The 55,250-nt window shown below is 67.0% G+C and carries 60 protein-coding genes and 1 pseudogene (1 of these 61 running past the window's edge); 33 read left to right on the top strand and 28 right to left on the bottom strand.

The features are described from left to right. Positions 1-6 precede the first annotated feature (6 nt). Positions 7-885: a TIGR03854 family LLM class F420-dependent oxidoreductase gene (locus HNP02_RS04655; protein ID WP_184436504.1), complete on the bottom strand. Its 879-nt coding sequence runs from the start codon at positions 883-885 to the stop codon at positions 7-9. Positions 886-1,059: 174 nt separating this feature from the next. Between HNP02_RS04655 and HNP02_RS04650 the strand changes: the two genes are divergently transcribed. Genes HNP02_RS04650 through HNP02_RS04640 form a run of 3 tightly spaced genes read left to right on the top strand, consistent with a single transcriptional unit; the run spans position 1,060 to position 3,186 of the window. Further along, positions 1,060-2,271, top strand: coding sequence for a serine hydrolase (locus tag HNP02_RS04650; RefSeq protein ID WP_184435595.1), 1,212 nt, complete (start codon positions 1,060-1,062; stop codon positions 2,269-2,271). A 40-nt stretch (positions 2,272-2,311) separates the two neighbouring features. Next, complete coding sequence (locus HNP02_RS04645) at positions 2,312-2,731, top strand: hypothetical protein (RefSeq protein WP_184435593.1); 420 nt, start codon at positions 2,312-2,314, stop codon at positions 2,729-2,731. A gap of 2 nt (positions 2,732-2,733) precedes the next feature. After that, positions 2,734-3,186, top strand: coding sequence for an SRPBCC family protein (locus tag HNP02_RS04640; protein WP_184435591.1), 453 nt, complete (start codon positions 2,734-2,736; stop codon positions 3,184-3,186). A 15-nt stretch (positions 3,187-3,201) separates the two neighbouring features. On the opposite strand, the gene HNP02_RS04635 is transcribed toward HNP02_RS04640, so the two are convergent. Then, positions 3,202-3,723 carry a hypothetical protein gene (locus HNP02_RS04635; protein WP_184435588.1) on the bottom strand — a complete coding sequence of 174 codons (522 nt, stop codon included), beginning with the start codon at positions 3,721-3,723 and terminating at the stop codon, positions 3,202-3,204. 170 nt (positions 3,724-3,893) lie between these two features. On the opposite strand from HNP02_RS04635, the gene HNP02_RS04630 reads away from it, so the two are divergent. From HNP02_RS04630 to HNP02_RS04615, 4 genes are all read left to right on the top strand, one after another. After that, positions 3,894-5,333, top strand: a complete 1,440-nt coding sequence (locus HNP02_RS04630) for a glycosyltransferase family 39 protein (RefSeq protein WP_184435586.1) — start codon at positions 3,894-3,896, stop codon at positions 5,331-5,333. A gap of 74 nt (positions 5,334-5,407) precedes the next feature. Next, on the top strand, positions 5,408-5,911 hold the full coding sequence (locus tag HNP02_RS04625) for a nuclear transport factor 2 family protein (RefSeq protein ID WP_184435585.1): 504 nt from the start codon (positions 5,408-5,410) through the stop codon (positions 5,909-5,911). 62 nt (positions 5,912-5,973) lie between these two features. Next, positions 5,974-6,405 (top strand): hypothetical protein, encoded by a 432-nt coding sequence (locus HNP02_RS04620; protein ID WP_184435584.1) that lies wholly within the window; start codon positions 5,974-5,976, stop codon positions 6,403-6,405. An 85-nt stretch (positions 6,406-6,490) separates the two neighbouring features. After that, positions 6,491-7,780 carry a cytochrome P450 gene (locus HNP02_RS04615; RefSeq protein WP_184435583.1) on the top strand — a complete coding sequence of 430 codons (1,290 nt, stop codon included), beginning with the start codon at positions 6,491-6,493 and terminating at the stop codon, positions 7,778-7,780. A 4-nt stretch (positions 7,781-7,784) separates the two neighbouring features. Here the strand turns inward: HNP02_RS04615 and HNP02_RS04610 are convergent, their stop codons facing one another. After that, the gene (locus HNP02_RS04610; RefSeq protein WP_184435582.1) at positions 7,785-8,408 is read right to left on the bottom strand and encodes a TetR/AcrR family transcriptional regulator; all 624 of its coding nucleotides are present in this window, start codon (positions 8,406-8,408) and stop codon (positions 7,785-7,787) included. A gap of 126 nt (positions 8,409-8,534) precedes the next feature. On the opposite strand from HNP02_RS04610, the gene HNP02_RS04605 reads away from it, so the two are divergent. Together HNP02_RS04605 and HNP02_RS04600 are read left to right on the top strand one after the other, a co-directional pair. Then, entirely contained in the window at positions 8,535-9,365 is an 831-nt protein-coding gene (locus HNP02_RS04605) for an NADPH-dependent F420 reductase (protein WP_184435581.1), read from the top strand. Positions 9,366-9,376: 11 nt separating this feature from the next. Next, positions 9,377-9,691 carry a hypothetical protein gene (locus tag HNP02_RS04600; protein ID WP_184435580.1) on the top strand — a complete coding sequence of 105 codons (315 nt, stop codon included), beginning with the start codon at positions 9,377-9,379 and terminating at the stop codon, positions 9,689-9,691. 139 nt (positions 9,692-9,830) lie between these two features. On the opposite strand, the gene HNP02_RS04595 is transcribed toward HNP02_RS04600, so the two are convergent. From HNP02_RS04595 to HNP02_RS04575, 5 genes are all read right to left on the bottom strand, one after another. Next, positions 9,831-10,247 (bottom strand): hypothetical protein, encoded by a 417-nt coding sequence (locus HNP02_RS04595; protein WP_184435579.1) that lies wholly within the window; start codon positions 10,245-10,247, stop codon positions 9,831-9,833. Positions 10,248-10,343: 96 nt separating this feature from the next. After that, positions 10,344-10,727, bottom strand: a complete 384-nt coding sequence (locus HNP02_RS04590; protein ID WP_184435578.1) for a cupredoxin domain-containing protein — start codon at positions 10,725-10,727, stop codon at positions 10,344-10,346. A 78-nt stretch (positions 10,728-10,805) separates the two neighbouring features. Further along, entirely contained in the window at positions 10,806-12,041 is a 1,236-nt protein-coding gene (locus HNP02_RS04585; protein ID WP_184435576.1) for an acyl-CoA dehydrogenase family protein, read from the bottom strand. Then, entirely contained in the window at positions 12,038-13,381 is a 1,344-nt protein-coding gene (locus tag HNP02_RS04580; protein ID WP_184435574.1) for a glutamine synthetase family protein, read from the bottom strand. Before HNP02_RS04580 ends, HNP02_RS04585 begins: the two co-directional genes overlap by 4 nt. After that, positions 13,378-14,817 carry an APC family permease gene (locus HNP02_RS04575; RefSeq protein ID WP_184435572.1) on the bottom strand — a complete coding sequence of 480 codons (1,440 nt, stop codon included), beginning with the start codon at positions 14,815-14,817 and terminating at the stop codon, positions 13,378-13,380. The genes HNP02_RS04580 and HNP02_RS04575 overlap by 4 nt, the downstream gene beginning before the upstream one ends. Before the next feature lie 215 nt (positions 14,818-15,032). On the opposite strand from HNP02_RS04575, the gene HNP02_RS04570 reads away from it, so the two are divergent. After that, entirely contained in the window at positions 15,033-15,791 is a 759-nt protein-coding gene (locus HNP02_RS04570) for a MetQ/NlpA family ABC transporter substrate-binding protein (RefSeq protein ID WP_184435570.1), read from the top strand. Between the two features lie 66 nt (positions 15,792-15,857). Further along, positions 15,858-16,397, top strand: coding sequence for a winged helix-turn-helix domain-containing protein (locus HNP02_RS04565; RefSeq protein ID WP_184435568.1), 540 nt, complete (start codon positions 15,858-15,860; stop codon positions 16,395-16,397). 4 nt (positions 16,398-16,401) lie between these two features. Here the strand turns inward: HNP02_RS04565 and HNP02_RS04560 are convergent, their stop codons facing one another. The 4 genes from HNP02_RS04560 to HNP02_RS04545 form a co-directional block, all read right to left on the bottom strand. Continuing rightward, complete coding sequence (locus HNP02_RS04560) at positions 16,402-16,809, bottom strand: hypothetical protein (RefSeq protein ID WP_184435566.1); 408 nt, start codon at positions 16,807-16,809, stop codon at positions 16,402-16,404. Between the two features lie 14 nt (positions 16,810-16,823). Further along, entirely contained in the window at positions 16,824-17,513 is a 690-nt protein-coding gene (locus tag HNP02_RS04555) for a YoaK family protein (protein ID WP_184435564.1), read from the bottom strand. 26 nt (positions 17,514-17,539) lie between these two features. Then, positions 17,540-18,646: a glycosyltransferase gene (locus tag HNP02_RS04550; protein ID WP_184435562.1), complete on the bottom strand. Its 1,107-nt coding sequence runs from the start codon at positions 18,644-18,646 to the stop codon at positions 17,540-17,542. Positions 18,647-18,748: 102 nt separating this feature from the next. After that, a complete protein-coding gene (locus HNP02_RS04545; RefSeq protein ID WP_184435561.1) occupies positions 18,749-19,663 on the bottom strand; it encodes a dienelactone hydrolase family protein in 915 nt (304 codons plus the stop codon). Positions 19,664-19,730: 67 nt separating this feature from the next. Between HNP02_RS04545 and HNP02_RS04540 the strand changes: the two genes are divergently transcribed. From HNP02_RS04540 to HNP02_RS04530, 3 genes are all read left to right on the top strand, one after another. Further along, positions 19,731-20,651, top strand: a complete 921-nt coding sequence (locus HNP02_RS04540; protein ID WP_184435559.1) for an SDR family oxidoreductase — start codon at positions 19,731-19,733, stop codon at positions 20,649-20,651. A gap of 68 nt (positions 20,652-20,719) precedes the next feature. Further along, the gene (locus HNP02_RS04535; RefSeq protein WP_184435557.1) at positions 20,720-22,510 is read left to right on the top strand and encodes an amidohydrolase family protein; all 1,791 of its coding nucleotides are present in this window, start codon (positions 20,720-20,722) and stop codon (positions 22,508-22,510) included. Then, the gene (locus HNP02_RS04530) at positions 22,500-22,943 is read left to right on the top strand and encodes a nuclear transport factor 2 family protein (protein ID WP_184435555.1); all 444 of its coding nucleotides are present in this window, start codon (positions 22,500-22,502) and stop codon (positions 22,941-22,943) included. The genes HNP02_RS04535 and HNP02_RS04530 overlap by 11 nt, the downstream gene beginning before the upstream one ends. Positions 22,944-22,980: 37 nt before the next feature. Here the strand turns inward: HNP02_RS04530 and HNP02_RS04525 are convergent, their stop codons facing one another. The 3 genes from HNP02_RS04525 to bfr all read right to left on the bottom strand — a co-directional run bounded on the left by HNP02_RS04525 (position 22,981) and on the right by bfr (position 26,196). Beyond that, on the bottom strand, positions 22,981-23,463 hold the full coding sequence (locus HNP02_RS04525; protein WP_184435553.1) for a carboxymuconolactone decarboxylase family protein: 483 nt from the start codon (positions 23,461-23,463) through the stop codon (positions 22,981-22,983). A 52-nt stretch (positions 23,464-23,515) separates the two neighbouring features. Further along, on the bottom strand, positions 23,516-25,597 hold the full coding sequence (locus HNP02_RS04520) for an MDR family MFS transporter (RefSeq protein ID WP_184435551.1): 2,082 nt from the start codon (positions 25,595-25,597) through the stop codon (positions 23,516-23,518). A 119-nt stretch (positions 25,598-25,716) separates the two neighbouring features. Then, a complete protein-coding gene (gene bfr, locus HNP02_RS04515; RefSeq protein ID WP_184435549.1) occupies positions 25,717-26,196 on the bottom strand; it encodes a bacterioferritin in 480 nt (159 codons plus the stop codon). Positions 26,197-26,463: 267 nt separating this feature from the next. Here bfr and HNP02_RS04510 point away from each other — a divergent pair, with 267 nt between their 5' ends. Together HNP02_RS04510 and HNP02_RS04505 are read left to right on the top strand one after the other, a co-directional pair. Continuing rightward, positions 26,464-27,120: a fatty-acid--CoA ligase gene (locus HNP02_RS04510; RefSeq protein WP_184435539.1), complete on the top strand. Its 657-nt coding sequence runs from the start codon at positions 26,464-26,466 to the stop codon at positions 27,118-27,120. Beyond that, entirely contained in the window at positions 27,120-27,311 is a 192-nt protein-coding gene (locus HNP02_RS04505; protein WP_184435537.1) for a bacterioferritin-associated ferredoxin, read from the top strand. Before HNP02_RS04510 ends, HNP02_RS04505 begins: the two co-directional genes overlap by 1 nt. A 6-nt stretch (positions 27,312-27,317) precedes the next feature. Here HNP02_RS04505 and HNP02_RS04500 read toward each other — a convergent pair whose 3' ends face one another. Genes HNP02_RS04500 through HNP02_RS04490 form a run of 3 tightly spaced genes read right to left on the bottom strand, consistent with a single transcriptional unit; the run spans position 27,318 to position 29,247 of the window. Beyond that, the gene (locus HNP02_RS04500) at positions 27,318-28,076 is read right to left on the bottom strand and encodes an enoyl-CoA hydratase/isomerase family protein (protein WP_184435526.1); all 759 of its coding nucleotides are present in this window, start codon (positions 28,074-28,076) and stop codon (positions 27,318-27,320) included. Positions 28,077-28,093: 17 nt separating this feature from the next. Next, positions 28,094-28,537: a TIGR03618 family F420-dependent PPOX class oxidoreductase gene (locus tag HNP02_RS04495; RefSeq protein ID WP_184435523.1), complete on the bottom strand. Its 444-nt coding sequence runs from the start codon at positions 28,535-28,537 to the stop codon at positions 28,094-28,096. Further along, positions 28,534-29,247: an EthD domain-containing protein gene (locus tag HNP02_RS04490; RefSeq protein ID WP_184435521.1), complete on the bottom strand. Its 714-nt coding sequence runs from the start codon at positions 29,245-29,247 to the stop codon at positions 28,534-28,536. The genes HNP02_RS04495 and HNP02_RS04490 overlap by 4 nt, the downstream gene beginning before the upstream one ends. A 62-nt stretch (positions 29,248-29,309) precedes the next feature. Between HNP02_RS04490 and HNP02_RS04485 the strand changes: the two genes are divergently transcribed. Further along, positions 29,310-31,316: an FUSC family protein gene (locus HNP02_RS04485; protein ID WP_309241414.1), complete on the top strand. Its 2,007-nt coding sequence runs from the start codon at positions 29,310-29,312 to the stop codon at positions 31,314-31,316. 5 nt (positions 31,317-31,321) lie between these two features. Here HNP02_RS04485 and HNP02_RS04480 read toward each other — a convergent pair whose 3' ends face one another. After that, complete coding sequence (locus HNP02_RS04480) at positions 31,322-31,945, bottom strand: PaaI family thioesterase (RefSeq protein ID WP_184435519.1); 624 nt, start codon at positions 31,943-31,945, stop codon at positions 31,322-31,324. A gap of 43 nt (positions 31,946-31,988) precedes the next feature. Next, positions 31,989-32,558: a TetR/AcrR family transcriptional regulator gene (locus tag HNP02_RS04475; protein ID WP_184435517.1), complete on the bottom strand. Its 570-nt coding sequence runs from the start codon at positions 32,556-32,558 to the stop codon at positions 31,989-31,991. Positions 32,559-32,644: 86 nt separating this feature from the next. On the opposite strand from HNP02_RS04475, the gene HNP02_RS04470 reads away from it, so the two are divergent. Then, entirely contained in the window at positions 32,645-33,487 is an 843-nt protein-coding gene (locus tag HNP02_RS04470) for an alpha/beta fold hydrolase (RefSeq protein ID WP_184435515.1), read from the top strand. A 171-nt stretch (positions 33,488-33,658) separates the two neighbouring features. Then, complete coding sequence (locus tag HNP02_RS04465; protein ID WP_309241413.1) at positions 33,659-34,936, top strand: cytochrome P450; 1,278 nt, start codon at positions 33,659-33,661, stop codon at positions 34,934-34,936. Here HNP02_RS04465 and HNP02_RS04460 read toward each other — a convergent pair. Next, positions 34,920-35,549 carry a DUF5701 family protein gene (locus tag HNP02_RS04460; protein WP_255506201.1) on the bottom strand — a complete coding sequence of 210 codons (630 nt, stop codon included), beginning with the start codon at positions 35,547-35,549 and terminating at the stop codon, positions 34,920-34,922. The two genes, HNP02_RS04465 and HNP02_RS04460, sit on opposite strands and share 17 nt — an antisense overlap. Before the next feature lie 196 nt (positions 35,550-35,745). Between HNP02_RS04460 and HNP02_RS04455 the strand changes: the two genes are divergently transcribed. The 4 genes from HNP02_RS04455 to HNP02_RS04440 are packed head-to-tail and all read left to right on the top strand — an operon-like array spanning position 35,746 to position 40,142. Further along, on the top strand, positions 35,746-36,357 hold the full coding sequence (locus tag HNP02_RS04455) for a GntR family transcriptional regulator (protein ID WP_184436500.1): 612 nt from the start codon (positions 35,746-35,748) through the stop codon (positions 36,355-36,357). Between the two features lie 57 nt (positions 36,358-36,414). Beyond that, entirely contained in the window at positions 36,415-37,836 is a 1,422-nt protein-coding gene (locus HNP02_RS04450; protein ID WP_184435509.1) for an allophanate hydrolase, read from the top strand. After that, positions 37,833-38,534 (top strand): cysteine hydrolase family protein, encoded by a 702-nt coding sequence (locus HNP02_RS04445; protein WP_184435507.1) that lies wholly within the window; start codon positions 37,833-37,835, stop codon positions 38,532-38,534. The genes HNP02_RS04450 and HNP02_RS04445 overlap by 4 nt, the downstream gene beginning before the upstream one ends. 12 nt (positions 38,535-38,546) lie before the next feature. Further along, positions 38,547-40,142, top strand: a complete 1,596-nt coding sequence (locus HNP02_RS04440) for a regulator (RefSeq protein ID WP_184435505.1) — start codon at positions 38,547-38,549, stop codon at positions 40,140-40,142. Between the two features lie 30 nt (positions 40,143-40,172). Here the strand turns inward: HNP02_RS04440 and HNP02_RS04435 are convergent, their stop codons facing one another. Next, positions 40,173-40,796 (bottom strand): TRIC cation channel family protein, encoded by a 624-nt coding sequence (locus tag HNP02_RS04435; protein WP_184435504.1) that lies wholly within the window; start codon positions 40,794-40,796, stop codon positions 40,173-40,175. A 50-nt stretch (positions 40,797-40,846) separates the two neighbouring features. Further along, positions 40,847-41,230: a cupin domain-containing protein gene (locus HNP02_RS04430; RefSeq protein WP_184435502.1), complete on the bottom strand. Its 384-nt coding sequence runs from the start codon at positions 41,228-41,230 to the stop codon at positions 40,847-40,849. Between the two features lie 122 nt (positions 41,231-41,352). Between HNP02_RS04430 and HNP02_RS04425 the strand changes: the two genes are divergently transcribed. The 4 genes from HNP02_RS04425 to HNP02_RS04410 all read left to right on the top strand — a co-directional run bounded on the left by HNP02_RS04425 (position 41,353) and on the right by HNP02_RS04410 (position 45,160). Further along, on the top strand, positions 41,353-41,700 hold the full coding sequence (locus HNP02_RS04425) for a DoxX family protein (protein ID WP_184435500.1): 348 nt from the start codon (positions 41,353-41,355) through the stop codon (positions 41,698-41,700). 99 nt (positions 41,701-41,799) lie between these two features. Then, positions 41,800-42,393, top strand: a complete 594-nt coding sequence (locus HNP02_RS04420) for a TetR/AcrR family transcriptional regulator (protein ID WP_184435498.1) — start codon at positions 41,800-41,802, stop codon at positions 42,391-42,393. A 54-nt stretch (positions 42,394-42,447) separates the two neighbouring features. Continuing rightward, entirely contained in the window at positions 42,448-43,536 is a 1,089-nt protein-coding gene (locus HNP02_RS04415; protein WP_184435496.1) for a hypothetical protein, read from the top strand. After that, positions 43,460-45,160 (top strand): tetratricopeptide repeat protein, encoded by a 1,701-nt coding sequence (locus tag HNP02_RS04410; RefSeq protein ID WP_184435494.1) that lies wholly within the window; start codon positions 43,460-43,462, stop codon positions 45,158-45,160. The genes HNP02_RS04415 and HNP02_RS04410 overlap by 77 nt, the downstream gene beginning before the upstream one ends. 9 nt (positions 45,161-45,169) lie before the next feature. On the opposite strand, the gene HNP02_RS04405 is transcribed toward HNP02_RS04410, so the two are convergent. From HNP02_RS04405 to HNP02_RS42480, 3 genes are read right to left on the bottom strand one after another with little or no spacing between them, the layout of a single operon-like run. Next, positions 45,170-45,571 carry a VOC family protein gene (locus tag HNP02_RS04405; protein WP_184435492.1) on the bottom strand — a complete coding sequence of 134 codons (402 nt, stop codon included), beginning with the start codon at positions 45,569-45,571 and terminating at the stop codon, positions 45,170-45,172. Between the two features lie 58 nt (positions 45,572-45,629). After that, entirely contained in the window at positions 45,630-46,403 is a 774-nt protein-coding gene (locus tag HNP02_RS04400) for a maleylpyruvate isomerase family mycothiol-dependent enzyme (protein WP_184435491.1), read from the bottom strand. After that, positions 46,400-46,522, bottom strand: coding sequence for a hypothetical protein (locus HNP02_RS42480; protein WP_255506200.1), 123 nt, complete (start codon positions 46,520-46,522; stop codon positions 46,400-46,402). Before HNP02_RS42480 ends, HNP02_RS04400 begins: the two co-directional genes overlap by 4 nt. Before the next feature lie 187 nt (positions 46,523-46,709). On the opposite strand from HNP02_RS42480, the gene HNP02_RS04395 reads away from it, so the two are divergent. Genes HNP02_RS04395 through HNP02_RS04385 form a run of 3 tightly spaced genes read left to right on the top strand, consistent with a single transcriptional unit; the run spans position 46,710 to position 49,115 of the window. Beyond that, positions 46,710-47,330 carry a rhomboid-like protein gene (locus HNP02_RS04395; RefSeq protein WP_309241410.1) on the top strand — a complete coding sequence of 207 codons (621 nt, stop codon included), beginning with the start codon at positions 46,710-46,712 and terminating at the stop codon, positions 47,328-47,330. Between the two features lie 10 nt (positions 47,331-47,340). Beyond that, a complete protein-coding gene (locus HNP02_RS04390; protein WP_184435487.1) occupies positions 47,341-47,820 on the top strand; it encodes a nucleoside deaminase in 480 nt (159 codons plus the stop codon). Next, a complete protein-coding gene (locus HNP02_RS04385; protein WP_184435485.1) occupies positions 47,817-49,115 on the top strand; it encodes an alpha-amylase family protein in 1,299 nt (432 codons plus the stop codon). The genes HNP02_RS04390 and HNP02_RS04385 overlap by 4 nt, the downstream gene beginning before the upstream one ends. On the opposite strand, the gene HNP02_RS04380 is transcribed toward HNP02_RS04385, so the two are convergent. Next, positions 49,112-50,374, bottom strand: coding sequence for an HNH endonuclease signature motif containing protein (locus tag HNP02_RS04380; protein ID WP_184435483.1), 1,263 nt, complete (start codon positions 50,372-50,374; stop codon positions 49,112-49,114). The genes HNP02_RS04385 and HNP02_RS04380 overlap by 4 nt on opposite strands. Before the next feature lie 110 nt (positions 50,375-50,484). Beyond that, on the bottom strand, positions 50,485-50,940 hold the full coding sequence (locus HNP02_RS04375; RefSeq protein WP_184435481.1) for a DUF1810 domain-containing protein: 456 nt from the start codon (positions 50,938-50,940) through the stop codon (positions 50,485-50,487). A gap of 38 nt (positions 50,941-50,978) precedes the next feature. On the opposite strand from HNP02_RS04375, the gene HNP02_RS04370 reads away from it, so the two are divergent. The 3 genes and pseudogenes from HNP02_RS04370 to HNP02_RS04360 all read left to right on the top strand — a co-directional run. After that, entirely contained in the window at positions 50,979-53,147 is a 2,169-nt protein-coding gene (locus HNP02_RS04370) for an adenylate/guanylate cyclase domain-containing protein (protein WP_184435479.1), read from the top strand. Next, positions 53,144-54,544 carry a mechanosensitive ion channel domain-containing protein gene (locus HNP02_RS04365; RefSeq protein WP_184435477.1) on the top strand — a complete coding sequence of 467 codons (1,401 nt, stop codon included), beginning with the start codon at positions 53,144-53,146 and terminating at the stop codon, positions 54,542-54,544. Before HNP02_RS04370 ends, HNP02_RS04365 begins: the two co-directional genes overlap by 4 nt. A gap of 7 nt (positions 54,545-54,551) precedes the next feature. Next, positions 54,552-55,250: pseudogene (locus HNP02_RS04360) on the top strand (alpha-hydroxy-acid oxidizing protein); it runs 378 nt beyond the window's last position.

Genomic DNA, 55,250 nt, shown 5'->3' with positions numbered 1-55,250 from the left:
GGGCGGTCAGTTCTCCCGCGGCAGGAGTTCCGCGGCGAACCGATCGATGAAACCGTCGATGCCGTCCTGACCCACCGGGCGGATGACGAACTTGGTCAAACCGGCGGCCAGATAGTCGTCGATTCTGCGGTGCAACTGCGACCAACCGTCGGCGACCAGTTCCTCCGGATCGACGTCCGGCCTGCGCCTGCGTACGGCGCTGATCAACTCGGCGGGCAGGCCACCCTCGCTCACGGCGAGGTTGATCCCGAAGTGATCGGGTTCGACCACGCGACCGGCCTCGGCGGCGGCCTCCTCGATCTGTACGCGGCCGCGTCGCGCCTCGGCAGGAGTGAGGAAGCTGCCCAGCCACCCGTCGGCAAGCCGACCGATGCGCCGGAATGCCGCGGGCGCTGACCCACCCAGCCAGATGTCCAGCGGCTTGGCAGGCCGCGGCGCGACGGCCACCGACGTCACGTTGAAGAAGTCCCCCGAGAACGAGGCATCCGATTCGAGGCTGGAACGCAGCAGCCGCAACGACTCGTCGAACACCGCGGCGCGCTGGCCGTCGGGTACGGCGAACAGCTCCCGCTCGGCCGGTATGGCGGAGCGCAGGCCGAACACGGGAAGCACGCGCCGCGGTGCCAGGGCGGCCAGCGAGGCCAATTGCTTGGCCACCAGCACCGGGTGGCGTCCCGGCAACACCACCACCGACGTGCCGACCTTGAGCTCGCGCGTGCGGGAAAGGGCGTACGCCATTCCGATGAATGGATCGACCGCCTCCGAGTACACCAGCTCGGAGAACCACAGCGAATCGATGCCGAGCGCCTCGAGGCGGTCGACGACGTCGGCGAGCTCGGCGGGTCCGGTGTCTCCACCAAGACCGACGCCGAAACGGATCTTCATCGGCGGGGTTCGGCTGGCATCCGGGTTCGCTCTTTGCAGGCCACTGACTTCCGCGCGTTCGCGCTCGCTGCAGTCGGTCACCCCTGCCAGTTAACGCCATATCCCCTCTGGTGGCACTGCCGCACCGTTAATGTGACCGACGAGTCCACATCACCGCACCCACGACGGGATCAGATGACGGCGAATCTCCAATGGTGTGCGGTCGTGGCCGTGTCGGCGCTACTCATCGCGGGTTGCACTAGCGAGCCGACGTCGTCCTCGTCCAGCACCACCGCAACCACGACGACCGCCGCCGAGAAGGCCATCGACCCGGCACTCGCCGGGCAACTCGACGCCGCGATCAACAGCGTGATGAAGACCGTCAACGTGCCGGGCGTGATCGTCGGACTGTGGGGACCCGACGGCCAGTACGTCCGCGCATTCGGGGTCGCCGACAAGGCCACCGGCGCGCCGATGAAGCCCGACTTCTATCACCGGATCGGCAGTGTCACAAAGACCTTCACGATCACCGGGGTGCTGCAGCTCGTCGACGCGGGGAAGGTGAAGCTCGACGACCCGATCGCCAAGTACGTCGACGGCGTGCCGAAGGGTGACCGGATCACCCTGCGCGAGCTGGCCAGGATGCAGAGCGGTCTGCACAACTACAGTGCCACCGAGGGTTTCGCGAAGGCGCTGTTCGGTGATCCGAAACGCGCGTTCACGCCGCGGGAATTGCTCGACTACGCCTTCGCCGAGCCCAACGACTTCGAGCCCGGCCAGAGCTTCGAGTACTGCAACACCAACACGATTCTGCTGGGCTTGACGGTGGAGAAGGTCAGCGGGCAGACGCTGCCCGACTATGTCCGCGACCACATTCTGACGCCGTTGAGGTTGAGCCACACCAGCTTTCCGACCGACAACGCGTTTCCGGAACCGCACGCGCAGGGATACGCCCTCGGCACCGATGACAAGGAGGTCACCGCCACCGACTGGAATCCGAGTTGGGGGTGGGCCGCCGGGGCGATGATCTCGACGTTGGACGACATGCGCATCTGGGCGGACGCCCTCGCTTCGGGGACGCTGCTGACGCCGGAGACGCAGCGGCTACGGCTGGAGACGGTCAACGCGCCGCCGCTGCCGCCCCAGGTCGGTTACGGGTTGGGCATCTTCGACCTGGCCGGCTGGGTTGGGCACAACGGCAGCCTGCCCGGCTACCAGACGGTGGTGGTGCGCCTCGCGGAGGAGCGGATGACGCTGGTGATCGCGAGCAACACCGACATCCCAGCGGGCGGCGGCGAACCCAGCACGGCACTCGCGAATGCGATCACCAAGATCGTCAGCCCCGACCACGTGTACACGCTCAGTCCCGAGGTCCAGGCGCCACCGACGACCACCAAGCCGCGCTGAACACCCCGAAGGTCCACCCGCGACGATGAAAGAAGGCCGAGTGACCCATCGAACGAACCTCGTCAGGGCGGGAGTCATTGCCGCCGCTGCAGCATCGTTCTGCGCGCTGGCGCCGCTGCCCATGGCCAATGCCGACAACCCCGACCTGGTTGGCACGTGGACCGGGCACCGCGAGCGCATCGCGAGCACCGAGGGCTACCGCAACGGTGAGGCGACGCTGACCGTCACCGAGCAGACGGGCTGGACGTTCAAGGGCGCCCTCAGCCGGACGACGCCGGCGGGCGACGTCTCGGACCCGCTGGTTGGGGCGTTCACCCCGGACGGCACGGTCATCTCCGGCGCCGACGACGAGGGGACGTACACGTTCACGCTCGTCGACCCGGTCACCCTCGACTACTGCTACGCCGAGCATGGCGCGGGCTACCGCACCACCTGTGCGCGACTGCAGAAGCAGCTCTAGACATGGAAGCATCCGTGACGGTCACGATGGCGGCACCGGCGCAGCAGATCTGGGATCTGGTCGCCGACGTCCGCAACACCGGCAAGTTCTCCCCCGAGGTCATGGAGGCCGAATGGCTCGATGGCGCAACGGGACCCGCTCTCGGCGCGAAGTTCCGCGGCCACGTCAAGCGCAACGAGATCGGCCCGGTGTACTGGACGATCTGCCGGGTGACGGCGTGCGAGCCCGGCAGCGAGTTCGGCTTCGAGGTGCTGCTCGGTGAGCGGCCGGTGAACAACTGGCACTACCGGTTCGCTCCGGTGGACGGCGGCACCGACGTCACCGAGTCGTTCCGGATGACCGAGGGGTTGTTCACCACCGTGTTCGGGCTGTTCGGTGGTCAGCTCCGGGTACGACGCAACATCCGCGACATGCGCAAGACGCTGGAGCGGATCAAGGTCGTCGTGGAGACCTGAGCCAACCAGGAACGGTCAGTTGAAGCCGACGCCGAAGATCGGGATCCAAAGGCCGAACAGCCAGATCCCCCACTGCCGCGGACCGTCATTCCACACGGGGTTCACGTTGTAGCCCCAGTAGTTGATGTCGTGCGGAAGCGGACCACCGTTCCATTGCAGCGGTGGCGGAGGACCCCAGCCCCACGGCGGCGGGCCGTCGTTGTCGTTCCACCATTCGTGCCGGTTGTTGAGCCACCACGGACCCCTGTCATCGCCGCGGAAATCGGGGCCATGGAAATCGGGTCCGCGGAAATCGCCGCCGCGGAAGTCCGGTCCGCGGAAATCGGGTCCGCGGAAATCGCCGGGGCCGTGGTTCGGCCCCCCGCCGTTATCGCACAACGGCGGACAGAAGTCACCGTCGCCGTGTCCCGGTTTCAACGGAATCGGCGCGGCCGGTGTCGCGGTCGCCACTGCTGCAGCCATACCCGCCGAGCCGAAGCCGAGCCCGCCAACGATCATGGCGGTCGCCATGATCTTGCTGACCTTGATTGGCTTCATCGTGTCACTCCTACCCGGTGACGATTGACGTTGGTGGATACCCCACCTGCTTGGACGTCCAAACGGTCACCTTCGTTCCGGCACCCCTAATGTGACCCCTACATCCCGTATCGGTGTCGACAGGGCGCGTGTTACCGGCAGTTCGAAATCGACACGCTAGCGTCGACTCAATGGTTGACGACGGCCGATCGGTGTCACCCTTCGCCACTCGTGGCGTCCTCGGCATCGCGGGTGTGGTCGCCCTCTTGCATTGCATCGCAATGACATTCGGGCCTAGCTACTGGTTCGACGAGGTCTACATGCTGGCCATCGGCCGGTATCACCTGGACTGGGGTTCGGCCGATCAACCGCCTCTGGCTCCCGCAGTCGCCGCGCTCGCGGACGTGATCGCTCCTGGCTCGGTCATCGTGTTGAGGTTGCCGGCGGTCCTTGCGACGGCAGGTGCGGTGGTCGTGGCGGGACTGATCGCACGCGAACTCGGATGTGACGGCCGCGCACAGGTTTTCACCGCCGCGGCCCAGGCCACCGGCCTGTGGGTGAACTTGGTGGGGCACTGGTTGACGCCATACACGCTGGAACCACTGCAATGGATGTTGCTGGTGTGGTTGCTGATTCGATGGCAGCGGGTGCGTGACGATCGTTTGCTCCTCATGCTCGGCGTGGTGATCGGGATCGCCGCGATGACGAAGTTTCAGGTGATGCTGCTGTGCCTGGTGTTGCTCGTCGCGGTTTCGATCCGTGGGCCGCGCGAGCTGCTTCGCCGGCCGCTGTTCTGGGCGGGGGCGGTATTCGCGGCACTCATCGCCGCGCCGACCCTGATCTGGCAGCACCTGCACGGGTGGCCGCAACTGCGCATGACACCCGTAGTCGCCGGTGAGGCCGAGGCCCTGTACGGCGGCCGCCCTGGCATTTCCGTGCAGCTGTTGGTGTTCGCCGGCCTCGCCGGTCTGGTGCTCGGGTCGTACGGACTCTTCCGATTGCTGCGGGCCGACGAGATGCGGCCCTACCGGTATCTCGGGATGACGTTCGTGGTGCTGTACGTGGTGTTCGTCGCCACCGCGGGCCGCCCGTACTACCTCGCCGGGTTGTACGCACCGCTGGTGGCTGCGGGCGCGCTCGGCCTGCAGCGCCGCCGCGAGGCGGGCCGTGCGCCGCGCCGCTGGCTGGTCTGGTCGGGGTGGCTGACCGCAACGGCCGTCGCGGTCGGCCTTCTGGTCACGTCGGTGTCGATCGCCCGCTCCGACGTCGCGGAGAACATCGCGCGTCGCACCGCAGACGTCTACCACGGCCTGCCCGCCGCGCAGCGGGACCGAACCGTCATCATCGGCGAGTCCTACATCACGGCCGCGTTCATCGACGGTTACTCGCAGCGCTACGCCTTGCCGCAGGCGTACAGCCCGAACCGCAGCTACGGGTACTTCCCGCCGCCGCCGGCCGACCACGACGTCGTGCTCTACGTCGGAACTGACCCTGGTGCACTGCACGGGTACTTCTCCGATGCCCGCCAGGTCGCCGACATCGGCGATGACATGCACGCGTATTTGCTGATTGGACAACGGCAGTCGTGGGAATCGATCTGGCCGCAGGTCCGCACGTTGACGGTGTCCTGAATCCACCACGGCGCCCCGCGGGGTTTGGTAGAACAGGTTCTAGTTTTACCGCATCCGAGCCGAGGAGACACTCAATGGCGCAGTGGTCACGCGAGGAGATCCAGGAGACGTTTCAGCGTCATCAGGACCTCGTGGTCGAGATCGGACAGTCCTGGGACTGGGCCAGGTACGGCGAGCTGTTCACCGAGGACGCGACGTACACCGAACACCTCTACGGCAAGATGGCGGGCCGCAAGAAGATCAGCGAGTGGATCTCGTCGACGATGAACACCTTCCCCGGCAGCGAGATGCCGTTCTACCCGGTGACGTGGCATTCGATCGACGTCGAGAAGGGCTGGGTGTTCAGCGAGATCATGAACCGCATGAAGGATCCCGGCGACGGCAGCATTCACGAGGCGCCGTGCATCACCATCCTGCGGTACGGCGGCGGCGGGCAGTGGAGCAATGAAGAGGACGCCTACAACCCGATGAACTTCATGCCGATGGTTCAGGAGTACATCCAGAGGTGCCACGAGCTCGGCACCATCTCCGATGACGCCAGGGTGTTCGCCAAGAACATGAATTGGGAACTGGCTTAACGGAAGACGAACCGCAACGTTCGCCGCGGTTGGGGTGCTCACCGACGGGGTATTACTCGTCGGTGAAGCGTGACACCGATGACACGCTGACTCGGCGGCCAGCGGGTGTCGACGACGCCACGGTCCAGGCGGTCGGGCAGATGTCGGAGGCCCTCGAGTACGTCGAACGCGCCCGTGGGCACCTGTACTCGTTCCACCAACTGATCGGGCACGCCGATTTCGTGCTCGGCGAAGCGTGCGACAAGTTGCGGGCCGCCGGGCATGGCGCCACGGCCGACCGGCTGGAGACCGAACTCGTCGGTCGCAACGTTCTGCACGGCCGCTGGACGTTCCAGGTCGTGGAGGAGTTCGACGACGGCTACTGGACCGAGTTCCGCGACCACGAGTGCCGGGTCCGCGACGAGCTCCAGGGGGGCGAGCGGCACGTGTTCGAAGCGGAAATGAAGGAGGAGCGCCGAAGTCACGGCCGCATCGGGCACGAGAGTCGGCCCTGAGGCCATTGCGGCGGGCAGGAGCGCAGCGACCGGGGAGTGATTAGGCTCGGCCACATCACGTTTCTCGACGATGAGGTGATGCGGCGTGGGTATTTTGACACGGGTCAACGGCGCCGTGCCCCCCGACGTTCCGCTGTCCGAGATCAACCTCGGCGAATGGGAGTTCTGGGCGCAGGACGACGATCTGCGCGAAGGAGCCTTCGCCACCCTGCGCCGCGAGGAGCCGATCTCGTGGCAGCCGTCGTTCGTCCTCGAGGCTGAACCGGGCGAGGGCCATTGGGCGCTCACCCGCCACGAGGACGTCTTCCACGCCAGCAGGCACCCCGAGATCTTCAGTTCCAGCCTTGGCATCACCATCGGTGATCAGACGCCCGAATTGGCGGAGTACTTCGGTTCGATGATCGCGATGGACGATCCACGCCACACCCGGCTTCGCAACATCGTGCGCAGCGCCTTCACTCCGCGGGTACTTGCGCGCATCGAGGACTCGGTGCGGGACCGCGCCAGGCGCCTGGTCACCGCGATGGTGGACGACCATCCCGATGGCAGAGCCGAATTGGTCACCGAACTGGCAGGTCCCCTTCCGCTGCAGATCATCTGCGACATGATGGGCATCCCCGAGGACGACCACCAGCAGGTCTTCCATTGGACCAACGTGATCCTCGGTTTCGGTGACCCCGACATCAGCACCGACTTCGACGAATTCGTCGGGGTTGCCATGGACATCGGCGCCTACGCCAAGGCATTGGCCGACGACCGAAGGGCCAACCCCGGCGATGACCTCACCACGAGCCTGGTGCAGGCCGAACTCGACGGCGAGCGACTCACGTCGGGCGAGGTCGCGTCGTTCTTCATCCTTCTGGTGGTGGCGGGCAACGAGACCACCCGCAACGCGATCAGCCACGGCGTGCTGGCGCTGAGCCGCTACCCCGAACAGCGCGACGACTGGTGGAACAACAACGACGAGGTGGCACCGACGGCCGTCGAGGAGATCGTCCGCTGGGCATCACCGGTGGCCTACATGCGCCGCACCGTCACCCGTGACACCGAGCTGAGCGGGGTGACCATGCGCGCCGGCGACAAGGTCACGCTGTGGTACGGCTCGGCGAACCGCGACGAGACGAAGTTCGCCGACCCGTGGACCTTCGACGTGCGCCGCCAGCCCAACCCCCACCTCGGCTTTGGCGGCGGCGGTGCGCACTTCTGCCTCGGGGCGAACCTGGCCCGCCGCGAGATCACGGTGATCTTCGAGGAGTTGCACCGGCGGATACCCGACATCGGCGCGACCGAGGAACCCGACTGCCTGCAGTCGGCGTTCATCCACGGCATCAAGCGGCTGCCGGTCGCGTGGACGCCTTCGTTCGAGAAGGAATAGCGCCTTAGAAGGAGCAGCGGCCGGTGTCCCCGTGTCGGATGGGGTCTGCTGCTGGGAGGGGGCTGGCCCCGGTCGGAGACAGGGCGTCAAGCATCAGCACGACGTAGCGGCGCCAGCCGTCGCCGGAGTCCATGCACGCCAGGAGCGAGGCGAGCATTCCCATGATCACGTGGATGTCGTCCGGAACGAGATCGGCACGGATGACGCCGGCCTGTTGCCCGCGGTGGATGAGCAGGGTCACCGAGTCGAGGAATGGAGCGTTGAACTCCGTGGTGAGGGCGCCGGAGTTGTGCGCGGCGGCGAAGGTGTTGCGCTCGCGGGCCACCATCGACACGGTCGCCTCCATCAGCGTGGCCAGACCGCGTTTGGGGTCGTCGCCGCCGAGCGCCTGCTCGATGGCGGGTGAGAGTTGCTCGGCGATGCTCTGATCGAGTGCCGCCCTGAGGAGTTCCTCCTTGTTGGGAAAACGGCGGTACAGCGTCGCGATGCCCACGTCGGCCCGGCGCGCGATGTCGTCGAGCGTGGCGTCGGGACCGATCTCGGCGTAGACCTCCCGCGCCGCCCGCACGATCCTCTCGGAGTTTCGCGCGGCGTCGGCGCGAAGCCGGCGCGTGCCATCGGTGAGCATGACCACAGATTAGCAACCGATAGTTGACTATCGCTACACCGTAGGGTTGGCTTTGAATCACAACCGATAGTCGCGTATCGGTTACGCCAGTACCCGCCTTGCTCAGCGATTTAGGAGACGTTGCACATGACGGAAACCCTCGGACTCATCGGCAGCGGAATGATCGGCAGTTCGCTGGCCCGCCTCGCCGTGGATGCCGGCCTTGACGTCGTCGTGAGCAACTCCCGCGGGCCCGAGACGCTAGGAGCCCTCGTCGCCGAGCTCGGTTTGCAGGCCCGTGCGGGCACACCGGCCGAAGCCGCAGAAGCAGGTGATCTGGTCGTGGCGACGATCCCGCTCAACGCCTACCGCCAGCTCTCCCCAGTCGAGTTGGCGGGCAAGACCGTGATCGACACGATGAACTACTACCCGCAGCGCGATGGCCGCATCGCCGAGCTGGACGCCGGCGAGCTGACCAGCAGCGCCCTGATCCAGCGGCACCTTTCCGAGTCTCGAGTTGTGAAGGCGTTCAACAACATCGACTTCCGTCGACTGTTCACCCTTGCACTGCCCTACGGTGCACCCAACCGCAGCGCCCTGCCGATTGCCGGAGACGACGCCGCAGCCAAGGCCGAGGTGTCCGATCTTCTGGACATCCTCGGCTATGACGCGACTGACATCGGCACCCTCGCCGACAGCTGGCGCAGTGAACCCGGCACCCCGGTCTACTGCCTGCCTTACTTCCCCGGGTTGGCGCCCAAGGATGTCCGTCCGTACGAGGCGTTTCGCTGGTTCTTCGAAACGCCAGGAGTCCCGGTATCCGTGGGCCGCGTCAAGGACCTGACCGATGGCACCGTCCGCGGCCCGGCAGGCGGTCAGCTCCCCGAGATGGCAGCCTCGCTCACGGGACTCGACGCCAGGCCATCTGATTCCCCCGTCGCTTCGCTCGCCCCAGCACCGTCGCGGGTCGCGTCTTAGACGGCTCCCACTTGCCGCGCATCGCAGAGATCGGCGAGTTCGGCGCGGGTCGGGCCGTCGGGGACATCGGGGCGCCAACCGGCGGCGAAGACCTCCTTGGCCCTTGGCCCTTGGCCCTTAGCCCTTGGCCCTTGGCCCTTGGCTCGACGGCGTCCAGGCTCGCCGGTAGCGCATCCATGCGGGAGTACGGTTCGACCGCGGTGCGCAGCACTGCGTCGGCCAATCCCATGGCCGCTGCGACGATGAGGTCGGACGGCAGGCAGCGCGTGGTGTCGACGTCGCCGCCGGACCACCGGCGCAGCCGATCGGCATCGTTTCGGACGTGATCGTCGAACCACGGCCTGATGTTCTCGGTGCACCATTGATCGAACTGCATTGTGGCGGAATCGATGTCGGTGCAGACGGCACTGGACTGGGCGGTGGCGGGTGACGACGAGCCGATCGCGATGGCAGACCGGAGCGCGCCTAGTTGACCTTGTGCGCGCGCTCGGCACGCACGGCGTCGTCATCCGTCGCTTCGTGAGCATGCTTCTCGGCAGACTTGGTGCGTGGGTCCAGCGAGTCGGCCCGTTCGCGCTGGGCATCCAGCTCCTCACGCGAGGAGTCGAGGTGCTCGCGGTGCCCCGTGGCACGGTCCTGCAGGCGGGCGGCCTCGGCGGCCTTGACCTCGGCTTCCGCCTGAGCGGCGCGCGCCTTTGCCTCTGTCTCGGTGGCGATGGCCTCGCGCTTGTCCAGCCGTTCGCTCTGTTCCTGTACGTCTTCTCGGATGCGATTGGCCTGCACCCGGTGGTGGCGATGGCTGGCAGATCGCGCGACGAAGGCGAGCACGACGAGGATCAGAACTGCGACGATGGCGATGATGACCCAGGTGGTGGTGGTCACGACGGGCTCCTTCGGATCGGGTGGCACGTCAGCGGTATTGACGTGCACGCTTATTCGGCGGATGCCCGTATTCGCCGATGCCCAAACCGGAGCGACCTACTTGACGGTCAGCGTGCCCTTCATGTTCGAGTGGTACTTGCAGTAGAACGGGTACTCGCCTGGTTGCGTCGGCGCCGTGAAGGTCTTCTGCCCATTGGCGTCGACCTCGGTGTCGAACTGCCCGGCGGTCTTCGACGTGACCGAATGCTCGACCCCATCACCGTTGGTGATGGCGACCTGCGCTCCGGGTGACACGGTGACCGGCTCACCGAAGGCCATCCCGGAGATGGTGATGGTCGGTCCGCTGGCCGCATTGGCCGCGCTACTGGTCGCCGGTGCGGTGCTGGTCGCTCCGTAGCCGGTGGTGCCCGAACTGCCGCATCCTGCGACTACGAGGGCGATCACGCCCAGCGCGGCCACGGTTCCATGGAGTTTCGTCATCGCGTTCCCCGTTCATTGGTGGACTGCGATGGACACGTTGGCCGATGCGATTCGGTTCAACGAATCCCATGATGGGTCTCAGAAGTAGCCGTTGGCGGGCGGCCACGTCCCGTTGACGACGTAGTTGCCGGTCGCATGGGCCTTGTACGCCAGCGGGCTGTGGCTGGCCACCGTTCGGGCGTTGCGCCAGTGCCGGTCGAGGTTCAGCGCCCGCGCGGTCGCCGACGCTCCCCCGGTGTCGAACAACCGCTGCGCGGCCGACAGCGTCAGTCGTTCGGCGACCAACTGAGCCTTGGCGATCCGCACGGCCAGATAGGCGAGTGCTTCCGCGTCGTCCTGCCTGCCCGTGTCGACCAGATCGTCGACACCGTCGGCCGCCGCCAGCACGAGGGCCTCGGCCGACGACGCGTCCGCGGCGATCTCACCGACGGCCTCCAGCACGAACGGATCTCCCGCCGCCGTGGTGGCCAGCGAATGTGCCGCGGGCCGGGCCCGATCGCGAACATGGGCCACCGCGTCGTCGGCGACGGCGAGCCCGATTCCCGCCGCGACGGCGGCAAGGTAGAGCTGCAGGAACCCGGTGCCGTGTCCGAGGTGCGCGCCGTCGGAGACGGTGATCGCCTCTTGCGGATGCACCGCGACGTTGGTGAACCGCGTGCCGCCACTCGCGGTCATGCGCTGCCCGAAACCGTCCCAGTCGTCGAACAGTTCGACGCCGTCACGGTCCGTCGGCACGATCGCCTGCAGGTCGCGTCCCTGCGCGTCGACCGCCGAAACGGCGATGACGTCGGCGAACAGCGTGCCTGTGGAGTAGAACTTGTATCCGTTGAGTCGCAGCACGCCTTCTGCGTCGGTGAGCACCGTGGTGTCGGCGCTCGACGGAGCATTTCCGTTGGCGTCGGTGATCGCGTTGCCGAACACCACCCCCGACGCGACGTGCGGAAACCATTGCCGCCGTTCGTGTTCGGCAGCGCGATTGCTCAGCAGCCGCTCGGAGAAGCCGAAGTGCGCGCGCAGGGCCTGTGCGACGTTGGAGCTGCCCCTCGCGATCTGGACGACAAGGCCAAGTACGTCGCGGGCGCTGCCGCCGGGACCGCCGTAGCGGGTGGGCACCCGAAGGCCGAGCAGTCCGGCGTGCCGAAGTCGTCGCACCGCGTCGTGTGGGAGCTCGCGCGCCCGTTCGGCGGCGGCGTCGGCGCTGCGCAGGTCCGCGACGATGTCGGGAAGCCGGGACAACCGCTCTGACGTCGACCCGCCGAGCGGAGCATCGGGATAGCCCGCGCGCGGCGCGACGGGCGCCGTTGACGCACTCACGACTGCGCCAGGTAGCGCTGCCGCTCCCAGTCACTGACGTGTTGGCCGTACTCGATCCATTCGCTTCTGGCGATCGCCGCGAAGTCCAGAACGGAGTCGGCACCGAGGATTTCGGTGATGGTGTCGTCGCGGGTCGCCAACTCCAGGGCCACGCCAAGCGATTCGGGCAGCGGATTGCCCGTGCCGTACAAGTCGCCATCACCGTGCTCGGGTGGCCGAAGCCCGCCCTCCACGCCTGCGATCACCGCCGCCAGCGCCGACGCGACCAGCCAGTACGGGTTGGCATCCGAACCGCCGGTGCGCAGTTCGATGCGGTTGGCCTCTGGCGTCGTCTCGACCAAGGACCGGATCGCCGCGCTGCGGTTGTCGCGACTCCACGTCACGGTGGCCGGTGCGAAGGAGTCCCTGACGAACCGCCGATAGGCATTCACGGAGTGAGCGCCGAACAGGGTGATCGACGGCAAGTACTCGAGCAGGCCGGCGATCGCATGGAGCGCGACCTGGTTCTCGGCGCCGTCCTCCGGCGCGAAGGCGGGCACTCCGTCGCGCCACAGCGAGATGTGCACGTGCGCCGAACTTCCCGATTGATCGGAGAACGGCTTCGGCATGAAGCTGGCGAGCTTGCCGTGCCTGCGGGCGACCTCCTTGGCCGCGTACTTGAGCCTGGCGCTGTCGTCGGCCGCCTCGAGCGCATCGGTGTAGATCAGATTCGTCTCGACCTGGCCTGGCCCATACTCGGTCTGGATGCCCTCCAACCTGACGAACGGACTCAGGGTCTCGTACAGGTCGGCGAGCAGCGGATCCAGCGCGTTGGCGTTCTCCAGCGAGTACGCGTGGATGTCGTTCTGGAACGGGGACCCGTCGGGTTCGAGCAAATAGAATTCGAGTTCGACGCCGACCTTCGCGGTGAAGCCCAGTGCCGCAAGGCGATCGAGCACCCGTCGCAGCACCGCCCGTGGGTCCAGTAGCGACGGGCCGCGGTCGTGTCGGACGATGTCGGAGACGACATGGCCAACGCCGGGACGCCACGGCAGGGCCCGGAACGTCGACAGATCCGGCACGGCGAACACGTCGGGATAGCCACCGTCCCAGTTGGTCAGCCGCAGCGCGTCGATCACCGTCGCATCGCTGTTCCAGCCAAGCGAGGCCTCACAGAACGCGAACCCGCTACCTCGCGCCCGATCGAGGAAGGCAGTGGCGGGAATTCGCTTGCCTTGGGCGTGACCGAACGGGTCGCTCCACGCCACCTCGATCTCGTGCAGCGAGCCGTCCTCGAGGCGGCGAAGCAACTCGAGTTCCGGCTCAGAGCCGACGGTTGGCGCGCTGACGGTCTGCGTCATGATCGTTCGTCGACGGTGGCACGCACGCGGGAGCCGATCAGGACCCCGACGGCCAGAGCACCGACCAGCACCCCGACGATGACCCACGCGAGCACGCTGGATCCACCGACCAGATCCTTGAGGTTGGTCAGGATCAGCACCAGCGCACCGAGTAATCCGACGAGGCCGAGCACCGGAGCGACGCGGACCCGCCACACCGAGTGGCCGCGCTCATCACGGGCGAAGAACACCAGCACCGCAACGCTGGTGGCGATCATCAGCACGACCACCCCGACCGTGGTGGCGCCTGCGAACCAGGTATAGAACTGCGCCGCAGGGTCGAGGTTGAACAGGACGGCCAGCAGAATGCCCGCCGCGACGATGCCCGAGATCCACAACGACGCCCGGTGCGGTGAGCCGTGCAAGGCATGCGGCTGGCTCAGCGATGCGGGCAGCACGTCACGCTGCGACAGCGCGAACACGTAGCGCGATGCGACGTTGTGGAATGCCAGGATGCAGGCGAACAGGCTGGTGAAGTACAGCACGGTGATGACGTCGGCGCCGACGAGCCCGATGTAGCGCTGCGCCGAGTCGCCAAGGAACGTCGCGCCGGAATCGGTCGCGTGCTGCACCGCCGCCTCGTCACCCCATCCGGAGATCAGCGCCCAACTGGTGATCGCGTAGAAGACGCCGATCAGGATCAGCGCGAGATAGGTGGCGCGCGGAATGGTGCGCTCCGGCGTGCGGGCCTCGTCGCGGAAGATCGCGGTCGCCTCGAACCCGACGTAGCTGATGATGGCGAACAACAGTCCGATGCCGAGAGATCCTGAGAAGATCGCGGTCGGGTTCACGATGCCGGTGGACAGACCGTGATCGCCGCCGCGGACCACGATGACCAGGTCGAGCACCAGCACGATGGCGATCTCCGCGGTCAGCAGCACGCCAAGGACTCGGCTCGACACCGTGATGTTCCGGTAGCCGAGGTAGGTGGTCACCGCGAATGCCAGCGCCGCAAAGAGCCACCACGGCAGGGCCGGTCCTTCGAACAGTTCGACGACCGCGGCGCCCGCAGGACCGAGCAGGCCGTAGACGCCTGCCTCCAACGCCACGTAACTCACCAGCGCGACGAACGCGATGCCGATGCCCGCAGGCGTGCCAAGGGACTTGCGGACATACGAGAAGAAGGCGCCCGCCTCCTCGACGTACGGGGTCATCGCGGTGAAGCCGACGGCGAAGAACAGCAGCACGACGGTGGACGCGATGAAGGTGGCAGGGAAGCCTGCACCGTTGCCCGACGCGATACCCAGCGGCACCACGCCACCGATCACACCGAGCGGGGCCGCTGCGGCCACCACCATGAAGACGATGGAGGCGACGCCGAGGTTGCCACGCAGGTGGCGCTCGGGTTCGGTGTTTTCACCGCCCAAAGACTCTGGTGCAGAAACTGTTTCGGACATGGTTGACCGCCCTTCGTGGGTGCCGACTGTCGACTGCCCGCACCATAGGAGCGATCGACGCCACGGCACCACGTCTGGAGTCACGGTGAGTTATACGGCGTCACAATTGGACACAATCCCATTTCCCGTCGCTTCGCTCGCCTCGGCGCGGGTTTCACCCGGTCCCCTGCTAGGCGAGGGTTGCAATCGGCCACGACGTCAGTAGCCTCGGGCCGATGGGGATGGTGAGTGCGATCCGGGCGGTGGATACACTGGGGCTGCGGCCGTTGCGGGTCGGGGCGACGCCCGTTCCGCACGCGGAGATCCTCGACCACACCCGGTCGACGCTTGCCGAACACGGTATCGACCTCCAGATCGAGATCTTCGAGACCTTCGATGAGCCCAATGATCTGTTGGTCGCGAAACACTTGCACGCCAACTTCTTTCAGTACCTGCCGTTCCTGGACGACTTCAACCGTCGCACCGGTAACCGATTGACACCCGTGGTGCCGGTACACATCGAACCGTTCGGGCTGTACTCGGCGTGGTTCGCCGATCTCGACGCGCTGCCCGACTACGCCGAGGTGGTCCTGCCATCCGATCCGGTCAACGTCGACAGGTCACTGGTGATGCTTCACGACCTCGGCCTGATCGACTGCGCACCAGGCCAACGCGAACTGGCCACGGTCGCCGCGATCCACGCCAACCCGCGCCATCTGGTGTTCAAGGAGCTGACCAGTTGGCTGCTCGGCGACGTCCGCGAGGACTTCGACGCGGTCTTCCTGTTCGGTAATCAGGCCATGGAGTGGGGCGTCGACGTCGGCAGCGCGCTGTGTCGAGACCAGGGCAATCCGGCGTATGCGGAGTACCTCGTCGCCCGTCCCGACAACTGCGACGACCCGGACGTCCTCGCGCTTGCCGACGCATTGCAATGCGACGCAACGCGTCACTTCATCACCACGACCTACGACGGGCAGGTCGTGCCCGCCTTCTGACATCGGTATTCCTCAGGGCGACCGAAAACCTCGACGCCGCCAGGGCTGGTATATGACATTCGACGGATGTACCAAGCGGCGCCGCGGCCTGCGCCCGCCGAGGAGCTGTTGCGGGTGGTGCTCGTCATCGACCTGCCCGCCAACGCCGCCGACCTGGCCGTCCGTACCGCCGAGCTGGCCGACGAGTACGCCCGCGTCATCGCGATGTCGATTCCTGGTGTGCGGCCGCACTCGGCGGTCGTCGAAGGCAGGCGGGCGCCGGCGGTGCCATCACGCGAAGGCCTTCTGATCGACCACGTCAGGCGGCACGTGCTCATCGACGGGGTGCCGGTGCGGCTGGCCTACCGGGAGTTCGAGCTGCTGCGCTATCTGGCCAGGCGCCCCGGCTCAGTCGTGTCGCGCGACGAGCTGGTGCGCGAGGTGTGGCACGACGCGCCCCGTGCCGCCACAGGCGTCTCGGTGCGGACGGTGGACACTCACGTTCGCCGGCTTCGCGTCAAACTCGGTCGCTACCAAGGGGTTCTGACGAGTGTGCGGGGTCACGGGTACCGCTTCGAGCCGCGCCCCGACGTTCGCGTCGTCGGGCCTGTGACGCGTCCGGCGTGACGATCTACAGCGTGGCGGTGAGCGGGCCGGACGTCTGGCAGATGGACTTCGGCGGGTTGCCGGTCGACGCACATCCTCGGCCCGTCGCGGTGTAAGTGGCACCGGCCCGGTACGGCGCGTAGTACACCTGGGCGGTTTGCACGCCCTCCCTGAAGTCGCACTGCTCGGCGGACTGGCTGCCGGCCATCTGCACGCACGCCACCGACAACGTGGGCTCGGCGGCGACCGCGCATCCGGCCGGAGCGACCGTGGCAGTCACCATGTCGCGGCCCGATACCTGCACGACGCGTGGCGGCGACAGCGTGAACGAACATGGCGGAGCACCCGTCTCGGCGTGAGCCGGCACGACGGCGGGTATCCACGCCACGCCCAGTACCGAGACGGCGCAGGCAATCAGGACGCGTCGAACCATCCCCGGATGGTATGTCACCGCAGGACCCGTTCGTCGACGATGAACAGGACCAGCGTGACGGCAAGGATGGTCGCCGCCAGCCAGATCGCGTGCGCGCCCCACGCGCGGCTGGCGACCGCGCCGATCAACGCTCCCCCGGAGAAGGCGAGGATGACCGTGCCGTAGATGCCGCATGCGCGACGTGACGCGGCCTGTTTCTCGACGAAGCCGTCGTACCCGGCTTCGACGAACCGCATCATGTTCCCCGTGGTGGCCACGGGTAGGTAGGCCAGATCGCCGATGTTGCGGAACAGGCCCATCTGAACCGCCGCGAGGAACGCAATCGGCACCGTGACGTAGCTGTGCGCCACCGTCAACGGGACGAAGCCGATGATCACCAAGGCGATCACCTGTACGGCCATGGTCCAGCGCAGCGGGTGCGTCACGACTCGGTCGACCCGGCCGGACTTGATGTGCGACGCCAGCCCAACGCCGATGATGAACGCCAGAATGGGCCACACGTGGGCCATCGCCGCCGACAGTTTGCGTTCGGAGAGGTCGATGGCGAAGAAGATGACGTTTCCGGTCTGGACGTTGGCGAACACTCCGCCGCGGACGTAGAAGGTGTGCGCGTCCATGAACCCGTTGGTCACCGTGAGCAGCAGTGCAAACCACAGCGTCCTTGCCCGTTCGGTGTCGCCGGGGCCGATTAGCGCATCGCCCATCCGGACAACCTAACGGCGTCGTTCCGTTACAGCGCCCCCAATGCGCTGAGCATGCCTGCGGCCGACCTTGGCCACGGGAACTCCTCGGCGCGGCGGCGCGCGTCGTTCCTGCGTAGGCGTTCCGGCCTGCCGATGATCGTCGTGACGGCGTGAGCGATGGCCATCGGGTCGTTGTCGGCTGCGGCACCGCTGTCGCTGGTGAGGATCTCGGCGAGTGCCGACGTGTTCGACACGACGGCAGGTGTGCCGCAGGCCAACGCCTCCAGCGCCGCCAGCCCGAAGGTCTCGTGCGGTCCTGGCGCAAGGGCGACGTCGGCGGACGCCAGGATGGCCGCCACGGTGTCGCGGCACCCGACGTATCCGGTGAAGTCGACGGGGAGACGCGCCGCCTGTCGCTCCAGGCGAGCCCGAAGGGGCCCCTCGCCCACGACGACCAGGCGCGCGTCCACCCCTGAATCACGAAGCGCGGCAACGGTATCGATGCTGCGATGGGCATGCTTCTCGACCGACAGCCTGCCGCAGTGCACCAACAGGGTCTGCGCCGGGTGTGCCCATTGCGCTCGCACCTGCTCGCAGCGGTGTCGCGGATGGAACTGCTCGAGGTCGACGCCCAGTGGGACGGTGACCGCGTTGCCTGCGTCGATGCGGTCGAACTCCTCGCGGGCGAACGCCGTGGTGCACACGACCGCGTCGTAGTTGGCGGCGGTTCTGCGGTTCGCGACGTCGGCTGCGGCACGGGCCAGGCGGCGCGGAAGCAGTTGTCCCAGCAGACGATCGAGTCGCTCGTGGGAAATCATCACGGTGGCCACGTCGCGCTGGCGGCCCCACGGTCCCAGCGATCGCAGGGTCAGCCGGTCGGATACCTCCAGCGCGTCGGGCTCGAGTCGTTCGAGCAGCGCGGTTATCCGTCCCGGTAGCACGGCCCGGTATCCACCGGTGAACGGAATCCTTCTGGCGGGCAGCGAGATTCGCCTGACTCCGGATGGCAGGCGCTGACTCTCGGCCTTGGCGCCTGGCACCAAGAGGTAAACCTCGTGTCCGGCGGCGCAGTACTCCGCCCCGAGGCGGTCCACCGCGGTCCGCAGTCCTCCGGAACGCGGGCCGTAGAAGTTCGCAACCTGAACTACCCGCATACCTGCATCAGAGTCGGGGCGCACGACCGGTCACGAACGGTGGGTGAACGGTCACCTGAACGAGTGGTGAATACCGGCCACCGCCGGTACCGGGTGGCCGGGTCAGCCGACGTACTTGGTGAACCAGTCCTGTACCCGCTGCCAGGCGTCGGCGGCGGCAGTTGGGGCGTAGCGCTCCCCGGTGTCGTTGAAGAAGGCGTGGTCGGCGTCGGGCTCGACGACCAGCTCGTTGACCAGCCCGGCCTTGTCGAGTGCCTGCTGCGCGGCGTCCTTGGTGCCGGTGACACGGGCGTCCTTGGCTCCGTAGAACCCGAGCACGGCGACGTCCTTCGAGCCGCTGAAGTCGGCGCCGTCCGGCAGGGGGCCGTAGAACGGGACGGCGGCCGCCAGTTGCGGTTCACCAGAGGCGAGCAGCTGCCACACCAGGCCGCCGCCCATGCAGAACCCGACGGCCGCGACCTTCACGCCTGGCGCGCGGCGTTGCAACTCCGCGACCCCGGACTTCAGGTTGGCGACGAACTCGTCCGGCGGGATCTTGCTGAGCTCCGCGGTGGCCTGCGCCGGATCGGTGAACGTGGCGGTGCCACCCTTGGCAGACAGCAGGTCGATCGCCAGGCTCGAGTAGCCGATGCCTGCGAACCGGCCTGCGACCGAACGCACCCAGTCGTTGAGCCCCTTGTTCTCGTGGATGACGAGCACCGCACCCTTCGGGCTCTGCGCAGCAGCCCACGCGCCCTGCAGTTCGCCCTGCGGACCGGCCCAGGTGATGGCCTCGGTGGGCACCGTGTTCTCCGAGCCGGGAGGCGGCCCGATCTCGGTGGTGGCGGCGCCGGTGGAGGTGACGGGTGCGTCGGCGGTGGGTTTCTTGTCATTCCCGCACGCCGCGATCAGTGCGGTCGCCGCAGTGGCTCCGACGCCGATCAACGCCAGCCGGCGCAAGGCTTCCCGTCTGGACAGCAACCCGTCCACGTGATCGGTGGCGATTTCCTCGGCAATATAGCGCTGCAGCGGGGTCACGGAAGCGAGTATGCCCTCGTCTGCTGAACTGCATCTGGCGATGGCCTTGACAGGAAATACTGACCGCATGGCGACGCCACCCGACCCAACAGCCCTCGCGGGTCGCGTCGCCGTCGTGGCCGGAGCCACTCGCGGTGCAGGCCGTGGAATCGCCGCAGCGCTTGGCGAAGCGGGGGCGACGGTCATCTGCACTGGTCGCAGCAGCGCGTCGGGCACCCTGAGGTCGGACTACGACCGGCCGGAGACCATCGAGGAGACCGCCGAGCTCGTCACGGCCCTCGGTGGGGTTGGCGTCGCCATCGCCGTCGACCATCTCGATCCCGCGCAGGTGCGGGATCTGGCCGAGCGGCTGCGCGGGGAGTACGGCTGCATCGACATCCTGGTGAACGACATCTGGGGTGCCGAAGTCCTCAAGGGCCCGCCGTCGACGTGGAACAAGCCGATGTGGGAACTCGATCTCGACGCCGGTCTGCGGACGGTTCGACTCGGGGTGGAAACCCACCTGATCACGTCGCACTGCCTGCTGCCGCTGCTCGTCACGCGGCCGGGCGGTCTGCTGGTCGAGGTGACTGACGGAACGGCCGAGTTCAACGCCCAGAACTACCGGGTGTCGGTGTTCTACGACCTGGCGAAGGTGGCGGTGAACCGGATCGCCTTCAGCCAGGGCCACGACCTTGCCCCGTTCGGGGCGACGGCCGTTGCGGTCACGCCCGGCTGGCTGCGCTCGGAGATGATGCTCGACAACTACGCGGTCACCGAGTCCAACTGGCAGAGCGCGATGGAGCCGAGGCCCGACGGCTTCCCCACCGCGCCGGGCGCCTTCACGCAATCGGAGACTCCGCGCTTCGTCGGTCGCGGCGTTGCCGCCATCGCGGCGGATCCCGACCGGGCCCGCTGGAATCAGCTCTCGGCTAGTTCGGCACAGCTCGCCCACGAGTATGGCTTCACCGACGTCGACGGTCGTCAACCCGACGCATGGGCCGAGTAGTAGACATTTTTCAGAATGTGTTCACGATTTCGTTGACACTGCCGTCGGCGCCCTGTTCCATGATCTGAGTGACCTACGAAACGATCATTCGCAACGGCCGCTGGTTCGACGGCACTGGCGCCGCGTCGGCGGTGCGCAACCTCGGCATCCGCGATGGCCACGTGGTTGCGGTCTCCGCCGACCAGCTCGACGACACCGGTTGCCCGCACGTCATCGACGCCACCGGCAAGTGGGTACTGCCCGGCATGCTCGACATCCACACCCACTACGACGTGGAGGTGCTCGACGGCCCTGCGCTGACCGAGTCGTTGCGGCACGGCGTGACCACGGTGATGCTCGGCTCTTGCTCGCTGTCGACCATCCACGTCGACGGCGTGAATGCCGGCGACCTGTTCGGTCGTGTCGAGGCGATCCCCCGCGAGCACGTCATCGACGCGGTGGACCGCCACAAGACCTGGACCACCTGCGACGAGTACGTCGACGCACTCGAGGCGCGCCCGCTCGGCCCGAACCTTGCGGCGTTCATCGGGCACTCTGACATGCGCACGGCCGTCATGGGTTTGGCGCGGGCGACCACCAAGTCGGTGTCGCCGTCGAAGGGCGAACAGGCCGAGATGGAGCGGATGCTCGCCGAGGCGCTGAGAGCCGGATTCGTCGGAATGTCCTCCCAGCAGCTGCTGTTCGACAAGCTCGACGGCGACACCTGCCGGTCGCGCACGCTGCCATCGACCTACGCCAAGCCCCGCGAGCTGCGCCGGCTGAAGTCCATGCTGCGCAGGGCGGGGCGTGTGCTGCAGTCGGGGCCCGACATCCAGAACCCGCTGAACGTCGGCTCGCAGGTGGCGCAGTCCCTGGGTATCTTCCGCAATCCGCTCAAGACCAGCCTGCTTTCGGCGGCCGACGTCAAGGCCAATCCGTACGCGATCCTGCTGATGGGTCCGGTGGCGAGGTTCGTCAACCGGCTCGGCGGCAACTTCCGCTGGCAACACCTGCCGGTGCCGTTCGAGGTCTACGCCGATGGCATCGACCTGGTGATCTTCGAGGAGTTCGGGGCGGGTGCGGCGGCGCTGCACCTGCGTGACGAAGTCGAGCGCAACGAGCTGATGCGCGACGAGTCGTATCGCCGTGAGTTCCGCAAGCAATACGAGAGCAAGTTCGGGGTCCGGGTCTGGCACCGAGACTTCTTCGACGCCGACATCGTGGCCTGCCCCGACGAGTCGGTGATCGGCAAGTCGTTCGGGCAGGTCGGGCGGGAGCGCGGCGGCGTGCATCCAGTCGACGCGTTCCTCGACCTTGTGCTCCAACACGGCAAGTCCCTGCGCTGGCGCACCACGATCTCCAACCACAGGCCCGAGGTGCTCAAGAAGCTGGCGCGCGAACCCAGCGTTCAGATGGGCTTCTCCGATGCCGGTGCGCACCTGCGGAACATGGCGTTCTACAACATGGGGCTGCGCCTGCTTCGGCACGTGCACGACGCCGAACAGGCGGGTCGGGAGTTCATGACGATCGAACAGGCCGTGCACCGGCTGACCGGTGAGCTGGCCGACTGGTATCGGCTGGACGCCGGGCACCTGCGGATCGGTGACCGCGCGGACGTTGCGATCGTCGACCCTGCCCACCTCGACGCGTCGCTGGATGCCTACGCCGAGCAGGCGGTCGAGCAGTACGGCGACCTGCCGCGGATGGTGAACCGCAACGACGCCGCCGTCACCGCCGTGCTCGTTGGCGGCCGCACCGTGTTCGCCGACGGCGAGGCCACGGATCTGGTTGGACGGCAGCGCACGGGGCGTTTCCTGCGGGCGTCGCACAAGTCCCCCGCACTCCCCACCGAGAAGGGTGAATTGACAAGTGTCGGTTGAGGATACGGTTCGCGGCCTCTGGAAGGCGCTATCCGCAAGAGACTGGGACTCGCTGAAGACGTTCGTTTCCGACGACTGCATCTACCTCGACATGCCGGTCGGGCCCACTGCGGCCGCGCGCGGTCCCGAGGACATCGTCAAGCGGCTGAAGATCGGGATCGAACCGTTGGCGTCCTACGAGAACTTCACGGGGCTGCTGCTGACCGACGGCAGAAATGTCATGTACGAGCATCACGAGGAATGGCATTGGAAGACCGGCGAATCCGCGGTTCTCCAGTTCGTCTCGGTGCACCGCGTCGAGAACGACAAGGTGACCCTCTGGAAGGACTACTGGGACATGGGGGCATTGGTCAACCACGCGCCCCCGACGTGGATGGCGGACTTCGCGAATGCCGACATGTCCTGGATCTTCGACGCGACCGGGTTGATCTGATACGGTCGCAGCGGTTTTCGGGGCAGCGGGGAATCCACTACAGCGTGATCTTGCAGCTCTGGCCGATGTCCAGGGTGCGCAGCATCCGGCCCATCCCGAGCCACATGGCACACGACAACGCGAGATCGGTGAGCAGCTCCGGGCTGAACTGTTCGTTGCAGCGGTCCCAGAAGTCCTCGTCGTCACGAAGGCCGGTGTGGTCGGCGGCGAACCGCTGTGCGAACTCGGCGGCGACGCGTTCCTGCGGGCTGTAGCCGGGCCAGGTCTGCCACACGGCCGCATGGTCGTAGAGGTCTTCGTCGACGCCTGCCGCGATGCCCTCAGCGTCACGGGTGTTCTGGCACACCACGCACTCGTTGTCGAGCGCGATCACCATGCGCGCCAGCTCCCTGACCCGCATCGGCAATCTGTTCTTGTTGTAGACCGCATGGGTGAATCCGGCCATGGCGACACCGATGTCGGGTGATTTGACGATCCATCCGGCGGCGTCGTCTTCGGCGAAATCTCCAATTCGGCTCATGAGCGCATCGTACGCCGGAAACGACAAATCTGGAACACGTTCTAGTTTTGCATCAGCCGGGCACCCCGACCAGGGCACGGTCGTCGTCCCAACCGCGTTGCACCAGCATCCTGTGGCCGATGCGCTCGAGGGCGGCCTCGACCTGCTCGCGGTCGGGACGTCCCTCGAACGCCGGCGAGCAGGCCAGCTTGTCGACGATCTTGGCGGCGATCGCCGCCGACGCCCCGTCGACCTCCTTGACGCCGGCCTGGGTCAGCCACAGCCGGCCGTCCTCCCCGCCGGACCGCAGCACATAACCGCGGTGCACCAGATTGTCGAACGTCGGCGCCAACAGCTCGAACGGCACTCGGAGACGCTTGCCGATGTCGGTCATGGTGGCCGTACCGAACACCTGGTTCTGCCGGTAGATCTGGATCAGTGCCCACAGGTTGATGATGTCGAGATTGCATCCTGGCTGTCCGACGAGGCTGCGCAACCGAACTTCCGGGGAGTCGCGGAACATCCGTCCAACCGCAACCTCGAGGATCTGGTCGGGGGTCTCGGTGCTTGGCATGCCGAAGGCCTCGCCGAGATCGGTCGCCGAAGCCGCGTCCATCTCCAACAGCGGCACCTCCTTGAGGAACAGTGCGACGACGAAGCCGATCACGGCGATGGGGACGGCGCACAGGAACACCATGCCCAGCGAGTCCGCGTAGGCGTCGACGATGGGCGCAGCCATCGCCGGCGACAACTCGTGCAACGCCTGCGGCGATTCCGCGGCCCTGGCGGGCGCGCCGCTCGCCAGCAATGCCGGACCGAGACGGCCGGCAAGGAAGTTGGTGAACAGCGAGCCGAAGATGGCTGCGCCGAAGGCACTTCCGATCGTCCGGAAGAACGTCACGCCCGAGGTGGCCACGCCAAGATCGGCGAAGCTCGTGGTGTTCTGCACGGTCAGCACCAGCACCTGCATGCACATGCCGATGCCGGTCCCCAGCACGAACAGGAACACCGACTGCTGCCAGGTGGGAGTGGCCGCGTCCATCCGCGACAGCAGCAGGAAGCCGACCGCCATGACCGCGGTACCGACCACGGGAAACATCTTGTAGCGCCCCGTGCGGCCGACGATCGTGCCGCTTCCCATCGAGGTCATGAGCAGGCCCGCCACCATCGGCAGGGTGCGCAAGCCGGATTCCGTCGCCGACACACCGTCGACGAACTGCATGAAGGTGGGCAGGAACGTCAGCGCGCCGAGCATGGCGAAGCCGACGATGAACGCGAGGATGCAGCAGACCGTGAACACCGGGTTGGCGAACAGCCGCATGGGCAGAATCGGCTCGGCGGTCCGGGTCTCCACCCAGACGAACATGGCAAGTGCCGCAGCGGATCCCACGAAGAGGGAGATGATCATCGGTGAACCCCACGCGTACTCACCGCCACCCCAACTGGTTGCCAGCGTCAGGCCGGACGCGCCAAGGCCGACGAGCACGATGCCCATGTAGTCGATGACCGGTTTGGTGCTCCTGGCCATTGCGGGGATGGCGATGACGCTGACGGCCAGCACGACGAGCGCGACGGGCACGTTGATCCAGAACGCCCAGCGCCAGGTCAGGTGGTCGGTGAAGAAGCCGCCAAGCAGAGGTCCGATCACGGTGGTCACGCCGAACACCGCGCCGAGCGCGCCTTGGTACCGGCCGCGTTCGCGCAAGGGGATCACCTCGCCGATCACCGCCATCGCGGTCACCATGATGGCGCCGCCGCCGATGCCCTGCAGTGCCCGCGCTGCGACCAACATCGTCATGGAGCCCGCGAGGCCACACAGCACCGATCCGGCAAGGAAGAACAGCACCGAGGCCTGGAACACGACCTTGCGGCCGAACATGTCGCCGAGCTTGCCGACGACCGCGGTGACGATCGTCGAGGCGAGTAGATAGCTAGTCACGACCCACGACTGATGCCCCGCGCCACCGAGATCGGCTACCACCGTCGGGAGTGCGGTGGCCACGATGGTCTGGTCGAGTGCCGCAAGCAGCATCCCGAGCAGCACCGCGACGAAGATCAGATTGCGCCGACGCGGAGTGATCAGCGCGCTCGCGGACTCGGGATCAGCGATGGCCTGCGTCGTCGAGTCCCTGCTACCCGTCCCTGTACTGCTCATACCCACCTCTCGTCACAGCCGGGCGTACCCAAACGCCACAGACCATATCGTTAGATAGGCTATAAATATTACGAGGTGGCGGACGTGGTGCTCGTCACCCTCGACTTGACGCAGGCGCCTTAGTGCGGTGGCCGCGCCACGCATTGCGCGGAGTACAGCTCCACACCCAGCTTGTCCATGAGTTCCAGCTGGGTCTCGAGGTAGTCGACGTGCAGCTCCTCGTCGGCGATGATCGTCTCGAAGAGGTTCGCGGAGGTGCTGTCCTGCTTCTCGCGGCAGAAGATGATCGCGGGCTTGAGCCGCGTGATCACCTCTCGTTCAATCTCGAGGTCCGCCTCGAATTGTTCGCGCAGTGTTTGACCGACGCGCAACGGGAATAGTCTTTGGTAGTTCGGCAGGCCGTCCAGAATGAGAATTCGGTCGGTGAGCGCCTCAGCGTGACGCATTTCGTCGAACGATTCGGCGCGAGTGTGGGCCGCCAACTCGGTAAAGCCCCAATTGTCTTGCATCTTCGAATGCAGAAAGTATTGGTTGATGGCCGTGAGTTCGCTCGTCAATTGCTCGTTGAGCAGCTTGAGAACGTCGGGATCGCCTTGCATCTTCGCTCCTATAACACTGCGCGGGCTGGTCGAGTGTCCTGGCTGTGGAACGACTTCAATCTAGTCCACGCGGACAACGAGAGCGACCGAATCACAGCGCTTTCCGGCGTGTCCGAGACCCGAAAAGGGCACGTCGAAGGGTAGCCAAACCTGCTTCTGGCCGGGGAGGATGGACTGCCTCCCCTAAGTAAGGATAGACTGCGCTAACCACGTAGGCAGCGCTGCTGGTTCCCTCCTCAGCGCACGCGAATTCAAGGCGGAATCCAGATGGGCGAGCACGAGGTGCATTCGCTCATTCTGGCTGCCGACTTCGCCGTCGGCGACGTCGAATCGATGTGGTCTTCGATCTCGGCGCGCCAAGACCATCTGGCGGGCATGGCTGCGCACCACGTTGTGGTCTACAAATCCATTTGGGAACCCGGCCGCGTATTGGTGACCATCGGCATCCGTCATCCGAATTCGGTCCGTGACGTATTGCGCTCGCCGGCCATCTTCGAATTGTTCGACGTCTCCGGCGTCGACGACATTCCGGCGATATTCGCCGGTGAGGTCGTCGAGAAGATCGACCTGCCCGAAACGTCACCGGACGACGCGGTCGCCCACGTCATCGTCGGGGTGATCACCCTCGTCCAGGACGTCGCGACGCTGATGGACAAGGTGCACGGGGCCGCCGATCGGCTCGCCCACGCCGGAGTCCGCAAGATCTGGGTATACCAGGCGTTCGACGATGAGCAGGAGGTGATGATCCTGCAGGAGATCGAGGACGAGGTCAGGGCCAGGCGCTGGATCGATCACCCGGATGCCGGGGCTGAGTGGATGTCGCTCGGAGGCGACGAGCGCGGTGACCCGAGCGCCGGCGCCCATCCGACGGTGTTCGTCGGGACGCTCGCGCACTTGATGACCGTCGACGAGCGGGTGAACTGATGTTCGTCTGCCTGTGCACCGGGGTCACCAGTCAGGTGGTGACCGATCTCGTTGCGAACGGCGCCGCTACGTCCAAGCAGATCGCCGACGCGTGTGGTGCCGGTGCCGATTGCGGCCGATGCCGGCGAACCGTGCGGGCCATCATCGCGGCGTCCACGAAGCAGGACTGCCCGGTACACGCGGCCCGCTGAGCCGCCCTAGTCGGCGCGGCGGTCGGCGAACTCGGCGAGGGCGTCGGCGTTGGCCGCGCCGCCCATCAACTTGGCGAACTGTGCGTATTCGCGCTCCAACCCGGCGGCGATCCCGGCGCGCATCGGCTCCACGATCGTCTGCTTCACGGCCATCAGGCTTGAAATCGGCCGGGAGGCAAGCACTTCGGCGTGCCGCCGAGCCTCGGTCAGCAGATCGTCGGGTTCGCAGACCTTCCATGCCAGTCCCATGCGAAGCGCCTCTTCGGCGTCCACCCACTCCGACGACATCAGGATCCAGGCTGCGTTCTGCCTGCCGATGAGTTGTGGCAGGAGGTAGGACGAGGCCGCCTCCGGCGCGACGCCAAGACTCGTGAACGGACACTTCAGCCTCGCGGTCGAGGACATGAACACCAGGTCGGCGTACCCGAGGACGGTAGCGCCGATGCCGACGGCGAGTCCGTTCAGCGCCACGATGAGCGGCTTGCGCAACGTGGTCAGAGCCTCGATCATGCCGGGGAACCCATACTCCCCCGACTGGAAGTCCGAGTTGGTGATCCGCGCCTGCATCTCGTTGAGATCGTTGCCCGCGCTGAACGCCCGTCCGGTACCGGTCAGCATCACCACCGCGGTCGCGGGATCCTCGTCGGCGGCACGCAGCGCGATCGTTGTTGCGTCGTAGAGGGCCTCGTTGAACGCGTTGAGCGACTCGGGCCGGTTGAGGGTGAGGGTGCGAACCCCGTTCGCATCGTCGATCTGTACGAGCACGGCTTGCAGCGTATGTGTCAGCCGTTGGAGTACACGCGCGTGGGTGCGACGAACACCACGGTGCGGCCCTGTTCTGCCATCACCCTGTCGTACTCGGACCAGTCGTCGTGCGTGCCGCCGGCGGCGGTGAACACGTCGCGCAGCAGCAGACGCAGCGCATCGGGGTCAGTCAGCCACGGTTGCGGGTCGTGCGGGCCGAGGAGTTCGGTGTTGCCCTCCACCGTCGCCCACTGCCAGCCGTTGCGGAACGTCACCGCGATCTGCGGGCGTGCCCGCAGATTGGTCAGCTTCACCTTGCCGTAGGTGACGAACGCCAACGTGGGTTCACCGGTCGAAGGGTGTGCCAGCACACCGGCGTTCACCAGGGAGGCCTGCACGGTGCCGTCGGCGCGCACGGTCGACACGATGCACAGGCCGCTCTCCTGCGATGCGAGCGCAGCTGCTTCCTGCAGTGTGGTCATTCGACGTCCTCTCCAGGAAATGGCGACCGGAACACGTAGCGGCTGGTCGGTACGGTGTCCACGTTCTCGTTGGCCCCGAACGCCGACGTGCTGGCCACCATCTTGGTCATCCGGTCATTCAGGTCGGCGTCGTCGGCAGCACCGAAGAACGCGTGCAGGCTCTTGGTGGCCTCGATGGGGAACAACTCCTCGACGATCGCGGATAATTCCGGTGCGCCCGGCGTCAGCACCCTGACCACGGTGTTCTGGGTGTAGCCGAACGTCGACTGCGTGGTGATCGCAACGGGTGTGTGATCGATGTGCCAACGGGCGAACCAGGTTTCGGGGTTGAGCTCCGCGGGGCGGCGAAGAAGTGCCACGTTGGCGAATCCTTCGGTGCGTGCCCCTGGCGCGGTGGCAGGCGCCTGCAGGGGAACGGACTCGGTGACCAGGTATGCGGCCACCTCGTCGCACTCCATCTCGAGCAGTGCGAGTGCGGCGCGGACCTGATCGCCGTAGTACTGCTGCGTCCACAGGGTGACGAGCGCGACCACCGGCGGATCCAGCGTGGCGATCGTCATCATCGAGTCACGCACGGCGCCGTCACGCACGTTCAGGTTCAGCCCGGGTAGGCCCAGCTGCTGCAGGTCCTCGGCGACCGTGGTGCGCATCCTCTCGCACCACGCATCGTCGGGAACTTCGCGCCGCATGGTGATGATCAGCTTCTCCACGGCACGAACGTACCGCCGCCAGCCTTCGCGGCTGCGCCGACCCAACAGGTCACAATGGACCGGTGATCAAGGGCCTGGCTCTGCGGCCGACGATGCCCGACATGGGTGGCGTCGTCCGCAGCTTGCTCGGGGTACTGCTCGTGGCGGGCGCAGGGCTGCATTGGGGCGGTGCGAGCGCGGCTGGGGCCGCTGGTGGTGCGGCCGCGATAGCGGGCGCCACGGCCTTGCAGGACAGTCCGCGCGGCCGGGTGCCGCTGGTGCTCGGTGTGTCGGCGGTGATGGGCATTGCGGTGCTGCTGGCGTCGACCTTCTCGTCGTATGGCCTCGCGTTCACGGCGGTCGTTGCGCTGTGGTGCTTCGCGGCGGGGACGGCGTGGGCCGTGAGCGCCAACGCCGGGGTGATCGCCGCGGCGGGTAGTGCACTGTTGGTGACGCTGCCGCCTACCGAGCCGACGTGGGCGAGCGTCGGCACTGCCACCGGGCTCGCGGTCGTCGGTGGTCTGGTTCAGGCCGCGCTCGTGGCCATCTGGCCGCGACGCCGCTGGCGGGTCCAGCGCGACGGACTGGCCCGCGCCTACCGCGCGCTGGCAGCCGATGCGCGCAGCCTTGCCGAGGATCCGAGCGGGCACGTCGACCCGGAACCCCTGCTCTGGCTGCGTGAGGCGTTCACGCTGACCGATGCGCAAGCCCGGCGTCGCCCGTTGGCCTACCGCGCGTGGTACGGCCTGCCCGAACGGATCTCGGTCACCGTGATGGCGATCGCAGGGAAGTCGAAGGGTGACGACGTCAGCTCGCGGGTGTTGACCGCCGCGTCGGACGTGCTGGCGGCGGTCGCCGAACCGGATCGGTCCCAGCGCGAGACGGCCGGGTATGCGATGGGGCGCTTCGATGTCGTGGCAGGCGCCGCCGAAGGTCCGGAAGCCGCCCTCGTACAGAGACTTTCGGAGCAGCTGCGCGACGCCGTGCAACTCCGTTTCGGGGACGCTTCACCCGAAGCCGCCGACCTCGCGCAGCTTCGGCGCCCGCGTCTGCCCGGCCGCGTGCGATCGATCATCGCGGCGGTCCGTGGCCAGCTGTCGTGGAGCTCCCCCGTGCTGCGGCACGCGGTCCGGCTGGCGTCCGCAACCGCCATCGGCGTCGCAGTCGCGCGGTTCGCCGATGTGCCGCACGGTTATTGGATCCCGCTCACCGTCGTGATGGTGCTGCGTCCCGAGACCGCCCATACCTACACCCGGTGCGTCGGCCGGGTCGCGGGAAACGTGCTCGGCATCGTGGTGGCCTCGGCGGTGATCCTGCTGCTGCACCCGACCGGGTACGTCGCGGCGACGCTCGCCGTGGTGTTCCTCGGCGTGGCGTACGCGGTGTCCGGCTTCGGGTACCTCGCGCTGAGCGTGGCGCTGGCGGCTGCCATCGTGTTCCTCGTCGACATCGGGGGCACCGCAGGGGCGGCCGATGTGGGCGACAGGTTGCTGGCCACGCTGATCGGCGGAGCGCTCGCGGTGCTCGCACACGTCGCCGTGCCCGACGACGCCATGGTCCGGCTGCGACAACGCGCCGGCGAGCTGCTCAAGACCGAAACCGATTACGCCGCAACGGTGATCAAGGCCTTCGTGCACCGGCTGGACGACCCCGCCGAGGCGCTGTCCTCGGCGTGGGAACGCGCCTTCCGGGCCCGTGCGGCGTTCGAGGCTGCGGCGGGAGCCAGCTGGTCCCAGGACCGTCCCTTTCGTCGTTGGCTGCGGTCCTACCGCACCGCGCTCAACGCGGTGACCACCGCCTGCGCGGCGCTCGAGGCGAGCTTGCCCGCTCAACCGTCGGCGACGTTGAGCCGGGACTTCACCGCCGCGGTCGACTCCTACGTGGAGGCGTTGTGCGGTGACCCGGCCACCCCGGGTTCGCCGTGGCGGGTGGACGTAGTCCGCCTTGCCGAGGCTGCGCAGCGGGTCCGCGCCGAACTGGCAGGCAACGACGACGCCACGACGCGCGTGCTCGTCGCCGAGATCGGGGCCATCACAACCCAACTCGGCAACATCTCGGCGGACGCCGAACGCTCGTCAGCGTCGAGCTGACCGACTCAGCCGCGAGCCCACCGCGGTTGAATGAAGACGCCTTCGGCCTGCACGGTGACGCCCTCGTCGTCGGCGAGGTGACCGACGGCGAACGTCTTGACCCCCTCGGTCCGATCGATTCTGGCCTCGGCGCGCAAGGACCCGAGCCGGGTGGTGCGCAGGTAGCGCAGCGTGATGGTGCCGGTGAGCCGCGGGCGCTCGGCGCTACTGGCCGCCTCGCCGAGGACGTGGTCGAGGATGAGCGCGGCGACGCCTCCGTGCACGTGGCCGGGAGGCCCTTCGTAGGCCGCACCGAGGTGGAACTCGGTGAACACGGTCCCGGTGGAGTCCTTGTGGATGACCAGTGGCGGCGCTGTGGGATTGCGCATGCCGATGACGGCGTTGCCCCAGGGCATCTGATCGCCGTCCGCGCCGAACCGGACACCGAAGGCTCCGTCGAGCTGGGAGGTGCGCAGGCGCGCCGTCGCCGCATCGATCGCTGCCTTCGCCTCCGCCACCACGTCGGCGTCGACCTCGGTACGGATGGTGGCGTCGACCAGCTCACGGACCGATTGGGTGAGGGGTTCGTAGGTCGCGCGCAACCGAGCGACCTCCTCGGTCGTCAGGTTCTCCACGGGGAAGTCCAGCACCTTTGAACTAGAACACGTTCTAGCGTCGGTGTCGAATCACTGTTCAGCCGACGAGCGCGTCGAGTGCCTCCCTGGCCTCGGGATCGGCCCGCCCGAGTTCGAGTTCCATCAGCGCACACTCGGCCGTCGCGGCCACCCACAACCGCGCCGACTGACGCGGATGCCGCCGCCCCATCGCCTCGAAGTCGGCCGCAACGGTCTCCACGTTTCGCCGATTGCGCTCCAGCACCTCGTCGGCGATCGACCGGTGCCCCCTGGCTTCGAGGAGCAGGGCCTTGACGCCGCGGTAACGCAGACAGCCGTCGAGATAGGTTCTGGCGGCTACCGCCAGCCGTTGTTGCCCCGGTGCCATGTCCCCGACGGCCGAGAAGAACTCGTCGGCAAGCGCATCGTGGAACCGTCGGTGCAATGCCACCAAATAGCCGGTGCGGTCCGGGAAGTGGTGGAAGAACGTGCCCTTCGAGACACCGGCACCGGCGACCACGGCATTCACGCTGAGCCCTTCGAGGCCGAGCTGCTCGGCGAGTTCCAGCCCCGTCTCGATCAGCTTCTGGCGTGTCCGCGCAGCTGCCGCCGTGCGCTTGTTGCCGGTGAGTTCGTGGACTTCGGTCACGAAGAGATTCTCCTCTTGCCGTTGCGATCGCTCGGGCTTAGTGTAACTCAACGACCGACCGCCCGGTCAATGAAAGGATCTCGACGATGCCAACCACGACTTTGTCTGTCTCTGGGTCCAACCCCGAATCACACGCCACGATCTCCTACACCGACGACGGCTCGGGTCCGCCGGTCCTGCTGCTGCACGCGGCACTGCACGACCGCACCGACTACGCCTCGGTGCATGACGCGCTCGGTCGGGGACGCCGCGTGATCGCGCTCGACTGGCCCGGCCACGGCGAGTCCCCCGTGCTCGACGAACCCCTCGGTGCCGTCCAGTTCGGCGATCTGGCAGTCGAATTCGTCGATCGGCTCGACCTACGCAACGTCGTCGTGGTCGGGAACTCCGTAGGCGGCTACGCGGCATGCCGCCTCGCCCTGGAGCGGCCTGACCGCATCGCAGGAGTGGTCCTGGTCAATACCGGCGGCTTCACTGCCCACACCGCGTTCATCCGAGCATTCTGTGCGGTCATGGGCAAGCCCGCGGTGATCCGCGCCGTCGCCCCGCTGTCGGTTCCGGCCTACATGCACGCCAGAACACCGGCCGAGCGGGCGATGGTGCGCCGCGTGGTCGCCAGGGCACGCACCGCGGACGGGTCGCGGACGGCGGCCGCGCTGTGGCGCAGTTTCACCGACCCCGGACACGATCTCCGGCAACGTGCCGACGCCATCACCGCTCCGGTGCTGATCACCTGGGGTACAAAGGATCTCACCGCTCCGGTCAAATGGGGCGAGGCGGTTCACTCCGCGATTCCCGGTTCGACGTTCGTCGGGCTTGGCACCGGTCACGTGGTCTTTGCGGGAGAACCCAACGCCTGGCTGGACGCGGTGCTGCCGTTCGTCGAATCGGCCCACCGCGCACGGTGTGACGTCGAGACTCAAACCTGAGGAGCGCGTCCGCAACGTGTCGCATGACCGTGCGGGGTGGCTATTGGTTCGGCCGGAGGGCAGGGTGTCGGCCGCCACAACTGAGGGCGTCGGGTAGCGAAAGTCACAGCCCTCCACCAGAACTGATTCCCGGTTCCGCTGCGTGTACCAAGAGTGGTCGATATTCCAACAGTGTTTCGCTCCATATGGGCGGGACTCGATCCAGACGGTTTCTTCCGCCGCCAGACGGGCCGACGCGGCCCGTTCACCGTCGTCTTTCCACGCCTCGGCCCGGTGCACTTCTTCGCTTCCGCGGACGCGGCGCGTGATCTGCTCACCGCACCCGCCGAGATACTGGAGGCGCCGACTCCGAATCCGATCGAGCCGATCGTCGGTAAGAACTCGGTCATCCTCATTTCCGGCGACGATCACCGGTCCAAAAGACGGATGCTGATGGGTGCACTGCACGGTCAGCGCATGCGCGCCCGGGCGGAGATGATGGCGCGGGCGGCATCCAACGAATCGGCGGCGTGGCGTCCAGGACGGCGGATACCCATCGCTACGGCGGCACGTTCGATCACGCTGCGAATCATCGTGCTCGCCATGTTCGGCGTCGAGAACGCCGAGGGATACCAGGAGGTCGCCGACGTCGCAACGGCGTTGATGCACGCGAACACGGCGCCGCTGATGCTCTTGCCGTGGTTGCGCAAGGAATTTGCGGGATTGGGCCCGTGGGCGCGGCTCATCCGATTGCGGGACCGCTTCGACACACTGCTGAGCCGACAAGTCCGGACCAGCAGACCCGATGCCGCTGATCCGAGCGTGCTCGGCGTGCTGCTCGCCGAAAAGAACGCCGCGGCAATGGATCCCGACGACTTTCATCAGCAACTGCGCACGCTCGTCGTCGCCGGCCACGACACCACAGCGGGCGCGCTGATGTGGGCGCTCTATCACATTCACCGCGAGCCTACGATCCGCGATCGCGCCGTCGCCGAGCTGAACGGCGTGTCGAGCGCGGCGGCGCTGCCCGCACTCCCCTACCTGTCTGCCGTGGTGTCCGAGGCGCTGCGCATGCATCCGGCCGTGCCCATCGTGATGCGACGGCTCACCGCACCTCTGACCGTCGGTGGCCTTGCCTGGGCGCCCGGTGACATCGTCGGCATCGCTGTGCCCGCAGTGCATTTCGATCCGACGATTTGGGAGGACCCCAATCGGTTCAATCCCGATCGATTCCTCGCCAAGGCGCCGACGCCCTTTGAGTACCTACCCTTCGGCGGCGGGTTTCGGCGCTGTCCGGGTGCGGCGTTCGCGGCCTACGAGCTAGCGATCTCGGTAGGCACCTTGATGAACTCGGTGGAGCTGAGGATGTCGAAGCGTGAACGCCGTCGCAGGCCGCCCCGATCAGTGCCACGAGGGATCGCGGTGGTACCGCGACGGGAGGTGCGGCTTGACGTCATCCGTCGGCGGTGAGCCGGCGCCCGGCTGATGCGAAGCCCAGCCAGGTGTGCCGATTGCCCGCCCAGCACCAGCCGACCTTCGGCGCGTTCCGGTTGTCCGCGCCGTCGCGCCCGGTGCCGTTGCTGATCCAGATCGCCGGGGTCCTGGCATCCAGCGCGCCGCTCGGCTTGGGCTTGCGGGATCCGATGGTCATGAAGCAGCGCCCGCGCTGCAGGGTATCCGGGCGCTGCAGCAGCCAGTGCAGGCCCTCGGTGAGGGTCAGCGGCGTCCGGCTCGCGGCCGCGATGGCCGGATCGGCCTCGTCAGGACTCCAGTTGGCCATCGCATCACCGCGGTCGATTCCGTCGACGAGGTAGACGGGCGAATCCGGCAGCTCGACGGTCGGAACGAACTCGTCGACGTCGGGCATGTCGACGACCAGGAAACCCTGCTTCCCGGACAGGTTCAGTAGCGGTATGAGCACGGACGCCGCCACCACATCGGGGTGGATCGCCAGCAATGAACCCTTTCCTGCCGCGGCTTCGGCGACGCCGCGCAACCGCTTCTCGGGCCATCCGGCGAGCCGGTGTACACCGAGTTCGAGGAGGCGTTCGGCCTGTTCAGGCAGGGTCGGGAGGGGCTCCATCACGGACATCGCTGCGGTCATCACCAGGCCGCAACGAAGCACGCCGGCCGGAAAGTTCCTACGATCGTCGACAATCGGCAGAATTCAATCGGCAGATTCTGACAGAGGCGGGGTGTGCGTGAGAGCGGCCAGACTGCACGGCGACGGCGCGCGACCCGACCTGCCCGTGTCGCTGGTCGACGTCGCCGCGCACCGGATGCGCGCCGCGATCCTCAGCGGATCGCTCAAGCCGGGCGACAAGATCGTCGAAGAACAGCTGTGCGCCGACCTCGGCATCAGCAGGGCGCCGCTGCGGGAGGCGTTGCGGCTACTCGCTCAGCAGGGACTCGTCGAGCACCTCCCCCGCCGCGGTTCGCGGGTCACCGAATGGTCGACGACGGACATCCTGCAACTCTTCGCACTGCGCCACGTCCTGGAACGGCACGCCATCGAGATGGCCCTTCCACTGGCCGAACCCGCGGTGGCGCTCCTGCCGGTCCGCGCGGCGCTCGATCGAATGCGTTGCGCGGTCGATGAACTGGAACGTGACGATGCGCATCGGGTGTTCCACGCCGCCGTCGTCGAACTCGCAGACAACCGTCAGCTCGACATCGCACTCGAACCCATCCTGCTCAAGCTCCAACTCCCCATGGCGATGAACCTCAGGGAGGAGGCCCGCCACCACCGGGCCGACGACGGCATCGTCAGGCATCAGGCGATCCTGTCCGCGTTGGAGTCCAACGACGCGCAAACCGTGATCACGGCGCTGGAGGACCACGGTCATCTGCACTACCTGGACCTGGAATCGGGACGCCAGCAAAATCGCTAACACGATCGATACACGGCCGTACTGAAACCGCCATGATTCTGTCGACAATCGACAGACATGGCCTATGAAACGCATGGACCGTCCATCGGACCGTCGGTGGCCGAGATTCTCGACTCCCACGCCGCGGGCACCGGTTCGCCGACCAAGACCGCGCTTCGGGTAGCCGACGCCATCGCCGCGCGTGGCGACGACGGGACCTGGCTGTCGACGGTGCCGCGTGACGAATTGCTCGCCGCCGCAGCCGCGATCGAGAATCGTCCTGGCGCGCGGACACTGCCGCTCTACGGCGTGCCGTTCGGGGTGAAGGACAGCATCGACGTCGAGGGCGTGCCAACGACGCTGTCGTGTCCGGACTACGCCTACGTACCGTCGGCCACCGCACCTGCGGTGCAGCGGTTGCTCGACGCGGGCGCCCTCTACGTCGGCAAGACCAACCTCGATCAGTTCGCCACCGGGCTGAACGGCACCAGGACGCCGCACACCGTGCCGCGCAGCGTCTACGGCGGCGAGATGATCTCGGGCGGATCGAGTTCGGGATCGGCGCTGGCCGTGGCGCTCGGCCAGGTGCCGTTCGCCGTGGCCACCGACACCGCGGGCTCGGGTCGTGTGCCCGCCGCACTGAACGGGGTCGTCGGGTTCAAGCCGTCGCGTGGGCTGATCAGCACCGTGGGCCTGGTGCCGGCGTGCAAGTCCTTGGACTGCATCAGCGTGATGGCCGGCTGCATCGACGACGTCGACCGCGTCTTCGACGTGATGGCAGGCCGCGACGACGGCGATGCGTGGTCGCGCGACGGCGGTCTGCGGTATGCGGGCGCACCCATCCGGGTCGGGCTGCCGCCGGTGAGCGAACTCGAGTTCTTCGGCGATGCCGCGCTTCGCGAGGCGCACCTCGGATTCCGGGAGCACCTCGCCCGCCAAGTGACCATCGTCGACGTCTCCCTCGAACCCTTCCTGGCCGCGGGCGCGCTGCTCTACCAGGGCCCGTGGGTCGCCGAACGGCTCGTCGAATTCGGCGACTTCCTCAACGAGCGGCCGGAGTCGATCCACCCCGTGGTCCGCGACATCCTCCGCAGTGGCGAGAAGTACACGGCCGTGGACGCTTTCGCGGCGCTGCAACGCCTGCAGGAACTCAAGGCGGAGGTTGGCCACCTGTGGCAGCGCATGGACGTGTTCGTGGTGCCGACCATCGGCACCACCTTCACCGTCGACGAAGTCCTCGCCAGGCCCATCGACTGCAACACGGTGCTCGGTCACTACACCCATTTCGGAAACCTGCTCGACCTCTTGGGTGTCGCCGTTCCGCTCGGTGTCGCGGCAGACGGCCGGCCGTTCAGCGCGATGCTGCTCGGCGCGGCGCTCTCCGACGACACCGTCCTTCAACTGGCGGCACAGATCCTCGACGAGCCGCGCACGGTGCGCCGCCCCGCCACCGCCCCTGTCCTGCGTTCCGTTCCCACGACCTCCGAGGAGCCCGTATGAGCCCATCCATCGACGTGCCCGCCGAACCGTCCGCCTTCACGCTGGCGGCGGGCAAGACCGCGCTGATCGTCATCGACATGCAGCGAGACTTCCTGCTGCCAGGCGGTTTCGGCGAGAGTCTTGGCAACGACGTCGACCAACTCCTCAAGGTGGTACCGCCGCTGGCGGCGCTGATCGCTGCGGCCCGCGATGCCGGTGTGATGGTGATCCACACCCGGGAAGGGCATCGCCCCGACCTGTCCGACTGCCCGCCTGCCAAGCTCAAACGCGGCGCGCCGTCGAAGCGCATCGGCGACCCAGGCAAGTACGGCCGGATCCTGATCCGCGGCGAGTACGGCCACGACATCGTCGACGAGCTGACACCGATCGACGGCGAGCTGGTGATCGACAAGCCCGGCAAGGGCGCGTTCTACGCCACCGAACTCCAGGACGAACTGGTCGGCGCCGGCATCACCCAACTGCTGATCACCGGCGTCACCACCGAGGTGTGCGTGCACACCACCACCAGGGAGGCCAACGACCGGGGCTACGAGTGTCTCGTCGTATCCGATTGCGTCGGTTCGTATTTCCCGGAATTCCAGCGCGTAGGGCTGGAGATGATCAAGGCACAGGGCGGCATCTTCGGATGGGTCGCCGACAGCGCGGCCGTGATTCCGGCGCTTCACCAACTCACCACCACTCCCCTTTCCCAGGTCTGAGAGGACGACATCATGTCGGCTGAAGTCACCAATCCCCCCGCCGATCCGCCGATATCCAAGCCGCAGTTGTCCATTCCATGGTGGACGCGCGGAGACACGAACGCGTTCTTCGGTCTCGGGTTCAACATTCTGGTCAACGTCCTCACGCTGACAGGCCTGATGATCGGCGTGGTCAGGGTACCGGCCAGCGACGTGCTCGGTACCGTGCTGCCCGCGCTCGGCGTCGCCCTGATCCTAGGCAACCTGTACTACACGTTCCTGGCGCGCCGGCTGGCACGGCGCGAAAACCGCACGGACGTCACGGCATTGCCGTACGGCCCGAGCGTGCCGCACATGTTCATCGTGGTGTTCGTGGTCATGCTGCCGGTGTATCTCGCCACCAAGGATCCCATGCAGGCGTGGCAGGCCGGCCTTGCGTGGGCGTTCATGATCGGCATCATCGTGATGATCGGCGCCTTCGTGGGACCGTATATTCGCAAGCTCACGCCGCGGGCCGCGATGCTCGGCACGCTGGCAGGCATCTCGATCACCTTCATCTCGATGCGGCCCGCCGCGCAGATGTGGGAAGCGGCCTGGATCGGGCTGCCGGTGCTGGCGATCATCCTGATCGGCTTCTTCACCGACGTGAAGCTTCCGTTCGGCATTCCGGTGGGACTCGCCGCGCTGCTGGTCGGCACGGCGATCGGCTGGATCGGCGGCTACATGTCCGCACCCGACGTCGGTCAGGCTTTCTCCGACATCGCACTGGGCGTCCCCGACCTCCGGGTGGACATGTTGTTCGCCGGGTTGTCACACCTCGCACCCCTCCTCGGCACCGCTATACCGTTGGGCGTCTACAACTTCACCGAGGCGATGAGCAACGTGGAGAGCGCGGCCGCTGCCGGGGACAACTACAACCTGCGCAGCGTGCTGCTCGCTGACGGCGCCGGCGCCTGCATCGGGTCGGCGTTCGGGTCTCCCTTCCCGCCCGCGGTGTACATCGGCCACCCCGGCTGGAAGGACGCAGGAGGTCGGGCCGGCTACTCGCTGGCCAGCGGCGTGGTCATCGGATTGTTCTGCTTCGTCGGCCTCTTCGGCGTGCTCGATGCGCTATTGCCGGTGCCTGCGATCGTGCCGATCCTGTTGTACATCGGCTTGCTGATTGGGGCGCAAGCGTTCCAGGCGGTGCCGCGACTGCACGCGGTCGCGGTGGTGGCGGCCCTGCTGCCGAACCTCGCGCAATGGGCCAGCGGACTGATCGACAACGCGTTGAACGCCGCGGGCACGTCGGCATCGAAGGTCGGTCTCGAGGCGCTCAACGGAGCAGGCGTGGTGTACGACGGGCTGCTGACCCTCGGTGAGGGTGCGGTGCTGGTCGGCCTGATCCTCGGCACCATGGTCACGTTCATCCTCGAGAAGAAGTTCCTCTACGCGGCGATCGCCTCTGCGGTCGGCGCCGTCCTGTCGTTCATCGGGCTGATCCACGCGCCACAGGTGGCGTGGGCGGCCAGCCCCCAGGTGGCGCTTGGCTATCTCTTCTTCGGAATCGTCTGCGCCGCATACTCATTCTTGCCCGGCGCCAAGGATCCGGTGACGTTCGACGAGGCAGACCTGGTCGCTGGCCATTAGCCCTAGCGCGAACGTCTGCCTTACGGACCCCTAGCCCTCGGGTGCTATCAATTCCCGGGGGCCAGTCGGTAGCCGCCAATGGAAGGCCAACGCCGCAAGCCGCAGCAGCGTCGCCAGCGTGCTACCGACCGCGACGGCCACCCACTGCGGCCCGAAGTAGTCAATGGCAACGTAGGTCGCCGCGCCCAACATTGCTGGGATCGCGTACAGATCGTCCGGACCCATCACCAGGGGCACCTCGCGAGCGAGCACGTCACGTAGCATCCCGCCGACTATGGCCGAGAGCATGCCGATCAGGCCCGCTGCGAACCAACTGGCACCCGCGTCGACGGCGATGGCCGCGCCGGAGGCGGCGAAGAACCCCATCCCGATGGCGTCGAGCACCAGTACGGCGCGCTTCATCTGGATGACGATTCGAGCGAACGGAGTGGCGACGGCGACGGCGATCAGCGCCACCGTGATGTTCGGCCAGTCCTCGATCGACTGCGGGGGCGTGATGTCGAGCAGCACATCGCGCAGCACGCCACCGCCCACGCCCGTGAGTACGCCCAACATGGCAATCCCGAACAGGTCGAAGCCCTTACGGACCCCGACGACCGCACCCGAGGCTGCGAACACCGCAATGCCGGCATAGTTCAGAATCATCTGCAGCACGCCTGCACGTTAGGTGCCCGACGTCCACTCTGCCCCTCATTCGGCCGACGTCACTTCGAGACGAACGGCACCTCGGTGGCGGGTGCGAGCACGACGTACATCCGTCGCCACGGATCGTCGCCCTGCAACTGCCACTGATGGCCCGTGCCCACGGTGTCCTCGGCGAGCAGGATGTCGCCGGGGTGCAGGGTGAACTCCTCGCCGTCGCGGGTGGAGAACAGCAGCGTTCCGCTCAGCGTCACCACCAGTTGCCGGACCGGCGCCGTGTGCCAGGCCAAGGCACCGCCGCCCGCAGTCTCCTCGACGGTCACGTGCGCCGCGGCCATCGTGGGTGACACCAGGTCGGCGTTGCGCCCCGAACTCAGGTCCAGGCAGCCGATCTCGACGTGCGATGCGCCGTCCTGGCCCGTCCACAACCGAACGCAACGAATCATTGGCCAACTCCCTCCCCTACCCTCGGCTGGTGTCCATTCCGACGGTAGTCGTCACGATCTGCCTGGCAGGGCACCTGAGCAATTCGCCAACCCCGGTCGAGTGAGCCTCCTACCCTCGTGACATGTCCGTCGCCACAGTGGTCGTCACGATCTGCCTGGCAGCAATGTTCTTGTTCGCAGGCTCGATCAAGCTGTTGGGCGTCCAACAGTCGTTGGCGATCCGCGACCATCTGGACATCTCACCAACGCAGTGGCGGGGCATCGGCCTGCTGGAGTTGGCCGGCGTCGCCGGTGCACTGGCCGGACTGGCATGGCGGCCCATCGGCCTGGCCGCGGCCATCGGGCTGACGCTGCTTGCGATCGGAGCCGTCGTCAGCCACGTCCGCGCCTCGGACTCGGTCGCCGAGACGACACCCGCGGTGATCGGCATCGGGCTCGCGGTCGCGACCGCCGTCTTGCAGAGCACCTGAGCGCGACAGCGAGGCGGGCGTCACACCAGGTCAGACGGGTGCCATAGCTAACCCATACTTTCGTGGTCAACTGTCTACGAAATCCCTTACGCTGTGTCCATGGCCGCACGCACGCACAGCTCGGATCCCCGCGCCGAGCGGGTCCGCACCCTGTTGCGGGACGCTGCGTTCGCGCTGGTGCACGAAAGGCCCGTCGACGAGATCACCGTCGGTGACCTGGTCGCGCGTGCCGGGGTCAGCAGGCAAGTCTTCTATCAGCACTTCTCCGACCGCGACGACGCGGTCGCGACGGCATTCACCGTGGCGTTCGCACGGGCTACCGCCGACATCGAAGGCGACGCCAGGGCGCGCATCACGCGGCTCTTCGACTTCGCCGAAGAACACCGCGCCATGTACCGCAACGTCGTGCCGAGCGCGGTGACCCAGCCGGTGGTCGCGGCCTTCCGCGCCGAACTCCTGCCCGCCTGCGAAGAGATCGCCAATCAGGGCATGACGGTCGTCGGCGCGATCGCCGACATCCCGCCGGAATCGGTCAGCCGCTTCCTCGTCGGCGGATTCCAGGAAGTGCTGCGGTCCTGGATGGAAGACGCCCCGTTGGCCAATGAACAGGCAACCGATCTACGCCGCAGGGTGGCCGCGGCCCTCGACACCGTCGATGCACTGCTTGGACTCTCGGCCGACGCCGGCCGCTAACCAATCCCGCACTGAACACACCCGAAACTCACCCTAGAAACGAAAGGCTCCACCGTGGGCAAGCACCACTCCCTCAAAGACGCGTCGAACCGCCGCATCTCGCGGACCGACCTGCGCAACATGGTCCTGGCGATGGCGGCACTGACCGTCTTCGTCATCGCCATGATCGCCAGCTACTCCGGCGCATTCGCCAAGCCGACGTTGCATCACATGAACGTCGCCGTGGCAGGGCCGCAGCAGATCGTCGACGCGATCCGCGGGCAGGACACGCTCTCCGTGACCCAGGTCGACGACGGCGCGGGTGCGCGCGAGCAGGTCTACGACCGCAAGACCGACGCCGCCTTCGTCGTCGAACCGACCGGGGGCCTCAAGGTCTACATCGCGGGCGGCGGCGGGCGCAGTGTCGCCAACGCCGCGGAAGCAGTCGGACGCGGCATCGCGGCCAAGGCGGGCCTGACGCCCGCCGTAGAAGACGTCGCCCCCACGTCACCGGCCGACCCACAGGGCACCGTCGAGTTCTACGCCGTGATCTTCCTGTCCATCGGCGCAACCGTGGGCGCCGCGCTGTTCGGCCGCATGATGGGCAGCGTGCGGCGGGCATCGACCTTGGCGCTGCGCACCCTGAGCCTGGCCGCGTACTCGGCGCTGCTGGCCGGCGGCGTCACCATCTACGTCGACGGCGTGCTCGGGGCGCTCACCAGCCACACCTGGCAGATCTTCGGCGCGCTGTGGCTGTATGCGATGGCCGTGAGTGGTGCGGTGACCGGCGTCGCCGCCGCTTTCGGCACCATCGCATCGATGGGTGTGACGATGTTTCTGGTGATCGTCGGCAACGCCGCGGCAGCCGGCCCGGTCGGCAAGCCGCTGCTGTCCGGCTTCTACACCACGCTCAATGCGATCGTGCCGCAGGGATCGGGCGTCGCGTTGCTGCGCAGCGTCGAGTACTTCGGTGGAAATGGTGCTCTCACACCGATTGTCACGCTGGCGATTTGGGGTGCGGCCGGCTGTGCACTCGCGATGATCGCAGTTCTCGCCCAGAAGGCCTGGACTAGTTATCGTGCCAGTCATGACCGCTACCGCGTCCGCAGGTCTGGACGAGACCGAGCAGTACTACGACCTGGGCTCCTATCACCGGCCGATTGAGACGCCGTCGCCGCAGGCGCAGGTGTGGTTCGACCGCGGGATGGTCTGGGCGTACGCCTTCAACCACGAGGAGTCCCTCCGCTGTTTCGAGCGGGCGCTGGCACTCGACCCGGACCTCGCCATCGCGCGCTGGGGCGTGGCCTACGCGATCGGCCCGAACTACAACAAGGCATGGGATGCCTTCGACCCCGTCGACCTGGCCGCCTCGCTGGCGAGGGCCCGGATGGAACTCGGGCTGGCCGCCAACGGGCGCGCGTCGGTCCTCGAACGCGGCCTGATCGACGCATTGTCGCTCCGCTTCCCCACCGATGACGCCACGGACGCCGACCGGCTGAACGCCGGTCACGCCGACTACGCCGACGCCATGGTGGTACTGGCCAAGGCCCATCCCGACGACGTCGACGTCAAGGCGCTGGCCGCCGACGCGGTCGTCAACGTGACGGCATGGGCACTGTGGGACATCACCACGGGTGAGCCGGCGCCGGGGTCGCGGGTGGTCGAGGCCAAGCGCATCCTCGACGACGCACTGGCCACGCCGGCGGGTCGCGAGCACCCGATGATCCTGCATCTGTATCTGCACACCATGGAGATGTCGGCCACCCCGCAGGATGCGCTGCCTGCTGCGGATCTGCTGCGAAACCTGGTGCCCGATGCGGGCCATCTGGTGCACATGCCCAGCCACATCGACGTGTTGTGCGGTGACTACCGCAGCTCGGTGGTGTCGAATCTGGCTGCGGCGCAAGTCGATCAGCGCTTCGTCGACCGTGAGGGGCCGCTGAACTTCTACTCGCTGTACCGCGCGCACAACCTCCACTTCGTGGTCTACTCCGCGATGTTCGAGGGTCAGTCGCAGGTGGCGCTGCAGGCGGCCGACGACCTCGCCGGACAGCTGACCCCTGCCCTGCTGGCCATCGAATCCCCGCCCATGGCGGACTGGCTGGAAGCGTTCGTGCCGTTGCGGATTCACGTGCTGGTGCGGTTCGGCCGGTGGGACGAGCTGATCGCCGAACCGCTGCCCGACGACGTCGAGCTGTACTGCACCACGGCCGCCACCATCCACTACGGCCGTGGCGTGGCACATGCCGTCAAGGGGCAACTCGCCGAGGCGCACGCCGAACTCGAGGCCTTCGCCACGGCCTACGCACGCATTCCGGACACGCGGTATCTGTTCAACAACACGGCGCGCGACATCCTGGCGATCGCCGCGCAAATGCTCGACGGTGAGATCGCTTACCGGGAAGGCCGATTCGACGATGCCTTCGCCACGCTGCGCCAGGCGATCGAACTCGACGATTCGTTGCCTTACGACGAACCGTGGGGGTGGATGCAGCCGACCCGGCACGCCTACGGCGCGCTGCTACTCGAACAGGGGCACGTCGAAGAGGCCGCCGCGGTGTACGCCGCGGACCTCGGCCTTGACCCCACGTTGAGCCGGCCGTGCCAACATCCTGGCAACGTGTGGAGCCTGCACGGCTACCACGAATGTCTGAAACGGTTGGGCCGCAACGACGAAGCGGCGATCATCGGGCAACAACTCGAGCTCGCGAGGGCTCGCGCGGACGTGCCGATCCAGGCGTCGTGCGCGTGCCGGCTGGGGGCGGCCGATGACGGCTGCTGCGGTTGATCGTGGGCGCTATGCGGGCGCTTCGTGAATCTCGATGGGATTGCCGTCGGGATCGAGGATCTGGATCTGCTTACCGCCGGGGCCGACTTCGACGTCGTTTCGAAACGTAGTGCCAATGCCGCGCAGGCGGCCGACCAACGCCTCGAGGTCGTCGACGTAGAGCACGATCCGGTTCCAGCCGCCAGGCTCCTGGCGACGGCCGTCCGGCATCGGTCGCGAGCCCGAACTCTGCGGCCCGCTCAGCAGGAGGTGCAGAGGCCCACACGATACCGTCGCGACCGGCCCGGCGCGCTGGACGAGCCCGAACCCGAGCTGGGTGGTGTAGAACTCGATCGCTTGGTCAAGATCCGTGATCTGGTAGCGGACGACGGCGTCGGCACCGGTCGGCTGCCACATGGGGTGCTTGGACATCCCCACACGCTACGAGCTCGCCCGGCGAGAGTCACTGCATTCCTGCAGGATGTCCACCTCACCCAAAGCCGACCCGCTCCAGCCAGAAGTCGACCAGGCCGGCGTCGCCGGTGACTTCGACGTCGGTGACCTGCACTCGCCGGTAGAGCACCAGCAATAGGTCGATGACCGGGCCGCAGAGCTCGGCGGCCGCGGGGTCGTCGCCGCGTCGCCAGCTGATCGCGTTGCCGGTCAGGTCGAGCACCCAGCGGTCGCCGGTGTCGGTTGCGCGCAGGCCGATGAGCCGGCCCGGCCCGAGCAGTTCACGCATCCACGGGTGTACGTCGAAGTGGAACGGCAGGCTGCCCAATTCGAGCCATTCCTCGACGCCGTCGCACGCGACGGCGGCGTCGAGGTCGAAGGGAATCCCCATCGCGAGCGCGGCGTCGGCGCGATGGATCGCGGTCTCGTTGGCGAACCGGCGCGCATAGAACGCCGCGCCGCCACCCGGCACCGGGCACCACATCTGGGCGGCAGGTCCCGCACCGTGCAGCGTGGCGGACAGGGCCGCGGCCGCCTCGCGCAGGGCCACGGCGATCTGCGCGGCGTCGTCGTGGGTGGCGTCGGACAGGTCGCGCAGCGCCTCTTGCGGCGGTGGTTCGGCCGCGCGGGTGGCGACGATCTCGGTGGCCCAGCGCAGGCCCCCGTCGACGTGGCGGCACAGCTGCGACACGTTCCAGCCAGGGCAGGACGGGACCGGTACCGTCACGTCGGCGCCGTCGAGATGACCGGCCAACAACGCTGCCTGCGTGGTGATCTCGGCCCGGTGGCGGTCGAAGTCCAGAGCCGTCATGCGGCGGGCACCTCGCCAAGCCAGACGTGGAAGGTGTCGAGCCTGCTCACCACCGCCACGGTGTCCCCCTCCTCGATCAGCCGGTCCAGGTACAGCTGCGGAGTGGGACCGCTGCCCACACCACGTCCTCGGTCAGGCAGGACACCATCTGCGCCAGGTCACCGGACCGGATCCCTTCGGTGTACCGCCGCACCATCGCCTTCTGCGAACTCACGCCACCACCTCCTCGATTGGATCACCCACCGAGTAGGACTCGCCGCGCGTGTCGGAATCATCGGGGTCCTGCGGCCTCTATCGTCTGTGATCGTGAAGGAGGCGTGGAGTCAGGTCTGGGCGTGGGTGCGCAGCGCTCCCCTGACGTATGCCTGGTTGGTGGTGCTGATGGTCACCACGCTCCTGCAGCACGCGCTGCCCTTGCGGCGACTTCACTCGCTGCTGCAGAAGGAATCCACCAACCTGCACCACCTGACGACGGACCCGATTCGGGTGCTGCTCGAGAGCCTGCTGTGGATCGACGGTCGCTACTGGTGGCCGTATCTGGTGGTGTTCACGGTGTTCCTGGCGCCGGCCGAGCGGTGGCTGGGCCATCTCCGCTGGCTGGCCGTTGGCCTGATTTGCCACATCTGCGCAACGTATCTCAGCGAGGGCTACCTGTACTGGACGATTCAGGAAGCCGAGGCCTCGCCGCGGCTGATCGACGCGCGCGACATCGGCGTGAGCTACTTCGTCGTCGGCATCGTCGGGGTGCTGGTGTACCGCATCGCGCCGCCGTGGCGCTGGGTCTATCTCGCTGCGGCGATCCTGGTCTTCGCCACGTCGTTGGCGGTAAAGCGCGACTTCACCCAACTCGGCCACTTCAGCGCGCTGCTTCTCGGACTGGCCTGCTACCCCTTGACGCGCCGCCGTCGCGCCGAGGTCGCTGCGTAGACTCCGCGCTGTGGCGATCAACGACGAGGACCTCAGGCATCTCCGTCGCTGCGTGGAACTCGCGCGGTCGGCACTGGATGCGGGCGACGAACCGTTCGGCTCTTTGCTGGTCGACGCCGACGGCGACGTCAGATTCGAGGACCGCAATCGGGTCAAGGACGGTGACGCCACCCGGCATCCCGAGGTCGAGATCGCGCGCTGGGCCACGTCGAATCTCACTCCCGCCGAACGGGTTAGCGCCACGGTCTACACCTCGGGCGAGCATTGCCCGATGTGCTCCGCCGCTCACGCCTGGGTGGGACTGGGCCGCATCGTGTACGCAACGTCGACGAAACAGCTGACCGGCTGGCGGTCCGAATGGGGAACCGCGCCGTCACCCGTTGCCCCGCTACCGATTACGGCGGTTGCGCCTGGCATCGAGGTGGACGGGCCCGCGCCAGAACTCGCCGAGGCGATGAAGGCGCTCTACGAAGCGAAGTTCCGGCCGTGAGCCCGGCGTGGGTCCAGCACGCCATCTGGTGGCAGGTCTACCCGTTGGGCTTCGTCGGCGCCTTCCCCGCCGACCCGGCACCCGTTGCCGATGAGCACCGGTTGGACCGCGTCACCGACTGGTTCGATCACGCCGTCGTACTCGGCGCCTCGGGTGTCGCGCTTGGCCCGCTGTTCGCCTCGTCGACGCACGGCTACGACACCACCGACCACTACCTGATCGATCCGCGACTCGGTGACGATGCCGACTTCGAACGGCTGGTCTCCGAGGCCCGCAGTCGCGGCCTTCGCGTCCTGCTCGACGGGGTGTTCAACCACGTCGGCGCCGAGTTCCCCCGCTACCAGGAGGCACTCGCCGGTGGTGACACTGCGTGGTTCCGTAAGCGCGGCAAGGGTTTCCAGACATTCGAGGGGCACGACGGTCTCATCACGTTGAACCACGACAACCCCGATGTCGTCGACTACGTCGTCGACGTGATGTCGCATTGGCTGCGGCGCGGCGCCGACGGCTGGCGGCTGGACGCCGCGTACGCGGTGCCGGACCAGTTCTGGGCGAAGGTGCTGCCGCGTGTCCGCGAGTCGTTCCCCGACGCCTGGTTCGTCGGCGAGGTGATCCACGGCGACTATCCGGCCATCGTCGCTGCCTCGACGTTCGACTCCGTCACGCAGTACGAGCTGTGGAAGGCCACGTGGAGCAGCCTCAACGACGGCAACTTCCACGAGCTCGACCATGCGCTGCGCAGGCACGACGAGTTCCTTGACGCGTTTGCGCCGATGACGTTCGTCGGCAACCACGACGTGACCCGCGTCGCCAGCAAGCTCGACGACACCCGGCACGTCGACCACGCCCTCGTCTTGCTGCTGACCACCGGCGGCGTGCCAAGCGTGTACGCAGGTGACGAGTGGGCCTACCGCGGCGTCAAGGAGGAGCGGTTCGGCGGGGATGACGCCGTGCGGCCCGAGTTCGCTCCGCGTCCAGACGACGCCGAACCCCTTGGCCAGGACGTGTTCCGGCTGCACCAGCATCTGATCGGGTTGCGGCGACGCAATCCGTGGCTGCACGAGGCGCGCACGTCAGCGTTGCACCTGACCAACCGGCAGTACGTGTACCGGACCCAGGCCGGTGAGGACGCGCTAGTGGTTGCGCTCAATGTCGACGACGCGCCGCTACAGATGTCGTTGTCGGAGTTCGGAATCGGCAGCGGGCGCATCGTCGCGGGCTCGGGCGCGCCGGTCGAGGCGGCGGTGGACCGGGTGGACGTCGCCCCACACGGATGGGCGATCATCGCCGTCTAGTTCGGTGTTGGTGGTGGTTGGGGTTGGAATGGTTGGTACCACCACCATTGGGCGCGTTCGCCGGTCGGTCCCCGACAGGGTTTGACCGCGGGCGGGGGCCTAGTCGGGGGTCGGGCCAGCGATCCGGCCTTCATCGGTTTGCCTTCTTGGTCGGTGACGACGAGGTGCTGGGCGGGGCCGGTGATGGTCATGACACCCCGATGATGGGCCCGGTGGTGATACGGACAGGCCAAGACGAGGTTGTCCAACTCGGTGAGCCCGCCGTCCTCCCAATGCCGGAGGTGATGAGCGTGCAGACCGCGGGTCGCCCCGCACCCGGGCACCACACAGCAGCGGTCGCGGTGCTCGAGAACACGGCGCAGCCTTCGGTTGACGGTGCGGGTCGCCCGTCCGGAGCCGATGACCCGGCCGTCGCGTTCGAACCAGACTTCGCAGGTGGCATCACAGGTCAGGTAGCGGCGGTCGTCATCGGATAACAGCGGGCCTAGATGCAGTGCGGCCACGCGGCTCTGGAGGTCGACGTGCACGACCACGGTGGTGTGCTGTGCGTGCGGTCGGCGGGCGACGTCGCCGTCCCACCCGGTTTCGATCAGGCTCATGAACGCATCGGCGGTGTTGGGTTTCGGCGGTGCCTGCGCCGCGACACCGTCTGCGTCTGGGTCTGCGTCGGTGTGGTCGCGTTTCCAGTCGGTGATCAGCGCGTCGCGATGCGAGTCGAGCGCGGCGTCGAACGTTGCGGCCTCGTCGTGCGGCAGGGTGATCCGCCAGGTGGCGGACTGCTCGTCGGCGGTCTTGCTGATCGACCGCCGGGGTTCCGGCCGCGGCTCGGGCTCGGGTCGCGGTTCCAGCTTGATCGCGCTGCACAGCTGGTTGACCGTCGAGTAGGCGGCCATTTCCGCGTAGTGCGCGTCGGATCCGTCGGCGGCGCGTTCGGCGATGACACCGACCTGATCCAGGGAGAATCGGCCCTCCCGCATGCCCTTCGCGCAGCGCGGGAATTCCTGGATCCGCTGCGCGACGGTGGCGATGATTTCGGCGTTGCGGGGTGACACACCGGTCATCCATGCCACCAACGAAGGCACCGAGCGGGCGCCGGTGGCGCCCCACAGCTCGTCGTGGTCGATCTCGGCCACGATGTCCACGATCCGGCCGTCGATCGCGTTGCGCTGGCCGGTCAACTCCGCCACCTTGTCCAACAACACATCGAGACGCTCAGCCGGGCTCACCTCAGGAGCGAAAGAGGCTGCCGGCGAAGACATACCACCATCAAACCAAAGGGGTCCGACAAACCAGGGGGTCCGCTCCTCATGTCCCGACGCGTTGTCCAACACCAGGTGCACGTCCAGATCGGGGTACTTCGGCGTCGTCACTAGCTCGGCCCGAGCAGTTCGACGGTCATGGGATCGGGCTCGCCGCCGTAGTGCCGTTCCAGCACGTCGAGGAAGTCGCGGTCGTCATCCGTCACGTTGGCGAACAGCGTCATCGACGACCTCAGCTTGAGAGCGTCCACGTGGCCCATCACCTGCTCGATCCGGCCGTCGACTGCCGCCACCAATCGCGCGCATTCCCGCAGCCGGGGTCCCAGCGTTGGGTGGTCGAGGTAGGCGACCGCCTCGTCGCGCGATCCGATGCCGTAGTGCACGGCGGTGGGGCTGCGCCCAAGGTCTCGCAGCTGCGGGAAGACGAACCACATCCAATGGCTGCGTTTCGCGCCGGCACGGAGTTCGGCGAGGACGGTGTCATGAACACGGTCCTGTGCGTCGACGAACCGCCGCAGATCGAACGGGTCTGCGCCATTGGGTGACAACGATTTCTCCACAGGCATGTCGTGAGCAAGTCTTGCGAGCTAATGTTCGAAATTCAATGACGACAATTACCGAGCCGGAAACGACGACGGAGCCGGAACCGGCGCCCAAACCCCGAAGTCTGCGGCGCCGTGTGCTGTCGCGGATCAGCATCCAGTCCAAGCTGCTGGTGATGCTGCTACTGACCAGCGTCCTGTCGGCCGCGGTCGTCGGCCTCATCGGCTATCAATCCGGGCAGAGTTCACTGCGGGCATCGGCGTTCGACCGGTTGACCGAGATCCGCCAGTCTCAGAGCCGCCAACTGCAGGCGCAGATTGCCGACTTGCAAGATTCGCTCGTCATCTATTCGCGCGGATCGACGGCCACCGAGGCCATCCAGGCGTACACGGCCGGCTTCGACCAACTGAACAACGCCACCATCACCCCCGTCCAGCAGCAGGCGATCCAGAAGTACTACGCCGACGTCTTCGCGAAGGCGGAAGACGCCCAGACGGGCGAGGACGTTGACGTCGAGGCCTTGTTGCCGACCTCGAATGCGCAGAAGTATCTGCAGGCCAACTACACGACGCCGTTCACGGATTGGGACCTCGCGGTCAAGTTCGATGACGCGCACGACGGCAGCGCCTGGTCGGCGGCCAACGCCCAGTTCAACGACTTCTTCCGTCAGATCGTGACCCGCTTCGAGTTCGAGGACGCGCTGCTGTTGGATACCAGAGGCAATGTCGTCTACAGCGCGTACAAGGGCGTCGACCTCGGCACCAACATCCTCACGGGGCCGTACCACGGCGGCGATCTGACCGACGCCTACAACAAGGCCCTCGCGTCCAACGCCGTCGACTATGTCGCCACCACCGACTTCAGTGACTACCAACCCGCCACCGAGCCGACCGCCTGGATGGTGTCACCGGTTGGCGCGCAGGGGCACGTCGACGGTGTGCTCGCACTGCAGTTCCCGATCTCGAAGATCAACCGGCTGATGACGATGGACAAGCGGTGGGAAGAGTCGGGGATGGGCAAGACCGGCGAGACGTTCATCGTCGGCCCCGACGATCTGATGCGTTCGGATTCCCGCCTCTTTCTGGAGAATCCCGACGGATTCAAGCGCGACGTCGTCGACGCAGGCACCCCGCCCGACGTGGCTCAAGAATCGATCCGGCAGCACGGGACCACTCTCATGCAGCCGGTCGCGACGGAAGCCACGCGATTGGCGCAACGCGGACAGCGCGGCACCCTGGTCGCCCAGGACTACCTGGGCCACGAGACGCTGCAGGCCTACGCGCCGGTCGACGTGCCTGGCCTGCACTGGGCGCTCGTCGCCAAGATCGACACATCCGAGGCCTTTGCGCCGGTGGCGACGTTCACGCGCACACTGGTGCTCTCGACGACGGTGATCATCTTCGTGGTCTGCATAGCGGCGATGTTGCTGGCCCGTCTGTTCGTGCGGCCAATCCGCCGGCTCGAGGCGGGTGCCCAGCGCATCAGCTCGGGCGAGTACGGCGTGTCGCTGCCGGTGCAGTCTCGTGACGAATTCGGGGATCTCACCGTTGCTTTCAACGAGATGAGCAGAAACCTGGCAATCAAGGAGGAGCTTCTCACCGAACAGCGGAGGGAAAACGACCGCTTGATGCTGTCACTGATGCCCGAACCGGTGGTGCAGCGGTACCGGGAGGGTGAGGAGACAATCGCCCAGGACCACCAGAACGTGACGGTGATCTTCGCCGACATCGTCGGCATGGACGAGCTGGTCTCGACGTTGACCTCGGACGAGCAGCTCGCCATCGTCAACAAATTGGTCCGACAGTTCGATGCTGCTGCGGAAAGCCTTGGCATTGAACGGATCCGCACCCTTCATAACGGCTATCTCGCCAGCTGCGGACTCAGTGTGCCGCGAATCGACAACGTCCGCCGCACGGTGGATTTCGCGATTGAGATGCAGCGCATCGTCGACCGCTACAACAGCGAGTCCGACAACGACCTGGAGTTGCGCGCGGGAATCGACACGGGCACGGTGACGAGCGGCCTGGTCGGCAGGGCCAGCCTGGCCTATGACATGTGGGGCGGCGCGGTTGACATCGCCAACCAGGTCCAAAGCGGATCTCCGCGACCGGGCGTATACGTCACGTCCCGCGTCTACGACGTGATGCGGGATTCTCGCCATTTCACTCCCGCCGGCGAAGTCGGCGCAGGAGACGACACGGAGCCGATATTCCGGTTGGACCAGCCATGACCGGCCAGCTCGACGCGCCGTGGTTCCTGTGGGCGGTCGGCATTGCGCTGGGATTCCCACTCGCGCTCGTAGTTCTCACCGAGCTGCACAACGCATTGCTACGCAGGCACAGCGCGCTGGCCCGGCCCGTGCACCTACTGCGAAACTACATCCTGCCGCTCGGCATTCTGCTTCTGCTTCTGGTGAAGGCGACCCAGGTCTCGGCGGAAGCCACACCGGTACGCATCGTCTCGACCGTCTTCGGCTTCGTGGTGTTGGTCCTGCTGCTGTCCGGCCTCAATGCGACCCTGTTCCAGAGCGCGCCGGAAGGCAGCTGGCGCAAGCGGATTCCGTCGATCTTCCTCGACGTGGCCAGGTTCGCAATCATCGCCATCGGTGTAGGGCTGATGTTCTCCTTCATCTGGGGAGCCGACGTCGGCCGACTGTTCACCGCACTCGGCGTCACCTCGATCGTGCTGGGCCTGGCGCTGCAGAACTCCGTTGGCCAGATCATTTCTGGCCTGCTCCTGCTCTTCGAGCAGCCATTCCAGCTGGGCGACTGGATCGAAGCTCCGACCGCGCGGGGACGCGTCATCGAAGTCAACTGGCGCGCAACGCATATCGACACCGGCAGCGGCATGTTGATCATGCCGAACTCGGTGCTGGCCCTGGCGTCATTCACCAACTTCAGCAGGCCGCCGGGTACGCACAGCCTGTCCGTAAGCACGGCGTTCTCGGTCGACGACCCGCCCGACGATGTCATTGCGATGCTGAACCGGGTTGCTGCGACGCTGCCGCAGCTCCGACCAGACGCGGCCCCGTCCAGCAACCGCACGGGCGCGCTGCAGTACAGCACGGGGATACCGGTGCGCACGCCCGCCGATGACTTCGCCGCCAAATCGCTGTTCCTGCGGTGGGTCTGGTATGCATCGCGCAGGGCCGGGCTGCACCTCGACGAGGCAGAAGACGAGTTCGCCACCCCTGAGCGCCTTGAGGCGTCGCTGCGGATCATCGCGCCGACGCTGCGGTTGACCGCCGCCGATCAACAGGCACTGCTCCCCCGTGCGACGCTCACCCGATATGGCACCGAGGAGTACCTCCAGTTCGCGGGTCAGGTGCCCAAGCGCATGACCTTCTTGGTCAATGGACGGGTCCGGCTCGTTGCCAGCGGAGACGACGGCGCGATCATCCCAGTGCGTATCCTCGAGGAGGGTGACTTTCTCGGGCAGACCGCGCTCACCCGCGAAGCCGTCACCGCGTCGGCGTATGCGCTCGAGGAGGTGACCGTTTTGCAGATCGAACGTGAATACATCGAGGAGCTGGTCGAGCGAAAGCCGTTGCTGCTGCAGGACATCGGCCGGGCCATCGAAGAGCGGCGGAAGAGCCTCAGGCGGGCATTGGCCGCAGCGGGCGATTAGGCGCGTGATGAAGCGACGTCTGCCCCGGCCCAGTGAGCTGGCGCCACTGCTCCAGTTCCGCAAGCCGCGCCTCAACGCGACGGCCAGGCGCCTGGCCGACGCGCTGACCATCGAGGACCTGCGACGGATCGCCAAGCGACGCACGCCGAAGGCGGCCTTCGACTACACCGACGGTGCCGCCGAGGTGGACACCGGTTGGCAGGTGCTCGGCGACCGCGTGGAGCAGCCGTTCGGCATCGCACCGACGGGGTTCACCCGGCTGATGAACACCGAGGGCGAGATCGCCGGCGCGCGCTGCGGCCCGCGCCGGCATCCCGTTTGAGTTGTCGACGCTCGGCACCACCGCCATCGAGGACGTCCGCGCGGCGAACCCGCACGGCCGCAATTGGTTTCAGCTCTACATGTGGAAGGACCGGGAGCGGTCGATGGCGCTGGTGGAGCGCGCCGCCGCGGCAGGCTTCGACACGCTGCTGGTGACCGTGCGCACCGTGCTCGACGCCATCCCGCGCCCCGGGTGGTGGTTCAACCTGCTGACCACCGAGCCCTTGCGTTCGCGTCGCTGGACCGCTGGCCAGGCACCGTCGCGGAGTACCTCGACACTATGTTCGATCCGACGGTCACGTTCGAGGATCTGACCTGGATCAAGTCGCAGTGGCCGAACCGTTTGGTGGTCAAGGGAATTCAGACTGTCGATGACGCGCGGACG

The sequence above is a fragment of the Mycobacterium sp. AZCC_0083 genome (assembly GCF_014202335.1).
Classification (GTDB): Bacteria; Actinomycetota; Actinomycetes; order Mycobacteriales; family Mycobacteriaceae; genus Mycobacterium.
Note: the sequence above shows the minus strand (reverse complement) of the source record. Positions and strands in the feature narration are given on the sequence as shown.

Coding starts and splice junctions, on each gene's coding strand:
- HNP02_RS04540 (WP_184435559.1), top strand. CDS start 19,731: ATGGCGACGCCACCCGACCCAACAGCCCTCGCGGGTCGCGTCGCCGTC.
- HNP02_RS04650 (WP_184435595.1), top strand. CDS start 1,060: ATGACGGCGAATCTCCAATGGTGTGCGGTCGTGGCCGTGTCGGCGCTA.
- HNP02_RS04425 (WP_184435500.1), top strand. CDS start 41,353: ATGTCCGTCGCCACAGTGGTCGTCACGATCTGCCTGGCAGCAATGTTC.
- HNP02_RS04565 (WP_184435568.1), top strand. CDS start 15,858: ATGTACCAAGCGGCGCCGCGGCCTGCGCCCGCCGAGGAGCTGTTGCGG.
- HNP02_RS04495 (WP_184435523.1), bottom strand. CDS start 28,537: ATGACCACACTGCAGGAAGCAGCTGCGCTCGCATCGCAGGAGAGCGGC.
- HNP02_RS04365 (WP_184435477.1), top strand. CDS start 53,144: ATGACCGGCCAGCTCGACGCGCCGTGGTTCCTGTGGGCGGTCGGCATT.
- HNP02_RS04570 (WP_184435570.1), top strand. CDS start 15,033: ATGGGGATGGTGAGTGCGATCCGGGCGGTGGATACACTGGGGCTGCGG.
- HNP02_RS04575 (WP_184435572.1), bottom strand. CDS start 14,817: ATGTCCGAAACAGTTTCTGCACCAGAGTCTTTGGGCGGTGAAAACACC.
- HNP02_RS04400 (WP_184435491.1), bottom strand. CDS start 46,403: ATGACGGCTCTGGACTTCGACCGCCACCGGGCCGAGATCACCACGCAG.
- HNP02_RS04370 (WP_184435479.1), top strand. CDS start 50,979: ATGACGACAATTACCGAGCCGGAAACGACGACGGAGCCGGAACCGGCG.
- HNP02_RS04555 (WP_184435564.1), bottom strand. CDS start 17,513: ATGGGCGATGCGCTAATCGGCCCCGGCGACACCGAACGGGCAAGGACG.
- HNP02_RS04420 (WP_184435498.1), top strand. CDS start 41,800: ATGGCCGCACGCACGCACAGCTCGGATCCCCGCGCCGAGCGGGTCCGC.
- HNP02_RS04610 (WP_184435582.1), bottom strand. CDS start 8,408: ATGCTCACCGATGGCACGCGCCGGCTTCGCGCCGACGCCGCGCGAAAC.
- HNP02_RS04410 (WP_184435494.1), top strand. CDS start 43,460: ATGACCGCTACCGCGTCCGCAGGTCTGGACGAGACCGAGCAGTACTAC.
- HNP02_RS04445 (WP_184435507.1), top strand. CDS start 37,833: ATGAGCCCATCCATCGACGTGCCCGCCGAACCGTCCGCCTTCACGCTG.
- HNP02_RS04655 (WP_184436504.1), bottom strand. CDS start 885: ATGAAGATCCGTTTCGGCGTCGGTCTTGGTGGAGACACCGGACCCGCC.
- HNP02_RS04520 (WP_184435551.1), bottom strand. CDS start 25,597: ATGAGCAGTACAGGGACGGGTAGCAGGGACTCGACGACGCAGGCCATC.
- HNP02_RS04550 (WP_184435562.1), bottom strand. CDS start 18,646: ATGCGGGTAGTTCAGGTTGCGAACTTCTACGGCCCGCGTTCCGGAGGA.
- HNP02_RS04635 (WP_184435588.1), bottom strand. CDS start 3,723: ATGAAGCCAATCAAGGTCAGCAAGATCATGGCGACCGCCATGATCGTT.
- HNP02_RS04525 (WP_184435553.1), bottom strand. CDS start 23,463: ATGAGCCGAATTGGAGATTTCGCCGAAGACGACGCCGCCGGATGGATC.
- HNP02_RS04640 (WP_184435591.1), top strand. CDS start 2,734: ATGGAAGCATCCGTGACGGTCACGATGGCGGCACCGGCGCAGCAGATC.
- HNP02_RS04380 (WP_184435483.1), bottom strand. CDS start 50,374: ATGTCTTCGCCGGCAGCCTCTTTCGCTCCTGAGGTGAGCCCGGCTGAG.
- HNP02_RS04455 (WP_184436500.1), top strand. CDS start 35,746: ATGCGCGCCGCGATCCTCAGCGGATCGCTCAAGCCGGGCGACAAGATC.
- HNP02_RS04470 (WP_184435515.1), top strand. CDS start 32,645: ATGCCAACCACGACTTTGTCTGTCTCTGGGTCCAACCCCGAATCACAC.
- HNP02_RS04440 (WP_184435505.1), top strand. CDS start 38,547: ATGTCGGCTGAAGTCACCAATCCCCCCGCCGATCCGCCGATATCCAAG.
- HNP02_RS04430 (WP_184435502.1), bottom strand. CDS start 41,230: ATGATTCGTTGCGTTCGGTTGTGGACGGGCCAGGACGGCGCATCGCAC.
- bfr (WP_184435549.1), bottom strand. CDS start 26,196: ATGCAAGGCGATCCCGACGTTCTCAAGCTGCTCAACGAGCAATTGACG.
- HNP02_RS04405 (WP_184435492.1), bottom strand. CDS start 45,571: ATGTCCAAGCACCCCATGTGGCAGCCGACCGGTGCCGACGCCGTCGTC.
- HNP02_RS04510 (WP_184435539.1), top strand. CDS start 26,464: ATGGGCGAGCACGAGGTGCATTCGCTCATTCTGGCTGCCGACTTCGCC.
- HNP02_RS04625 (WP_184435585.1), top strand. CDS start 5,408: ATGGCGCAGTGGTCACGCGAGGAGATCCAGGAGACGTTTCAGCGTCAT.
- HNP02_RS04450 (WP_184435509.1), top strand. CDS start 36,415: ATGGCCTATGAAACGCATGGACCGTCCATCGGACCGTCGGTGGCCGAG.
- HNP02_RS04605 (WP_184435581.1), top strand. CDS start 8,535: ATGACGGAAACCCTCGGACTCATCGGCAGCGGAATGATCGGCAGTTCG.
- HNP02_RS04560 (WP_184435566.1), bottom strand. CDS start 16,809: ATGGTTCGACGCGTCCTGATTGCCTGCGCCGTCTCGGTACTGGGCGTG.
- HNP02_RS04580 (WP_184435574.1), bottom strand. CDS start 13,381: ATGACGCAGACCGTCAGCGCGCCAACCGTCGGCTCTGAGCCGGAACTC.
- HNP02_RS04630 (WP_184435586.1), top strand. CDS start 3,894: ATGGTTGACGACGGCCGATCGGTGTCACCCTTCGCCACTCGTGGCGTC.
- HNP02_RS04590 (WP_184435578.1), bottom strand. CDS start 10,727: ATGACGAAACTCCATGGAACCGTGGCCGCGCTGGGCGTGATCGCCCTC.
- HNP02_RS04375 (WP_184435481.1), bottom strand. CDS start 50,940: ATGCCTGTGGAGAAATCGTTGTCACCCAATGGCGCAGACCCGTTCGAT.
- HNP02_RS04460 (WP_255506201.1), bottom strand. CDS start 35,549: ATGGAGCCCCTCCCGACCCTGCCTGAACAGGCCGAACGCCTCCTCGAA.
- HNP02_RS04505 (WP_184435537.1), top strand. CDS start 27,120: ATGTTCGTCTGCCTGTGCACCGGGGTCACCAGTCAGGTGGTGACCGAT.